Here is a 57,671-nt window from a genome sequence, read left to right on the forward strand (position 1 = left end):
GGGCCGGCGATCCAGCCGACCACGCGGGCACTGCGGCCAAACTCAAGCAAGGTGGATTGCAGTGACTCAGCGGTCTGCTCCAGCTCCTTATCCGAAGACGCGGCAGAAGCCGACTGCGGGTTGGCATGTAGGATTTCGAGCGGCGGAAGCTTGAGGCCGTCCTCTTCTTCGCCCTCGTTATCTGCGGCGCCGCCGTCCGCTCCCCCATCACGAGCCGCAGCCGATTCGACAGCACTCGTGGCAGGCGCATCGGCAACCTTGGGATGCTTTAAGAAGTCGGGAATCTGAGGTGCGGCCGAAACAGGGTTCACGGCAAACGGCGGCTCGGACTCGTCAACCTTGTCCGGATCGTCCTCCATCGAAAGCTGTCCAGTGACCTGACCGCGCTTGGCGTGGCGACGCGGCAGCAAGGTTGTCTTGGCGGTCTCGAGCGGAGCCTCGTCGTCCTCGTCGTCACCCTCGGTGAGCTCAATCTCGCTATCGGACCAAGACGGGTCGGGCTCGCTTGTGTTGAGCTTGGGCGCAGCCTTGCCCTTCTTGGCATGGCGGCGCGGCAGCAGCGTGGTCTTGGCGCGCTCGGCTTCAACCGACTCGGATACGACGACAAATGGGTCATCGTCCTCGTCGTCATCCAAAACCGGGTCGACATCGCCACCCATGACCGTGGTCACCGCGGCGTCAGTCCCCTTCTGGCGCAGAATGCTCAGGTGCGGACGAGCGACGCCGGGAACAGACAGGGCCTCTTCATCGCCCCACGGGCTGGCGTTGACATCGGCACGACGGCGTTCGGCAAAATCTGCCGCACGATCGCGGGCAGAGCGCAGCACACCGCCCACCGAAAAGCCAATGATGACAAAACCAACGACGGCCAGACCCAACAGGACCACCATCGCGACAGGCTTACCCAGGGCATTCTGCAGCGCACTCGCAATAAACGCACCAATGTAGCCACCCGACACGGAAAGGTTCTGCGGCGTAAACATAAGGTCGCACGAATCGCTCGTGCCCGGCACCATCAGCGAAAGAATGGAGACGACGGCGATAAAGACCACGGCGCCGCCCGCGACAGAGCGCACGTTGAGCGGCGAGTCCTCACCCAAAAAGAGCGTGGCGGCAAACAGCAAGATGACGATCGGCAGCACGTAGGCGCCCAGGCCAAAGCCCAGGTGATAGAACCCGGCAACCGCAGCCGTCACGGGCGCTGTTGCCGGAGAGATCACGGCAATGAAGGACGCGATCGCCAAAACGGCGATGACCACACCGGCGATATCGCGATTGGCCGAAGGCTCGACCAGGGGCTCAAACTCATCAAACTCGGACTCGTGGCCCTTATTGGCACGCAGATGGGAACCGGCACCCTTAGCAGATGCCGGTTGGTTATTGGCCTTATTGCCTTTGGCGTTTTTTGCAGATCCGCGCGCCAAACTAAACCTCCATGACGACCGGGATGATCATCGGACGGGTGCGCGTACGGCTCCAGATAAAGTTAGAGAGCGAATCGCGCACGGCCTTGCGAATGGCATCGGAACCGCTGCTGGTAAAGCTAAACTTACCCTTCTCGATCGTCTTCATAATGGACGCGGAGGCATCCTCGGAGAACTGGTCGTCGATGGCAAACGAGACGCCGCGGCCCGAGAACTCGATGGCCTCGATCTTCTTGTGTTTGAGGGAGACGATGGCAACGGCCGTGACCATACCGTCATTGGCGAGCTTCTGGCGATCGCGCAGGACGATGGGGTCGGTATCGCCGATACGCAGGCCGTCGACGTAAACGACACCGGACTCGACGGGCGTACCGCGCTTGACGATACCACCGCGCATCTCGAGCGTGTCGCCGTTATCGAGGATAAAGATATGATCGTCCTTGATGCCCATCTTGCGGGCCAGCTGCGCATGGGCGCGCAGATGCACGGCCTCACCGTGAACCGGCATAAAGTACGTGGGCTTGGCCATGGCCATCAGGAGCTTGAGCTCCTCCTGGCTACCGTGACCGGAGACGTGGACGAGAGCGCGGTTCTTATCCCACACGTCGCAGCCGAGCTTGGCCAAGCTGTTGACGACCTGCTGGACGGCTTTCTCATTGCCGGGAACAGGAGTTGCCGAGAGGATAACGGTATCGCCCTCGTGAATGGAGAGCGTCTTGTGCTCGCCATTGGCCATGCGGGACAGGGCCGACAGCGGCTCGCCCTGCGAACCAGTGCACATGACGACGATCTTGTCGTCAGGCAGGTTATCAATATCGAAGGCATCGATGATATCGGCATCATCGATGTTGAGATAACCGAGCTCGCGCGCCACGCGGGTGTTCGTGAGCATGGAGCGACCGGTCACAACGACCTTACGGCCGCACTTGCGGGCGGCATCGCAGATCTGCTGCAAACGATGGATGTGGCTCGAGAACGATGCGACGAACACGCGACCCGGGGCGTTCTTGATGGCGTGCAGCAGGTTGGGACCAACCTCGGCCTCGGACTTGGTAAAGCCGGGAACCGTGGCATTGGTGGAGTCGGAAAGCAGCAGGTCGATGCCCTGCTTGGCAAAGCGGCTGATAGCGGCATAGTCGGGCGTGACGCCGTCGATGGGCGTCTGGTCGAGCTTAAAGTCGCCGGTGTGCATAACGGTGCCCTGGTTGGTGCGAATGAACACGCCCAGAGCGCCGGGGATGGAGTGCGTCATCGAGAAGAAGTCGAGCGAGATGCCGCCGAGGTTGACATGGCTGCCGCCCTTGACCTCACGGAACTTGGGTGCGCGGATGCGGAACTCGGAGAGCTTGCCCTCGATAAAGCCGAGCGTCAGCTTGCTCGAGAAGATGGGCACCTTATTGTTGAGGTCCTGCAGCAGATACGGAAGCGAACCGGTGTGGTCCTCGTGGCCGTGGGTGACGATGATGCCGCGGAGCTTCTCCTCGTTCTCAAGAACATAGGTGTAGTCGGGAAGCACCAGGTCGATACCGGGCTGGGAGTCATCCGGGAACATGAGGCCAGCGTCGACGAGCACCATGTCGTCGCCGCACTCGAAGACCGTCATGTTCTTGCCGATGCCGTCAAGGCCGCCAAGCGGGATGATCTTCAAGGGAGATGATTTTTTAGCTGCCATAGGTTAGTGTGTTTTCCTTTCTTCGAAACGGGTCTGGAACAACCGACGGGGCGCTTCTGGCAAACCGACCGCCGGGAACGTACAAACATGCATCACCGAGTCGATGCAGTAACCACAGTATGATACCCATTTGCACAACAACAGACCACCCATGCATCAAAGCCCCATCTGAACTGGTCTATCCCGCCGGTTTCCCGTGGGGCGGGCGCTGATGAAGTTTCCTGCTCTACAGTCCTGCTCACGACGGAGGCCACATTAAGTGGCCTCCTGTTCGTGCGGAACTCGCGATAAACTTCATCAGCGCCCGCCCCACGGGAAACCTGCCAAAAAGGACAGGTTTGTTTTGGTCGGTTTTATCTGGGAAGATACTGCTGCGGCTATCTACAGATCTGAAATCTGACTACTGAATAGACTGTCTAACTAAATAGCGAGCGACACTAACCAGCCCTTTTGCTTGCGACCGGGAGGGGCGCATATGAAGTTTATCGCGAGTTCCGCACGCAAAGGAAAGCACTTAATGTGCTTTCCGTCTTGCGCAGGACTGTAGAGCAGGAAACTTCATATGCGGCCCTCCCGGGCGCAAACAAAAGGGCGACCCCTTAGGAGTCGCCCTTGCATGAGCTGCTTATGTACGGCTGTTACTCGGCGTCGTGGTGGCGGCGGGGCTTGCGGCCTCCGTTGTCGCCGGGACGGCGCGGGCGGTCGCTGCGCTCGGAGCGCTCACGACGCGGGCGTTCACGACGCTGGAAGTGCTCGCCGTCGCCCTCGGAGGCACCCTCGGCGCGAGCCGGGGCCTCGGGCTTATCGAGACGATCGAGCGAGATCTTACCACGATCGTCGACCTCGATGACGACGACCTTGACCTCGTCGCCCACGTTGAGGACGTCCTCGACCTTCTCCACACGACCCTTGGCGACGCGGGAGATGTGCAGCAGGCCGTCCTTACCGGGCAGCAGATTCACGAAGGCACCGAAGGGCTGAATGGAGACCACGCGACCGGTGTACTCCTCGCCCGGCTCGGGAACCTTGATGATGAGCTTGATGCGCTCGACGGCCTGGTCGACGGACTCGCCGGTGCCGCCGACAAAGACGGTGCCGTCCTCCTGGATGTCGACCGAAGCGCCGGTCTCGTCCTGGATGCCGCGGATGACCTTACCGCCGGAACCGATGACGTCGCGGATCTTATCGGTCGGAACCTGGATGGAGACGATGCGCGGAGCGGTGCTGCGCGTGGTGTGGCGCGGCTCAGGGATCACATCGAGCATCTTCTGCAGGATGTACGCACGACCCTCCTTGGCCTGCTGCAGGGCGCGGGCCAGAATGTCGAAGGTGAGGCCGGTGGCCTTGTTGTCCATCTGCAGGGCGGTAATGCCCTCGGTGGTGCCGGTGACCTTAAAGTCCATGTCGCCCAGGAAGTCCTCGAGACCCTGGATGTCGGACAGGACCACGGTCTTGCCCTCCTCCTGGATCAGGCCCATGGCGATACCGGAGACCGGGCGCTTAATGGGCACGCCGCCGTCCATAAGGGCGAGCGTGGAGCCGCAGGTCGAAGCCATCGAAGAGGAGCCGTTGGACTCCATGACCTCGGAGACGACGCGGATGGCGTAGGGGAACTCGTTCTCGTCGGGGAGCACCGGAAGCAGAGCGCGCTCGGCCAGGTTGCCGTGGCCGATCTCGCGGCGCTTGGGGCTGCCCATGCGGCCGGTCTCGCCGGTGCAGAACGGCGGGAAGTTGTAGTGGTGCATGTAGCGCTTGCCCTCGGTGGGCTCGATGGTATCCAGACGCTGGCCCTCGTTGAGCATACCGAGCGACAGGACGGAAAGCACCTGAGTCTGGCCACGCTGGAACAGACCGGAGCCGTGAACGAGCGGCAGGTAGTTATCCTTCACCATGATGGGGCGAATCTCATCGGCGGCACGGCCGTCGACGCGCTCACCGGTCTCGACGACCATGGTGCGCATAGCCTTCTTCTCGAGCTTCTTGAGCGCCACGGGAATCTCGCGCTCCCAAGCGGCCTGCTCCTCCTCGGTGAACTCGGCACGGATGGACTCCTTCAGAGCCTCGACCTTACCGATACGGGAGAGCTTGTCGGCGTCGCGAAGGGCGGCTGCCATCTCGTCGTAGTGGGCGAAGATGCGCTCCTGGACCTCCTCGACGGGCTGGTCGAGCGGGTACTCCTTCTTGACGATGGCGCCGTTGACCTGCTCCCACTCGGCGACAAACTCGTCCTGAGCCTGGCAGAAGGCAGCAAGGGCCTCCTGGCCAAACTTCATGGCGGCGAGCATGTCGTCCTCGGAGATCTCCTCGGCGCCGGCCTCGACCATCGAGATGAAGTCGGCGGAGCCACCCAGCTCCAGATCCAGATCGGAGTTCTCGCGCTCCTCATAGGTGGGGTTGACGATAAACTCGCCGGTCTCCACGTTGCGGCCGATGCGCACGCAGGCAAGCGGGCCCTCGAAGGGCACGCCGCCGAGCGTCATTGCCAGGGAAGCACCCATGACGTTGATGACGTCAAAGGGGTTGACCTGGTCGGCGACGAGCGAGGTGGCGACGATGTGCACCTCGTTGCGGAAGCCGTCCGGGAAGCTCGGACGAATCGGGCGGTCGATCATACGGGCCGTGAGCGTGGCCTTCTCGCTGGGACGGCCCTCACGCTTGAGATAGCCACCCGGGATGCGGCCGGCGGCGTACATCTTCTCGTTGAAGTCGACGGTCAGCGGGAAGAAGTCGTAGTTCTTACGCTCCTTGGAGACGACCACGGTGTCGAGCATCGTGGTGTCGCCCTGCTTGACCAGACAGGCGCCGGTGGCCTGCTTGGCAAGCTCGCCGGACTCAAAGGTGTAGGTCTTGCCGTACAGCTCAAAGGTCTTGGATACGAGTGTCATTGTTCTCCTTTACCCCACAGGCCCCTTGCCTGCGGGCTTCTCATGTGACGCGGGCCCCCTGCCCCCGCCACGCTTCAGAGCGTGATTGTTCACGCCCTTACACAAAAAGAGCGCCCCGCTGCGCAGGACGCTCTTAGCATGTACAAATCCTACTGGATGTTGTCGCGGATGCCCAGAGCCTTGATGAGCTCACGGTACTCGACGATGTCGTTCTTCTTGATGTAGGAGAGAAGACGACGACGACGGCCGACGAGCATGAGCAGGCCACGACGGGTGTGGAAGTCCTTCTGGTGGGACTTCATGTGCTCGGTCAGCTCCTTGATGCGCTCGGTCAGGATGGCGACCTGAACCTTGGGGTTGCCGGTATCGACCGGGGTGTTACCGAACTGGGCAGTCAGCTCCGCCTTGCGCTCTTTGGAAACAGTCATTGTTTCACCTTTCGTTTTGCGTCGCCCACGGGCGACTCGATTCGCCTCGGACTGGGAAGCCGCCGGTGGAGCGAGCAACCAAGGTCGAGGTACCAACAGGTCGGTATGTTACCACAAGCAGACCGCCCATGCGCATCATCACCGACCCAACATGAATTCCATCGCACGGAGGCGCTGGTCGGTATGCGTCGCCGCCCAGACATGCGAAAGCCCGAGCAAAAACGCCGCAGTATGCGGGTCGATCTTTTGATCCATAAGCTCGTCGAAGGTCATGCCCATAAGGGCGCGCAGCCATGCGACCTCACCGGTCGACACGAGCTCGGCACCCGGAACGCTCGACGCGCACGACCCGCACATGAGCCCGCCGGCCTGGGGCGAAAAATACGACAGCATGGGGTCGCCGCACGACACACAGGCAGAAAAATCGGGACGATACCCAATATGCGACAGCAGCTTAAAGACAAAGGCGGCTACCAGGAGGTCCATGTGCGCCGCATCGAGGCCGCCGCCCACGAGTTCCAAGGCGCGCGAGGAAATGGCAAAGGTAAACGGATCCTCGGCATCCTCAAACGAACATACGCGCGCGACCTCGGCGATCGCACTCGCCGCACAGGTCACCTCATAGTCGGGGGCGGCGCCAAGGGGAGCCTCCAACAACTCGGCCTGAGACACGATGTCGAGCGAGCGTCCGTGCGCGAGCAGCATATCCACCGTGCAGAACAGCTCGCAGCGCGCCGCCAAGCGACCGCCAGGCTTGCGCGCGCCCTTTGCCACGGCACGCACCTGGCGGCCTCGCTCGTCAAGCATCGTCAAAATCAGATCGGTTTCCTTGAGCTTGGTCTTATCGAGGACGAGCACTTTTGTGCGATATGTGCGAGAACCTGCCATATGCGTTCGAAAGGTTAGTCTTCGGCGTTATACCCAAAGCGGCGAATCTGGGCCTCGTCGTCACGCCAGCCGGCCTTGACCTTCACGTCCAGCTCCAAAAAGACCTGGGTGCCAAAGATGCGCTCAAGGTCGCGACGGGCGTCGATGCCGATATGTTTGATCATCTCGCCGCCCTTGCCGATGATGATGCCCTTTTGGCCCTCGCGCTCGACGTAAATGGTGGCGTGCACGCGCAGCACCTTCTTGGTCTGCTCAAGCGCATCGCAAATCACGCCCACGGAGTGCGGGATCTCATCGCGGGTGCGGCGCAAAACCTTCTCGCGCACAAACTCGGCAACGAGCGTCTCATCGGAAGCGTCGGTACCCATGTCCTCGGGGAACCAACGCGGACCCTCGGGCAAAAAGTGCGCAACGGTCTCGATGAAGGCATCGACGTTAAAGTTCTTGACCGACGACGTCACGATCTCGTCGTCATATTCCATAAGCTCGTGGGCGGCCTTAAGCTGCTCCATGACCTGTGCGGGGTCGGCTTCATCGGCCTTGGTGAGCACCAGGACCTTCTTGGAACGGGCATTCTTGACACGCTCGGCAACCCAGGCGTCTCCCCTGCCAATCGGTTTAGTGGCATCAATCAAAAACGCGACAACATCGACATCGTTCAGCTCGAACAACGCACTCTTGTTGAGCTCGGATCCCAGACCGTCCTTGGGCTTATGAATACCCGGGGTATCGACAAAGACCAGCTGGTAGCCGGGACGGTTGACGACGGCGCGCATGCGACGGCGGGTCGTCTGGGCCACCGGCGAGGTGATGGCGACCTTTTTGCCATAGCAGGCGTTGAGCAGCGTTGACTTACCGGCGTTGGGGCGGCCGACCAAGGCCACGAAGCCACTGCGGAAACCGGGCTCAACGTCGCCAAAGCCCGCGAGGCTGTCGTCCTCGTCGCACAGGGCGTCGAGTTCCTCGTCGCTCATGCCCTCAAACGGGTCGAACTCCTCGGCCTCGTCAAACGAATCGGCACCTTCAGCCTCGTCCAGGGACTCGTCGTCCAAAATCTCATCGGTAGGCTGCATATTGTCGGACATGGGAATCCCTTTCTAAATAAAGCCGAGCGCGTGGGCAAATACCAGCAAGCCCACAATCGCGGCGGTGATTGAAAGTACGTATACCGAGGCGGCGGCGATGTCCTTGGCGCGTTTTGCCAGCGGATGGAGCTCCTGGGTCGCCAGATCGACAATGGCCTCCATGGCGGTATTGCACAGCTCGCCGTGAATCACCAGGCCGCAGCAGATGATAATCGTGGCCCACTCGGCAATGTCGAGCCCCACGATGCAGCCGGCAATGATGGTGCACACGCCCGCCACGAGCATAACCTTAATGTTGCGCTCGGTCTTGACGGCGGTGACGAAGCCCTCCATGGCGTAGGAGAACGACTTTAAAAAGGACGGATGGTCCTTGTTCGATCCGGGAATCATAAGCGGCTCCTAGTCGTGGGCATGATTGGTGATGGGGCCGACGTGAACGAGTTTGGGGTCCTCGCCGCGCTCGAGCGCCAGATCGCGCAGGATAGCGTCCTCGCGGGCCTCCATGACCTCGGCCTCGTCGTCCTCGATATGGTCATACCCCAGCAGGTGCAGCATGCCGTGTACGAGCATCAGGCGGCACTCGTCGGCAGGGCTATTGCCAAAGCCGGGGGCCTGACGGGCAATGACCTGCGGGGCCAAGATGATATCGCCGAGCTCGAGCGTCTCGTCGGCGGGAATATCCTCGTCAAAGGCCGAGTCGCATTCAAACGAGAGCACATCGGTGGTGCGGTCGATGCCACGCCACTCGTGGTTGAGCTCGTGCATCTCGTCCTCGTCGACATACGAAAGGGAAATCTCGACTTCACGTTCAACGCCCTCGGCGGCAAGCACAACCTCGCAGATGTGCTCCACTTCCTGCGCGTCGAGCAGCGTATCGAGCTCGGCATCGTTGCTGATCAATACACTCAACGGGACTCCTTTCGGTCGCGCGAGCGCTGCTCACGCACGTCATCATAAGCATCGTATGCCTCGACGATACGACCCACCAGGGCATGGCGCACCACATCGGCGCGCTCCAGGTGTGCAAACGCCACATCGTCGACACGGCCCAAAATCTGCTCGACATCCGCCAAGCCACCACGACGACCCACCAGGTCGCGCTGGCTAAGGTCGCCGGTAATCACGAACTTGGAGTTGAATCCAAGGCGTGTCAGGAACATCTTCATCTGCTCGGGCGTGGTATTTTGCGCCTCGTCGAGCACCACGAAAGCATCGCTCAGCGTACGACCGCGCATATAGGCAAGCGGGGCAATCTCGATCACGCCGCGCTCCATAAGCTCATCGGTGCGCTCGCGATCCATCATGTCAAAAAGGGCGTCGTAGAGCGGACGCATGTACGGATCGATCTTTTCCTCGAGGGTGCCAGGCAAAAAGCCCAGGTTCTCCCCTGCTTCGACAACCGGACGCGTCAAGATCAAACGGCCCACCTCATGGCGCTTGAGCGCGGCAACGGCGAGCGCCATGGCCAGATAGGTCTTACCGGTACCGGCAGGACCCAAGCCAAAGGTGATGGTATGCGAGCGAATGGCATCCACATAGCGCTTTTGCCCAAGCGTCTTGGGACGAATGACACGACCGCGGTATGAAAGCAGCACGTCATCGCGAAGCGATGTGGCCTCATGCTCGCCGTCGCGCAAGACGGCCAGGCAACGCGAGACATCGTCGGCAGACAGGATACGACCGGCCGCCGCCTCGCGAAAAGCGTGTTCAAAAAAACGCGCCACGAGTTCGACCTCATCCGGGTCACCGCTCACGGAGATGCTATCGCCACGGGCGACCACGTGAGCGCGAACCAAGCTCTCGAGCGCACGAAGGACGCCGTCGCCGGCGCCCAAAACACGCGAGGGATCAACTCCCTCGGGAACGGTAAGTCTAATCTTCGAGGCTTCCATGGACCTCCCTGCGCGCACGGACCAAGCCGGAATCATCGACTCCGATGATAGCAACATCGAGCAGGCACGGGGCTGTAAGTCCACAGGTATCGTCAAGACGGGCATGATGGAACGAACCGAGCGTTAAATTGTCACCGTACTCAAGCACGGCACGCTCGACAGTGCCCACGCGACGACGAGCATCGGCAATAGCGAGCTCCTGCGCCGTGTCTCGCATACGACGGCTGCGCTCGGCCATAACCTCGGGCGGCACCTGGTCGGGCATGTCGGCAGCAAGGGTACCGGGACGCTTGCTATAGCGGAACACGTGCATACGCGAGAAACCCACACGGCGGCACAGCGCCAGCGACTCCTCGAACTCCTCGTCCGTCTCACCAGGAAAACCGACGATGACATCGCACGAAAGAGACGCCTGGGGCAAGTTGGCGCGAATCATACGCACCGTGTCCTCAAAGGCCTCCGCACTATAGGGACGACCCATGCGATGCAGGGTCGCCGTACAGCCGGACTGCACGGGCAGGTGCAAAAACGGGGCGATACGCTGCGGATAGCGCGCCATAACCTTAAGCAGGCGCTCAGAGATATCCATGGGCTCGACCGAGGAAATGCGCACATGCGCAATAGTCGTGCGCTCCATGATGGCCTCGAGCAGCTCATCGATTTCGACATGCTCGTCGGTCGCGCTCTTGCCATCGTAGGCACCCAGGTTCACACCGGTCAGCACCACCTCGGGCACGCCGGCCTCCTGGGCCTCGCGAACTTGCTCAAGCACGGACTCGACAGGCACGGAGCGCTCGGGGCCGCGCGCCTTCCACACAATGCAATAGGTGCAGCGATGGTTGCAGCCGTCCTGGATCTTCACGCCCAGGCGAGAGCGACCGAGCGCATCGACCACCTCGCCATCGCTGCAGGCGGGAACGCTATCGGACTCAACGCCCAGCACCTCGCAGACACGTTCGGCGACATCGATCTTGGACGGCTCGGCGATCACGCGATCCGAAAGCTCCAACAGCTCCTCGGGATGCAAATTGACCACGCAACCGGTCACGAGCACATAGGGCTCATTTGGATGGGCCAGCGCATGACGGACGGCCTTACGGGTCTTGGCCTCGGCCTCCCCCGTCACGGCGCAGGTATTGATAACGATCAGATCGGCGTCCGGTGGCTCCACCATCGCAAAGCCTAGGCGCATAAGATCGGCAGTGATACGGTCGGACTCAACCCGGTTGACACGGCAACCGAGGTTGACGATGGAAATATGGGGTGCGAGCACACGGGCTCCTTAATCGAGGATGTCGTCGAGGGCACTCTTGATACGGTCGGTCACCGACTTCTTACCGGATGCGACGTCATCGCCCATCTCGTCGGCGAAGGCGCGAAGCAGCTCGCGCTGCTTGTTAGAGAGATTGGTGGGGACGACCACGCGCAGCTGCACGACCAGACGACCGCGCGAACCGCCACCGCCGATACGCGGCATGCCGTAATTATTGACGCTCACGGTGTCGCCGTACTGGGCGCCGGCGGGAACCGTCACCTTAACGACCTCGTCGGGCATAATGCCCTCGACCTCGATCTCGCAGCCGAGCGCAGCCTGCGCAATCGAGATATCGCTCACCAGGTACAGGTCGTCACTGTTGCGCTTAAAGCGCTCATGGTCGGCAACGCGCACGTTGACAATCAGGTCGCCCGAAGGCTCGCCGCGAAGGCCGGCCTCGCCAAAGCCGCTCACACGCAGCTGGCGACCGGTCGAAACGCCGGCGGGAATATCGATGTCGATCTTTTCGTGCGAAGGCGTGCGGCCCTGACCGTCGCAGGTCTCGCAGGGATGGTCGATAACCGTGCCCTCGCCATGGCAGTCGGGGCAAGGCGAGGAAGACTGAACCTGGCCCAAAAACGATCGCTGAACCGTCGTGACGTAGCCCGTACCGTGGCAGCGACTGCACTGCTTTTCCTGTGCACCCTCGGCCCTACCGGTACCGTTGCAGTCCTCGCAAGGAGCAAGGCGATCATAGCTGATCGTCTTTTTGCAACCGAGCGCCGCCTCCTCGAGCGTCACCGAAAGGGAGATGGCCATGTCACGTCCGCGACGACGCTCACGACGGCTGCGGGCGCCACCACCGGCGCCACCGCCAAAGAACGACGAGAACAGGTCGTCCATGCCCATGCCACCAAAGATATCGTTGATGTCGACATAGCCCGAACCACCAGGACCGTCGGCAGTGCCGTAACGGTCGTAGTTAGCACGCTTCTGCTCATCGGAAAGAACGGAATAGGCCTCGTTGAGCTCCTTGAACTTGGCCTCGGCCTCGGGATCGTCCGAAACATCCGGATGTACGGTACGGGCCTTCTTTAAAAACGCACGCTTAATCGTCCGCGCGTCGGCATCCCTGTCGACGCCAAGCACCTCGTAGTAATCCCTATTTTCCGACACGACCGAATCCTTCCGACTTTCATTATTGTCACAGTGCGTCCTATACCCAAGCTGGGCCGACCGCAAACAAAGGGTTTGATGTTATTGCATTTGATACGGCGAAAGCATGGCCCGTTGCGAGCAGCTCGCGAACCAAACCGACACGAGCGCGAACATGAAGCCGTTGGCAAAACCGTTGGCAAACTGCATCGCACCGCGCTTCCACCACAGCAGGCTGCGATGAAGCACACCGTCCGAAAGCACCATGAACAGGCCCATGGTAAACGGAATAAAGCACATCACGGCAAAGGCCGAGAACACTCCCGAGATGGCCGACAGCACCAAAAACGGCGCCACAATGCCCATCAGGTAAAAGCCAGTACGAGCTTTGCCTTCCAAGCGCTCGGCCTCAACATGGGCGCGGCCGACCAGGTCGCCGCCCGCGGCACCGTTAGTGCCAGCATGGCCCATGCCGCTAATGCGGACCTCGTCGCCATCGTGCGTGCCGGCAGGAAACTCAATCGTCTGCTCGGAGGTCACACGGGTTCGCCCGCTGCCACCGCAATCGGGGCAGGGGTCGGCCACGACCTTACCGGAACCGCCGCACTCGGGGCAGACCGACTGGAACGTGCCCGCACCAAACAGGAAGGACAGGTCAACGTCGATGTGGCCGCGGCCACCGCAGCTCGGGCAGGTATGGGCATGCTCAGACGAAACGGAGCCCGAGCCGCCGCAGTTGCTACAGGTATCGAAGCGCGTGTAGCGGACGGTCTTGCGGGCACCGCCCCTGGCCTCCTTGGCGTCGAGTTTGATATCGACGACCACGTTGGCGCCGTTCTCGGGATTGTAGGCAGCCTGGCCGCGACGCTGCTGGCCCCAGGCGCCACCAAAGGGAAAGCCGCCCTCGAAGGGATTGCCATAGCCCGTGCTGCCGGCGTAGCCGCCACCATAGGGCGAAGCCGTAGGAGCACCGGCAAAGGGATTGCCAGAACGCATGGCGTCGTAGCGCGCACGTTTTTGCTCATCCGAAAGCACGGCGTAGGCCTCGGAAACCTCTTTAAACTTTTCCTCGGCATCCGGCTCTTTATTGACGTCCGGATGGAGCTTACGGGCCTTTTGCTGGAAGGCCTTTTGAATATCACGCGAGGTGGCGTCCTTGGAGACACCCAGAATCTCGTAGTAATCTTTTTCGTTCATCGTCGCCATGCGCGGCAACCTCCTGCTCACAGCAGCGTATATATTCCGGTAATTCTACCCGAGCGGCCTAAGCTAGATCCCAAAACAGCTCGAACAGAACATTTCCATCGAGCCAGCCCAGATGGGTCGGCGCCAGACGAGCTCGAACATGGCCCGCGATGACATCTGCCGAGGTGAAGGGTCCCTCATGAATCCCGAGCGTCTCGGGCACCCAAGTGGCAAGACCCAATTCGAGCGCACGATCGCAGGCAGCTGCCAGCTCGCCCGTTGGGATGACGCAAGCTGCACGAGCCAACAGGTCGGACGCAACACCGCGCGTCATGCGACAAGCGAGCATCAAGTCTTCGGCGACAGCCTCGCGCTGCGACAGATATTCGGCCTCGAACGCCGTCGCGTCATCGTCACGTTGCACCAGACGCACGCGGTACGCATCGCCTCGAGAAGACACGCCGGGGAACAAACCTGCAAGACGGTCGAAATCCTCGTCGTCGAGCATGCCCGCGGCAGAACGACCCAGGCCCAGGTAGCCCCGTCCGGTCCAGTAGGCAATGTTATGTGCGCACTCATGTCCATCGAGCGCGTAGCTTGCCACCTCATACGGAAGATAGCCGGCCGCACCCAGGCGCTCACGCGCCGCGTCCATGCACGAAGCCTGAAAATCCTCATCGGGCTCGAGCGACTCGTCACGGCACGCCATGCGATAGAGTGGCGTGCCCTCCTCGAGCGTGAGCGGGTAGACCGACACATGATGAGGCGCCGCCTCCAACACGCCATCGAGCGTGCTCCGCCAGCTTGCGGCCGTCTGCCCGGGTAGGCCGCACATCAGGTCGCACGACACATCGAGGCCAGCGTCCTTCACCGTCGCGATAGCCGCAAGTGCCCGATTAGCATCGTGAATGCGGCCAATAGCAGCCAGCTCGGTATTGTCGAGGGTTTGCACGCCCAGAGAGATGCGCGTGACACCCGCCTCGGCAAACGCGGTGGCGAGCTCAGCGGTCAGCGACTCAGGATTGGCTTCGCAACTAAATTCAACGGGCTTGCACCACATGGAGATACGACGGGCAAGTTTCACCAGGCGCTCCCCAGCAAGTGACGGCGTGCCGCCGCCAATATAGACCGTGCGGGCCTGCGCAAGCGCCCCGGCGTCGCCAAAGGAATCGAGGCGCGCATACAGCTGCTCAAAATAGGAATCGAGCGCAGCATCCAAATCACACAGAGCAAAGCTGCGCGAGTCAAAGTCGCAATAGCGGCATTTTTGAGCGCAAAACGGCACGTGCACGTACAGCGCGGTAACGGCCACCCTTAAGCCTCCAGCGGATGATCGGGCACCGACTCACCGGCGGCAAGCGCGGCCTCGCAGGCCACCACATAGCACTCGATATCATCGACCAGCGACATGAACTCCTCGTACGTAGAGCAACGCACCACCTGAGCGCGCCAGGCGGCGGCATGGGGCATGCCCTTTAAGTACCAGCTTGCGTACGTGCGAGCACGCGACATGAGCGGCAGAAGCTCGTGCGTCAACGTCAGGTGCTCGCGCAGAGCCTCCAGGCGCTCGACCGAGGAGCGAAAAGGAACCGGCGTGCCATCGAGTGCAAGGGCTCGGGCATCGCCGAACACCCACGGATTGCCGTAGATGCCGCGCGCGATAAACACCGCGCTGGCACCCGAGCCGTGCAGATGCTCAGCAGCGTCCTCGGCCGAGAACACATCGCCCGAACCAATCACGGGAATCTCGACAGCGTCGGCAACCTCATCGACGACCGACCAATCAGCCTGGCCCGTGTAGAGCTGCGTGGCGCAACGACCATGCACGGCGACTGCGGCAGCCCCTGCGCCCTCAAGCATCTGGGCAAATGTCGCGGCATTGCGGTCCTCGGCATAAAAGCCCTTGCGAATCTTGACGGTCACGGGCACGTGCGCCGCGCCCACCGTGGCCTCGACGATCTTCTCGGCCAGGTCGGGCGTGCGCATGAGCGCCGAGCCCTCGCCCTTGGTAACGACCTTGCGGGCGGGACATGCCATATTGATATCGATGAGCGACAGGCGATCGCCAACGCGCTCCTCGACGGCGGCGACGGCGCTCGCAAACTGATCGGGTTTGGAGCCAAAGAGCTGCACGCAAATCTGCTGCTCCTCGTCGGCCGGTAGCACCAGGCGCCACGTCTTATTACTGGCATAGGCAAGGCCTGCCACGCTCACCATCTCGCTGTAGGCAAGGTTGGCACCGCGGCGGCGACACATGATGCGATAGGCAGGGTCGGTCACGCCCGCCATGGGAGCCATAAGGAACGGCTGCTCGGCATAGGCGCCCAGCAGCCGCAGACTATATTCGGAAAGAGTCATAGACCTACTCGTCCACCTTGAGGATCGCCATAAAGGCCTCCTGCGGGACCTCGACCGATCCGATGGCCTTCATACGCTTCTTGCCCTCTTTCTGCTTCTCGAGCAGCTTGCGCTTACGCGAGATATCGCCGCCGTAGCACTTAGCAAGAACGTCCTTGCGACGCGCCTTGACGGTGGAACGGGCGATGATCTTGTTGCCGATAGCACCCTGGATGGGCACCTCGAACAGCTGACGCGGGATGATCTCCTTGAGCTTGTCGCACAGGCCACGGGCCAGGCCATATGCCTTGTCCTTATGGACGATAAACGAAAGCGCGTCCACCTCGTCGCCCGAAAGCAGGATGTCGAGCTTGACGAGCTCAGAGGGGCGATATTCGTTGAACTCATAGTCGAGCGAGGCGTAACCCTTGGTGCGGCTCTTGAGCTGATCGAAGAAGTCCAAGATGAGCTCGGCGAGCGGCATATCGAAGCGCATCTCGACCGATTTGCTCGTCAGGTGGATCATGTCGGTTGTGACGCCGCGGTGCTCGATGGCGAGCTGCATGACGGCACCCGTATACTCGGGCGGGCAGATGATCTTTGCCTTGAGGTAGGGTTCCTCGATACGATCGATGCGTGTGGCCTCGGGAAGGTCCTGCGGACTGCGGACATCGATCATTTCGCCGTCGGTCTTGTAGACGTGATAGTCGACCGAGGGACTCGTGGCAATGAGGTCCAGGTTGAACTCGCGCTCCAGGCGTTCCTTGACGACTTCCATGTGCAGCAGGCCCAGGAAGCCCACGCGGAAGCCAAAGCCGAGCGCCACCGAGGTCTCGGGCTCCCACACCAACGACGGGTCGTTGACGTGCAGCTTATCGAGGGCGTCACGCAGGTTCTCGTAGTCCTTGTTGTCGATCGGGAACAGGCCCGTGTAGACCATGGGCTTGGCCTCGCGGTAGCCCGGCAGAGGCTCGGGGCAGGGGTTCGAAGCCCACGTAAGGGTATCGCCCACGCGCACAGCCTCGGGGTCCTTCAGACCCGTGACCACATAGCCAACCTCGCCGACGGTCAGCGCGTCGACCGGGGTCTCGGCAGGACGCTTGACGCCCACGCCGTCGACCAAAAAGTCGCCCTTGGCCTGCATCATAAGCAGGGTATCGCCCTTTTTGATGGAACCATCGAAGACGCGCACCGTAGCCACCACACCGCGATACTCGTCAAAGTACGAATCCAAAATGAGCGCTTTGAGCGGAGCGTTTGCATCGCCCTTAGGCGGCGAAATCAAAAAGACGATGGACTCCAGCAGATCGTGAATGCCCTCGCCGGTCTTGCCCGAGACGCACACGGCATCATCGGCGGGAATCGCCAGGTCGTCCTCGATCTCGGTCTTAACCTCGTCGGGATGCGCCGAGGGAAGGTCGATCTTGTTGATGGCGGGCACAATGTCCAGATTGGCGTTCATGGCGAGCGTCGCGTTGGAGACGGTCTGTGCCTCGACACCCTGAGTGGCGTCGACGACGAGCACAGCGCCCTCACAAGCGGCCAGCGAACGCGAGACCTCGTAGGTAAAGTCTACATGGCCCGGCGTATCGATGAGGTTGAACTGATACGTCTCGCCGTCGTCGGCGTCATAGGACACGCGGACGGCGTTGGACTTGATCGTGATGCCGCGCTCGCGCTCGATATCCATGGTGTCGAGCAGCTGCGACTCCATGTCGCGCTCGTCGACGGTATGGGTGAGCTCGAGGATGCGGTCGCTGATCGTAGACTTGCCATGGTCAATGTGCGCAACGATTGAGAAGTTGCGGATGTGGGAAATGTCAATTGAAGTATTCATGCGGACTATCTTACCCGAGCGGTACAAAAAATGGAGCCTGTTCCATAAAACAGGCTCCATTTATGCGCGTAATCTGTGTAGTGTGAAATTTACAACTTAGGCGTTGATGCTGTTCACGAGCTTGGCAAGACCGGACTTGCGGTTGGAAGCCTGGTTCTTGTGGATAACATGCTTGGCGGCAGCCATGTCGAGACGCTTGGTAACGGTCTTGAGGGCAGCCTGGGCCTTCTCGGCGTCGCCCTCGGCGACGGCGGACTGGACGTGCTTGGTCAGCGTCTTGAGCTCGGACTTGACAGCCTTGTTACGCATGCGAGCTGCCTCATTGGTGCGGATACGCTTCTTCTGAGACTTGATGTTTGCCACTTCTGGAGTTCCTTTCGAGTTCCTTGCAAAAAATGTATGACACCTCTGAGACACGGTGAGGTCATGCAAGCGCCTACTATAGCACGCTCCCTCTCAAAGGGATAGAACGAATTTGCCAAATAGGCAGGTATCATCACGATTTTCTCAAGATGTTCGTAATCCAGAGCAAAAGCGCGGTCTCAGAATCGGCCGAACCCTTGAGCGCGAGCTCCACATCGACCGCACCCTCGAGCGCTGCGATGAGCTCGGTCATCGAAAAACGACGCGCCCAGGTAAGGTGATTCTTGACCTGCCAGGACTGGAGCTTGAGCGTTGCGGCCAGCTCGCGACCCTGTCCACGCGCATCGAGCGCCTTGGCGACGATCAGCTCACGGATGCGACCGCACAGCAGCGTGTAGGTCCACACATAGCTCTTGGCGGGCAGCAGATTGAAGAGCTCGAGCGAACGCCGCATATCGCGAGCCGAGACGGCGTTGAGGAAGTCCCAGGGTTGAACCTCGGCCGTACGAACAATCCAGCGCTCAACATCGGCAAGTTCAATCTGAGGCGACTCGACCATCTGGGCAAGCTTAGCCAAGTCGTTATCGAGCATGCGCGTGTTTTCACCCGAACGCGAGACGAGCTCCTCGGCGGCCGCCGTCGAAATCGACATACCGCGCTGCGTCGCCATCCGCTGAACACGGCGCGGCAGTTCCCAGCGCTTGGTACCCGAGCAATCGACGATAGCCTTCTTGTCGATCTTGGCGATTGCCTTATACAGGCGCGTATTCTTGGCAAGTGAGTCAGCGATGATGAGGCAAACCGTTGTTGGGCTGGGACTCGCCAGATACCCAACGAGCGGCTCCGAGACCGCCTTGGCGAGCTTTGAGCAGCCATCGAGGATTACCAGACGAAACTCGCTGCCCATCGGAAAGGTGTTAAGCGAACCGATAATGGACTCGATATCGGGGTCCTTGGTCATGTCTCGCTCGTCGAGGTTGAACTCGACCATACCCGATTTTTCCAGACGCGCTTTCATACGCGAGACGGCGTGGTCGCGCTTGACTCCGTCGGTACCGACGATCAGATATGCCGGCAGCAAACCGGTTTCGGACATTGCGCTCCCCTCCCGCAGGCCTTCGTATTCGTTCCGTGCCATTCTAGCCCAGGGGCCCACCACACGCCAACGACGTCGTCACGGTCGCTGGCATCGCATCGCAAAGCCATTCGCAGTCGGTGTGACGGTAATGTCGCCGTGTTCGATGGTACACGCGAACACACCACCCGCTTCCTTAACGGCATCGATGCAGGCATCGGACGGATGGCCGTATCGATTCCCCTCACCGGCGCTTGCGAGGGAAAGCTCGGGCTTCAGGACGTCCAGCAACTCGCCATCGACTGAAACCTTGGAGCCGTGATGCCCAAGTTTAAGAACATCGATATCCCCCACCTCCTGCACGAATTCCCGCTCTTGGTCGAGCTCGGCATCACCGGTGAGAAGTATTCGCAGGCCCTTGCCTTCCTGAACATAAGAGAGCAGCAGGACGAGCGAATCCTCATTTCCCTCGCCATCCACGGACTCGAATGGCCACATCACGCAGGCGCAAAATGAGCCGATATCGACCGTATCCCCACGGCGCACCTGCCGATACTCCACGCCAGGTCGGTTCAATACCTCGGCAGGAGCATCCTCCAGCGCATCCGCCGCCACGGCAATCGTTCCGACCGAAAACTGTTCGAGCACGGCAGGCAAACCACCCCAGTGGTCCTCATCCCAATGCGTCACAAAGACGGCATCGATATGGTGCACGTTATTGCGAACCAACGCCGCCACCACACGCTCGTCGAGCCCACAGTCGACGAGCGCTACTGTGCCGCCCTGGCGGATAAGAATCGCATCGGCCTGGCCCACATCGAGCACCGTCACCGAAGGCGGAGCAAATCGATCCCAATAGACGTACGGAATCGCAGCCAAGAGCACCAGGCATGCAAGCCCCACCGCCATAGGACGTACACGGGGACGCGGCCACCAGACCAGCAGAACCGCCAGCAAACACGGCACTAGGTAAATCCACATGCTATCGGGCGGCACGCCCACGGATGCACCCGGCATGGCGGCAAACAGCTGCTCGAAGAACAGCGCGCAACGGGCGGCAATCATGGGCACAACGAGAGCCCAAGTCCGCAACGGTCCCACGAGCGAAAAGGGAGCCAGCACGATCGACACAGCGAGCAATACGCTCACAACCGGACCGATGACCGCATTTGAAAGCGGAGCAATGAGCGAGAACGTACCGAAGGCAGGAATGGTAATGGGAAGTGTCGCCAGTTGCGAGCACAGCGTGACGGAAAGCATGCTGGCAACGCCCGATGGCACACCCAGCTCACTCAAAGCGTAGGTCGCATAGGGGCAAAAGCACAGAATGGCAAAGACGCTGGCACATGAAAGCTGAAAGCCCATCTCGAACAGCACCGTCGGCCGCAGTAGCACAAAGATGGACATGGTTACGAAGAGTGCTGAAAGGCCGTGCCGGCGACGCCCCGCGCCGTTTACGACAAGCGTCGCGAACACCATACAGCACGCACGCACGGCCGAGGGAGACGCGCCAGTAAAGGCAGCGTAACCCACAAGCGTTATCGCCAATATCGCCCGCTGAAGGCAACGTGGGCACCGAATCTTTTGCAATACACCCTCGATTACAAACCCCACGATGGCCAAATGGCTGCCCGAGACGGCGATAAGATGCGCCGTTCCCGTCACCGAAAACCAGTCGCCCGCCGGCTGGACGCGCAGCTCGGCCGAACGACCGCAGACGACACCGGCTATGAGCGCACGCGCCGGGTCGGTCGCAGGCGCGATGGACGCAAGCAGCCCATTTCGCAGCCGAAGCAGCGGCCCCGGAGAACCCTCATCGACCGACACAATCCGAACGGCTTTAACCTTGCGCGCCTCGCCTCGGAGCACGCGCGATCGTCCATATGCATCGTTCTCAAAACGTGAAACGCGACCGATAACACGCACGTGCGCCCCGACCTTGAGCTCACGATCACACGATAGGCGAACCGTTGCCAAGTTCTTACCGTCCGCGCGTGCCTCGCAGGTATAGGAATACACGTCGTCGTTTATGGATGGGTCACCCTGCACGACAAACTCGAGGCTGCTTGCCGCTCGACCATCGAGCGCCTTCGAGGCACTGAGCACATCCACGGCCCACCACGCCGAGACGACCGCTCCCGCCACGAGACCGACGGAAGCGGCATACAGCCACCGCTTCCAAGGGGCAAGCCGCGCACAAGATTGAGCCAGCACAACGAATACCGCTGCCGCAACGGGAATGGCCCATAGCGGCCCGACCGCCGGCGCCCGCTCCCTCAGCAGCGCATCAGCGGCTATGTTGAGCACCAAGACGCAGCTCATGCACATGCCGGCACACAGGGCCATCGTCCACGGAATCAGGGGCCGCGGAGGCATCACGTGCTCGCGCTCGGTCGCACTCATACGCAGATGCAATCTTTGATTTTGGCAAGCTTCTTCTCGCCGATTCCCGACACACGCATCAGATCGTCAACCGAGGCAAAAGCACCGTTCTTTGTCCGCTCATCGATAATCGACTGGGCCATGGAGGGGCCGATGCCCGAGAGCGTCTGCAGCTCTTCTGCGCTTGCCGTATTGATGTTTACTAGACCTGTTGCGCCACTAACGCCCGACGATGCGGAAGCCCCAACATAAACACCGGCTTCCGCAATGGACGCCTGCTGCTCCCCTACCGTTGGAACGTGAATCTTCTGTCCATCGACGACCTTAGATGCCCGATTGAGCCCCGTGACGTCTGCCTCGGGCGCCAGCCCGCCGGCGGCATCAATCGCCTGAGCCACCCGCGCGCCGTCCTTGAGACGATATACGCCGGGCGACACAACGGCGCCATCGACATCGACATAGACCTCTGCCGCGGCAGAAGCCTTAGTCGAAGAGCCTTCGGATGTCTTTCCGCTCGAGGCATCGCCGGATCCCGGCTCCACTAACGAGCCCGAACCATCAGTACGCTCAAACGACACGCCGCCGGCACTGCCGCCAAGGTTCGCCATTGCCAGTCCACTCGCCATCGCAATGACGACCAGTATCGCCATCACCACTGCCTTATGACCGAGCAGTTTGCCCGCCCAGCGGTCCATCTTTTTGACTCGTTCATGTTGTTCGCGCTGCGCCATAGCAAAACCTCCCAACACCATCGTGTCAGGAAAGGAGCTCCGCAACAGCCACGCCCCAAAACCGGTTTTCGCGGTCAAACCAAAAGCTGACCAAAACCTTGCGCAATAATGTCCATTTATTCAGGCAAACGTCGACAAATGAACCGTTTATCGCCTAATGCCCAGACAGCAAAAGACCGACGATGCAGGCGCATCGTCGGTCTATGCACAAATTTATTCGTGATCTTGGTAAATCTCACGCGGAGCAAGCTCCGAATGTTTGCGTTTTAAGGTCTTAGGGGCCTTGTACGTGTTGCTCTCGAAGTCGATGTACTCGGTCTGCTTAAGCAGGCGCTCGATCATCTCCTCATGATCGAACAACTCCCAGGCCTCATGCACGGCATCGAGTTTAGCGTGCGTCTCGGGACGGCGCGGCATAAACAGCGTGCAGCAGTCGGGAGCGGCCTCAGTCGAGATATCGAATGTACCGATCTCCTCGGCACGTGCGATGATCTCCTGCTTGTCCGAACCGATGAGAGGACGGAACACGGGGATCTTCACGGCCTCGTTGACGGCCATGATGTTCTCAAGCGTCTGGGAGGCAACCTGCCCAAGCGATTCGCCCGTAACGATAGCCTTGGCACCCTCGATGTGTGCAATGCGCTCAGCAACCGAATACATAATGCGGCGGTACATGATCACGCGCAGGTTGCTGGGGCAGGTAACCGAAATCTCACGCTGGCAGTCGCCAAACGGCACCACGTACAGACGACCGATCTGGACACCCGGCGCAAGCGCACGGATGATGTCCTGCACCAAATACTCGCTCGTATCGGGCGTCTGCGGACGACCGGAGAAATGCACCGGCACGCACACCGCGCCGCGACGCGCGAGCATCCAGGTCGCCACCGGAGAATCGATACCCGACGACAGCAGCGTCACGACCTTGCCGGCAGAACCCACCGGCAGACCGCCCACGCCGCGCTCAGAGCGCGCGTACACATAAACGCTGCCCTGGACCACCAGTACGTGCACCATTGCATCGGGGTCGTGCATTTGAACCTTTTTATCGGGGAAGGCCTCACACAGTACCTCGCCCACCTGACGATTGATATCGATCGAGGTGAGCTCATAGTCAGTATTGGAGCGCTTGGCGTGCACCTTAAACGAATCGAAGGAACCAAACTCGCGCAGCGCCTTCACGGCGGCGGCGCAGTACTCCTGCGGGTCGCGGTTGGTGTGATACGCCAAAGACACACGAGCAACGCCGGGGACGGTGCGGATGACACGCGCCGCCTCGTCGGCCTGATGCTCGTTAAAGGTCACGAGGATATAACCGGAAATTCGAGACACGGCGTTCACGGAAAAGGCGGCCAAGGCCGCCTTAATGTTATCCATGAGGATATGCTCAAAATGTGCGCGGTTCTTGCCCTTCAGTCCAACCTCGTGATAGTGGACTAGGCAGACGCGAGCCGCCATTTAGGCTTCAGCAACCTTGTGGCCGAGCGCCTTCTCGTAACGGGCCTCGTCGTAAGAGATGTCGCCGTCGACAATCTCGTCCATAGCCATCGAGATGGTATCGGCACCGGAAAGCCCGATGGTGATGTCATCGACATCCTGGACGGCAAGCACGCGGTTGTGCTGGCCACGCAGCATGCTATTGATGTCGCAGGCGCGCTTGGAGGCAAGCGAAGCGAGCAGGAAGCGGTTATGATCGGTCTTCTCCAGAAGATCGTCAATACAAGGCTTTACAACGGACACGGACCTCAGATCCTTTCATGCATATCGAGAACGCGAACGAGCTCATCGGTCGCGCGGTCGAGATCGTCATTCACCACGACGTCGTCGTAGCGGTCGGCAAGGGCAAGCTCATCGGCGGCGTTTGCCATACGCAGCTCAATCGTCTCGGGCGTCTCGGTACCGCGACCGACTAGACGCTCGCGGAGCACCTCAAGCGAAGGCGGCTTGATAAAGATCAGCACGGCCTCGGGGAAACGCTCCTTCACCTGCAGGGCGCCCTGGACATCGATCTCCAAAATCAGAGACGAGCCCGAGGCGAGCTTGGATGTGACCTCGCTCACCAACGTGCCGTAGCAGTTACCGTGGACCTCGGCCCACTCAACAAACTCACCGTTTGCCACGCGGCGGTCGAACTCCTCGCGCGTCAGAAAAAAGTAGTTGACGCCGTCGACCTCACCTTTGCGTGGTGCTCGCGTGGTAGCCGAAACCGTCAGACCCAGGTTCGAGCGGCGCTCGCGCACACGAGTGACGAGCGTACCCTTGCCTGCGCCTGACGGTCCAGAAATCACAAAGAGCTTGGAATTCTGAGCGCTCACTTATTTGGTCAGCTGCTCGAGGAGCTGCTCGCGCTGACGGACGCCGAGGCCCTGGACGCGACGAGTAGCGGAGATACCGAGCTCCTCCATGATCTTGGCGGCCTTGGCCTTGCCATAACCGGGGAGAGACTCGATGAGGGTGGAAACCTTCATGCGGGAAGCGATCGGGTCATCGGAGTTGAGCACGGACTCGAGGGACTTCTCGCCCTTCTTGATCTGCTCGCGAAGCTCAGCGCGGGCGTGACGTGCGGCGGCAGCCTTCTCAAGAGCCTGCTTGCGCTGCTCGTCGGTAAGCTGAGGGAGTGCCATTCGTACCTCCAAATAGTTGGGTTATATCTGATTCAATAATTGGCATTTTAGCACGTAGAACGTACAAAATGCCTAATCGCGGCTCCATAGGTTAGACGATACCCGCAAAAAGTGCAATATACTGCGCCCAAAGTTAAGCCCCTGACCTGCGATTCCACACAAAGGATGGGAAAGTTTACGCAGGCACAGGGGCTATTTTGTGCTAATGAGACCCAAAAGTGGTGACTTAGGGGAATCTTTTACGCGACGTTTTCGACCAGCTCGGCGACGATGGCGTCAAAGGCGGCAACCGGATCGTCGGCACCGGTGATGGGACGGCCCACCACAATGTGGCTTGCGCCACGCTCGATAGCCTGGGAAGGCGTCGCCACGCGGGACTGGTCACCAAGGGCGGCACCCACCGGACGCACACCCGGAGTCACGATCAGGGCATCAGGACCCAGCAGCTCACGCATGTCGTGAGCCTCCATCGGCGAGCACACGATGCCGTCGATGCCGTTGGTCTGGGCAAGCTTTGCCAGACGGGCGGCTTCCTCGGCAACGGGCGACTCGACGCCGATCTCGGCCAGCGCATCCTGATTCATGCTCGTGAGCACGGTGATGGCGACGAGTTTGGCGCGGTCCTCACGCGCCTCCTCGGCACCCTCGCGGCAGGCAGCGAGCATAGCACCCGAGCCCAGGCCGTGGACCGAAAGCAGGTCGGCACCGGCAAGCGAGGCCGAGCGGGCAGCGCCGCGCACCTGATGCGGAATGTCATGGAACTTAAGGTCGAGGAAGACCTTAAAGCCAAGGTCCTTAAAGGTCTTGACGATCTGGGGACCCTCAGCGTAATAGAGCGTCATGCCGACCTTGAGCCAGGCGGCATGGCCCGAAAGCTCGTGGGCGAGCTCGAGCGCACGCTTACGGTCGCAGTCGAGGGCGACGATAACACGGTCGCGGGCATCGGTCTCTAGCATTCGAAAGCACCCACCAGCTCGTTGATGTCCTTTACGCCCTGGGACTCGGCCCAGGCCTCGAGCTCATGCGCGATCTTAAGCGAAGCACACGGATCGACGAAGTTGGCCATGCCGACCGACACGCAGGTGGCGCCGGCCAGGATAAACTCAGCCGCATCCTCGCCGGTCATGACACCGCCGACACCGTTGATGGGGATATCGACGGCCTGAGCGACCTCCCAGACCATGCGAACGGCGATGTGGTGGCACAGCGGGCCCGAAAGGCCACCCTTGGGCTTGGCAACACGGGACTTGCGGGTGTGCGCGTCAATGGCCATGCCCTGGATGGAATTGATGACCGAAAGGCCGTCGGCGCCGGCGGCCTCGAGAGCCTTGGCAATCTCGGCGACATTAACCGGAGCCATCTTTACGAACAGCGGCTTATCGGTCACCTTGCGGCAGGCAGCCATAACGGAAGAGGCGCCCTCGGGCGTGGAGCCCATGGCGGCACCGCCGGCGGCGATATTAGGGCAGCTCACGTTGATCTCGTACCCGGCAGCCCAGGGGCACAGCTCGACATACATCTCGAGCGCGCGGACAAACTCGTCAACGGAGTGGCCGGCAACCTGACAGATGACCTGGCAGCCGTCCTTGGACAGCTGTTCGAGCCACGGGCCGGACTCACGGGCAAAGGCAGCCACGCCAGGGTTCTGAAGGCCCACGGAGTTGATCATGCCGCCCGGGATCTCGGCCATGCGGGGCGCGGGGTTGCCGGGCCAGGGCTCGGCAGCGCAGCCCTTGGTGGTGATGGCACCCAGCTGGGAGACATCAAAGAAGTTCTGGAACTGCCAACCGTAGCCAAAGGTACCGGCTGCGGTGTTGATGGGGTTCTGCATCTTGACGCCGCCGAAATCGACGGCCATGTTCACGGTACCCACTAGAAGACCACCACCTTGGAAGCATCGAACACGGGGCCGCACATGCAGGCGCCCTTCATACCGTCGACCGTCTCGACATTGCAGGTGTTGCAGGCGCCAAAGCCGCAGCTCATCATGCGCTCGAGGGACACCTCGCAGTACGCACCGGCCTCGGCGGCAGCGGCGGCGACCTTCTTCATCATGACGGCAGGGCCGCAGCTGGCCACGTAGTCGTAGCCGCCCTCGCCGAGCAGCTCGGCGGCAGGATCGGTGCAGAAGCCGTGCGTGCCCAGTGAGCCGTCGTCGGTGCACACGTTGACCGTGGCTCCCAGCGCGCGGAACTCATCGACGCCCACGGCCTTGGACGCGGTGCCAAAGCCCAGGCATACGTCAACGTCCACACCCTGCTCGGCAAGCATGTCGGCCAGGCAGAGCACGGGCGGAACGCCAATGCCGCCGGCAACGAGCAGTGCCTTCCTGGTACCTTCGGGCACCAACCAGCCGCGGCCGCCAGGGCCCAGCAGGTTAGAAGTGGAACCGGGGGCCATCTGCGACAGACGGCGGGTGTCGTCGCCCACGACGGCGTACCACAGCTCGACGGTGCCGGCCTGGGCGTCGGCGCGATAGAAGCTCAGAGGCACGCGAAGCAGCGAAGAGGCATCGCCGGGCACGGCGATGTTCACAAACTGACCGGGCTTGAGCGCACTTGCAAGCTTGGGGGCCGAGATTACGAGCGAGAAGATGCCCTCGGCGATCTCCTTGTTCGAGACGACCTCGAAGTCGTGCATGCGTGCAGTGGAAGGTGTGGGCATAGACGCTCCAATCCCCCATGCGGTTGCATGGTTCAGGCGAACAGAAAGCGCGGCACCGCAAGGGCGCCGCGCACAAAAGCGATAAGGCTATGCTAGCAGATGCAGCCGTCGGCGAGCGTCTGCTTGCCGCCGACAAACACATCGGTGGCACGACCGGTGAGCGTGCGGCCGGCAAAACCGGAGTTCTCGGCGCGCGACTCGTAACCGTCCTCGCCGACCGTCCAGGTGGCGGACGCGTCGAACACGGTCAGGTCGGCAACAGAGCCCGCCTTGACCTGAACCTGGTCAAGGCCCAGGATCTCACGAGGCTTGATGGCCATGAGCTCGACCATGCGGCCCATGCTCATCTTGCCCGTGTTGACCAGCTCGGTGAGCACGAGCGACAGCGAGGTCTCGAGGCCGATCATGCCGAAGGGCGCAAGCTCGAACTCGCGCGCCTTCTCCCACGGAGTGTGGGGAGCGTGATCGGTGACGATAGCGTCGACGGTGCCGTCGATGACGCCCTGGCGGATGGCCTCGGCGTCCGCCTCGGTACGCAGCGGCGGGTTGACCTTGAGCGAGGTGTTGTAGGTCTCGTCCAGGTCGTTCTCGGTCAGGAACATGTGATGCGGCGTGGCCTCGCAGGTAACCTGAACGCCAGCGGCCTTGCCGGCACGCACGAGCTCCAGGCCATGGGCGGTGGAGATGTGCTGGATGTGCAGCTTGGCGCCGGTCAGCTTGGCAATCTCGATGTCGCGGGCGATCTGGAGCTCCTCGCCGACAGCCGGCCAGCCCTCGAGAGCCAGACGGGTCGAGACCTTGCCCTCATTGATCTGGCCGTGACCGACCAGGTCCTCGTCCTGGCAGTGGCTCATAAAGACCTTGCCGAACATCTTGCCGTAGTCCATGCAGCGACGGAGCATGCCCGCGCCCTGCACGCCGCGACCGTCGTCGGTGAAGGCGACGGCGCCGTGGGCGACCATATCGCCCATCTCGGACATGGCCTCACCCTTAAGACCGCGGGTCATGGCGCCCGACGGATAGACGCGGCAGTGACCGACCTCGGCAGCACGGGACTTGACGAACTCCACGACGGTGCCGTTATCGGTGACCGGATCGGTGTTGGGCATGGAGCACACGCCGGTAAAGCCGCCCTTGGCAGCTGCGCGGGTGCCGCTCTCGATGTCCTCTTTGACCTCGTAGCCGGGCTCGCGAAGGTGAACGTGCATATCCACCAGGCCGGGGACGAGGTACTTGCCGGAAAGGTCGCGGACCTCGGCTCCCTCGACGGCGAGATTCTCGCCGACCTCGGCGATCTTGTCGCCGTCAATCAGGACGTCAACGACACCGTCAAGCTCGACGGACGGGTCGACGACGTGGGCATTCTTAAGAAGCAAGGCCATTATCGGCACCTCCAAGCAGCAGATACAGGATAGCCATACGCACGCAGATACCGGCGTAGACCTGCTCCAGGATGACGGAGCGTTGCGGGTGGTCGGCCATATAGGAGTCGAACTCGACGCCGCGGTTGATGGGGCCCGGGTGGCAGATGATCGCATCGGGCTTCATGAGCTTCTCGCGGTCCTTGGTCAGGCCGAAGAGCTTGTGGTACTCGCGAATGGTCGGGAACGGGGCACCCTCGAGGCGCTCCTGCTGCACGCGCAGCATGTAGACGACGTCCAGCTCGGGCAGGACGGAATCGAGGTCGCTCGTCACGTGGTCGCAGCCCAGGACCTCGGGCGCCGGCGGCAGCAGCGTGCCGGGGGCGACGGCGTAGGTCTCGCAGCCCATAATCTTAAGGGCGGGGATCAGCGAGCCGCAGACGCGGGAGTGCGCGATATCGCCGACGACGGCGACCTTCAAACCGTGGAAGTCACCCTTGTGCTCCCAGATGGTGTACAGGTCGAGCAGGGCCTGCGTGGGATGGTTGTGCTTGCCGTCGCCGGCGCAGATGACGCTCGCGGGCGAGTTCTGCGTGACGATGTAGGGAGCGCCGGCGTGCTTATCGCGCACGACAATGCAGTCGATCTTATAGGCGTTGAGGGTCTCGACGGTATCGACGAGGCTCTCGCCCTTGACCGTGGAGGTCGAAGAGCCGCCAAAGTTGAGGCTGTCGGCCGAAAGACGCTTCTCGGCAAGCTCGAAGGAGCTACGGGTGCGCGTCGAGGGCTCGTTGAACATGTTGACGATGGTCTTGCCCTTGAGCGTGGGGACCTTCTTGATCGCACGCTCGTTGACCTCGGAGAACGCCTTGGCGGTCTCGAGGATGAGCTTGATGTCCTCTTCGGAGTACTCAGTAATGTCAATCAGGTGCTTATGGTTGAACGCCACGGTACTACTCACCTCCCAGCGGCGCGGAGCCCACGTGGGAACCCGGCGCGACGTCGTTGATCTCGACAGCGGTACGGCCGTCGACTTCCTTCATATATAGGTGCACGTTCTCTTCATGCGACGAGGGAACGTTCTTGCCGACAAAATCCGGCGAGATGGGAAGCTCGCGGTGACCGCGGTCAACGAGAACTGCCAGCTCAATGCGGCTCGGACGGCCCAGGTCCATAACGGCGTCCAGAGCGGCGCGGATAGTACGGCCCGTATACAGGATGTCGTCCACCAGCACGACGCGCTTGCCGTCGACGCTGAAGGGAATGTTGGTAGCGTGGATCGCGGGAGCGAAATTGGTCGCATAGTCATCGCGGTAGAAGCTGATGTCCAGGCTGCCGAGCGGAACGTCGACGCCCTCGATCTCCTTGATCTCCTCGGCGAGCTTCTTTGCCAGAAGGTCGCCGCGCGTGACGATGCCGACCAGAGCGAGGTCTTCACAGCCCTCGTTGCGCTCGAGGATCTCGTGCGCGATGCGGGTCATCGCTCGATTGACGGCGGTCTCGTCCATGATGACCGCCTTGGGGGAAGTCGTGCCCATCGATCTCCTTCCTCACATGTCTTGACTGCTGACACAGTCAAAAAAATAGATGCCCGACCGCTTAAAGCGGACCAGACACCCACAGGAAGGGCTGCTCTTTGGCAGCTATGTAATTCCATGTGGGTATCTCGTACCCCTTTAATGGTCAAGGGATAGTGTAGCCAACCTCGAGCTTAATTGCGAGCATAAATACAGAACAATCCGTAAACGGAGCCCAATGCTCCATAAACCTATATATATTTGTGGGACGAGCTTGAAAACGCACGCACGAGCTGGCATAATCCCCTCTGCTGCACGCAAATCGGATCTACGTCCAGGGCCGTGGCGTGAGCACTATCGCCAAAAGAGGAATATCTCTGTGTAGATTACGCACAGGGAGCTGCTTCTGTGCTATAGTTCAGGCTTGTTTGTTAACGCGACATGTTCGTTTGTCGCCCAAGGAGGGTCAGTTATGTCCAAAGTTTGCGAAGTTTGCGGTAAGCACCCCGTTGCCGGTCGCTCCATCAGCCACTCTCACCGCGTCACCAACCGTAAGTTCCGCCCCAACATCCAGCGCGTTTACGTCGTCGTCGATGGTCACCGTCGCAAGATGAACGTTTGCTCCACCTGCCTCAAGTCCGGCAAGGTTGCGCGCTCCTAAATAAGGTCTTACCAACAAGTACCTCGGACTCTCCGGGTCAAAGACCTCGCGTTCATATAGAACTTACCAAAGGCGTCCTCCCCCACGGAGGGCGCCTTTTTGCACTCATTGGGGACAGACTTACATGAGTGTTTACAGATGTCAAAGGAATCATAGCCCAGCTGATATGCCTTGAAGCTTGACCAGCGGTACGCATCGAGCGAGTCGAGCGCGCCTTTCACAGGATTGAGATGGATATAATCGAGCAACTGGACCGCCTGCGTGTCCGACTCGACCGCGACCCGCGAATAGCGATTGTCAAACAGGTGCCCCGTTCTCCCCGTTTTCCCATTGAAATACTCATATAAGTCTGTCCCCAATGAGTGGGGCGATGCGGCAAACGGGAAGTTAAAAGTTATAGTTGAAGCGTTTCAGTTAATTGAAGCGTTTTAGTGTGCCTTTTACGGGAATCTTACCGTTTACCGAATTATTTCTTGCTATCATGCTAGACGTAGGGTAAATCTCCGATCGCAAGGAGACACAAATGGTGAAAAAGTCACCGGAAAACACTACTCCCGCAATTGTGGACAACGTAGAGGCGCTTGAGGCTAAGCTCGCTCAGATGCGAGAGGCCCAGGCGCTTTTTGCTACGTACACGCAGGAGCAGGTCGACAAGATCTTCTATGAGGCCGCCATGGCCGCCAACAAGGCTCGTATCCCGTTGGCGAAAATGGCCATCGAGGAGACCGGCCGCGGCGTTCTTGAGGACAAGGTCATCAAGAACCACTACGCCGCAGAGTACATCTACAACGCTTACAAGAACACCAAGACCTGTGGTGTCCTGGAGCGCGACGAGGCCTACGGCATCACCAAGATCGCCGAGCCCATCGGCATCGTGGGCGCCGTCATCCCGACGACCAACCCCACCTCCACCGCGATCTTCAAGACGCTGATCAGCCTGAAGACCCGCAACGGCATCATCATCTCCCCGCACCCGGCAGCCGCCAAGTGCACCATCGCCGCCGCCAAGCTCGTGCTCGACGCCGCCGTCAAGGCCGGCGCCCCCGAGGGCATCATCGGCTGGGTCGATGTCCCCTCCATCGAGCTGACCAACATGGTCATGCGCGACGTCGACATCATCCTCGCCACCGGTGGCCCGGGCATGGTCAAGGCCGCCTACTCCTCGGGCAAGCCCGCCCTGGGCGTTGGCGCCGGTAACACCCCGGTCGTCATCGACGACACCGCCGACGTGCTGCTCGCCGTCAACTCCATCATCCACTCCAAGACCTTCGACAACGGCATGATCTGCGCTTCCGAGCAGTCCGTGACCGTCATCGACACCATCTATGACCAGGTTAAGGCCGAGTTCCAGAAGCGCGGCTGCTACTTCGTCAAGCAGGGTGCCGAGATGGAGGCCCTGCGTGCCGCCATGTTCAAGAATGGCGCCCTCGATCACCGCATCCCCGGCATGGCTGCTGCCAAGATCGCTGAGCTCGCCGGCATCGAGGTTCCCGCCAAGACCAAGATCCTGATCGCCGAGGTCACCTCCACCGACCCCGCCAAGGAAGAGTTCTCCCACGAGAAGCTCTCCCCGGTCCTGGCCATGTATCACGCCAAGGACTTCCAGGAGGCCGTCGACAAGGCCGAGCACCTGGTGCTCGCCGGTGGCCCGGGCCACACCGCCTCTCTGTACGTGCACCCCGCTCAGGCCGAGAAGATCAGTCTGTTCGAGCACGTCATGAAGGCCTGCCGTATCGTCATCAATACCCCGTCCTCGCACGGCGGCATCGGTGACCTGTACAACTTTGGCATGAAGCCGTCTCTGACCCTGGGCTGCGGCTCCTGGGGCGGCAACTCCGTCTCCGAGAACGTTGGGGTGAAGCACTTGATCAACGTTAAGACTGTGGCCGAGCGCCGTGAGAACATGCTGTGGTTCCGCGCTCCCGAGAAGGTCTACTTCAAGAAGGGTTCCACGCCCGTCGCCCTCGACGAGCTCGGTACCGTCATGGGCAAGAAGCGCGCCTTCATCGTCACCGACCAGTTCCTCTTCAAGAATGGCAACACCCGCGCCATCGAGGCCAAGCTCGACGAGATGGGCATCGCCCACGACTGCTTCTACGACGTCGAGCCCGATCCGTCGCTGCAGTGCGCACGTCGCGGCGCCAAGCAGATGGCTCTCTTTGAGCCTGACGTGATCATCGCCGTCGGCGGTGGCTCCGCTATGGACGCCGGCAAGATCATGTGGATGATGTACGAGCACCCCGAGTGCAAGTTTGAGGACATGGCCATGGACTTCATGGACATCCGCAAGCGTATCTTCACTTTCCCCGAGATGGGCAAGAAGGCCTACTTCGTCGCCGTCCCGACCTCTTCGGGTACCGGCTCCGAGTGCACGCCGTTCGCCATCATCACCGACAAGGAGACCGGCATCAAGTGGCCGCTCGCCGACTACGCGCTGCTCCCCAACATGGCTATCGTCGACGCCGACAACTGCATGACCGCCCCGCGCGGCCTGACCGCTGCCTCCGGCATCGACGTCATGACCCACGCCATCGAGTCCTACGTCTCCATCATGGCTTCCGACTACACCAAGGGCCTCTCCGAGCGCGCTGCTAAGCTCGTCTTCGAGAACCTGCCCTCCAGCTTCACGAACGGCGCCAAGGACCCGCATGCCCGCGAGGAGATGCACAACGCCTCTTGCATGGCCGGTATGGCCTTCGCCAACGCCTTCCTGGGCCTCAACCACTCCATGGCTCACAAGCTCGGCGCCTTCCATCACCTGCCCCACGGCCTCGCCAACGCCGTCATCCTGACCCGCGTTATGCGCTACAACGCCGCCGAGGCTCCCGTCAAGATGGGTACCTTCTCCCAGTATCCTTACCCCAACGCGCTGCACAACTACGCCGAGATGGCCAAGTACTGCGGCATCGAGGGCAAGGACGACAAGGAGGTCTTCGAGAACTTCATCACGAAGCTCGAGGAGCTCAAGGACTTCATCGGCGTCAAGAAGACCATCGCCGACTACGGTGTTGACGAGCAGTACTTCCTCGACACCCTCGACGAGATGACCGAGCAGGCATTCAACGACCAGTGCACCGGCGCCAACCCGCGCTACCCGCTCATGAGCGAGATCAAGGAGCTCTACCTGGACGCCTACTACGGCCGCGAGCCTCAGGACTACGCCGTCTGCTAGTTTTAGCACGGTTTTTAACGGCGGGGGTGCACGGGTGTTTCACACACCCCCGCCGTCGCTTCTATCGCATCGTTGAAAGGATGCAACCATGCTGCTACCCGATTCCAAGACCGAGCTCGTCCGCCGTGGCAACAAGGTCGTTTACGACCTGGGCGACAAGATCGTCAAGGTCTTTAACGAGACCAAGCCTGTCTCCGACGTGTTCAACGAGGCTTTGAATCTTGCCCGCATCAATGAGTGCGGCATCCGCAGCCCCAAGGCTCTCGAGGTTTCCCAGCTCGAGAACGCCAACGGCTGGGCGCTCGTGACCGAGAAGGTTCCGGGCACCACCCTTGCCGAGAAGATGACTGCCGAGCCCCAGCGCTTTGGTGAGTACCTCGAGATGTTCGTCGACCTCCAGATCGAGATCCACGGCTACACCTCCCCGCTGCTCAACCGTCAGCGCGACAAGTTCGCCCGCATGATCGACAGCCTTGATCAGCTCAATGCCACCACGCGCTACAACCTTCAGGAGCGTCTGGACGGCATGACCAAGGAGTTCAAGGTCTGCCACGGCGACTTCAACCCCTCCAACGTCATCGTCGGCGACGACGGCCAGCTCTATGTGTGCGACTGGGCACACGCCACCCAGGGCTCCCCTGCTGCCGACGTTGCCACCACCTACCTGCTCTTCGCCCTCAACAGCAAGGATCAGGCTGAGGCCTACCTGGAGCTCTACTGCGACCGCGCCGACATGCCCATGCAGGTCGTGCGTCAGTGGACGAGCATCGTCGCCGCTTCCGAGCTCGCTCGTAAGCGCAACGTGAACGATGAGTTCCTGAAGAACTGGATCGACGTCGTCGATTATCAGTAATATCTGAGCGATTTATTTCGCATCGGAGGCACAAGAAAACCCCGCAGCTCATATGGGCTGTGGGGTTTTCCTTTACCCATCGAGTTTATTCACGCAACAAAATAGACTGCTCCGCATCTCTTCCTAAGAGAGATACGGAGCAGTCCCGCAATTACATCTAATAGCAGAAACGTCGATTAACGGCGGGCCGCCTTAACAAGCTCGGCAACCTTGGCGACGACCTCGTCAATCGCCACGTCCTCGCGCTCGCCCGTGGCACGGTCCTTGAGCTCAACGGTGCCATTCTTAAGGCCACGCTTGCCAAGCACCACCTGATACGGGAATCCCATAAGGTCGTTATCGGCAAACTTAAAGCCGGGACGCTCGTCACGGTCGTCGACGACGACCTCGATACCCTCGGCGCACAAGCCCTCGACGATTTGGTCGCAGACGGTTGCGCACTCCTCCTTCTTGGGATCGAGCGGAATCACAGCGACCTCGTACGGGGCAACGGAAACCGGCCAGACGATACCGTGCTCGTCGTTGTGCTGCTCCACGACGGCAGCAAGCGAGCGGGACACGCCCACGCCGTAGCAACCCATGATAAGCGGCTTCTCCTTGCCGTCCTCGTCCATAAAGGTGGCGCCCATGGCCTCGGAATACTTAGTACCCAGCTGGAAGACCTGCGAGACCTCGATGCCGCGAGCAGCAGAGAGCGGCTTGCCGCAGTGCGGGCAGGGATCGCCGGCAACGACGGTGACCAGATCTGCCCACTCATCGACGGTAAAGTCGCGCTCGGGGCAGGCACCGGTAAAGTGATAATCGACCTCGTTGGCACCGCAGGCCCACTGCTTGGACTCGCGCAGGCTCTCGTCGCACACCAGACGGATGCCCTCGGGCAAGTTAACCGGTCCGATAAAGCCCTTGTGCAGACCGTAGGTCTGAAGCTCCTCGTCCGTCATCATGCGATAACCCTTGCCAAAGACATGCTCGGCCTTGCAGTCGTTGAGCTCATGATCGCCCGGGACGATGGCCACGACGGGCTTGCCCTCGGCATCGATGAGCGCCAGGGACTTGCGCGTGCCGTTCTCGGGGAACCCAAAGAACTTAGCAACGGCCTCAATGGTGCCCATGCCCGGAGTCTCGACCTTGGTAAGCGTACCGTCACCGGGACCCTCAGTCACGACGACCTTGGTGCTTGCAGCCTCATCATCGGCGGCAAAACCGCAGTCATCGCAATAGACGAGAGAAGCCTCGCCGGCGTCGGCCAAAGCCATGTACTCGACGGAGGTATCGCCACCGATCTCGCCGGAGTCGGCAACGACGGGCAAGGCCTTGATGTAGCAGCGCTCGCAAATGTTAGCGTAGGCCTGCTTCATCTTGTCATACTCCTCCTGCAAGCTCTCCTGCGTGGCGGAGAAGCTGTAGGCATCCTTCATGATGAACTCGCGACCGCGCATCAGGCCAAAACGGGGACGGAACTCGTCGCGGAACTTATCCTGGATGTGATAGAGGTTCACTGGCAGCTGCTTATAGGAGCGCAGCTCGTTGCGCACCAGGGCCGTGACGGTCTCCTCGTGCGTGGGGCCCAGCACGAACTCGCGACCATGACGGTCGTCAAAGCGCACAAGCTCCTTGCCATAGGCATCGATACGGCCGGACTCACGCCACAACTCGGCGTCGACCATAATGGGCATCATAAGCTCCTGGGCGCCGGCGGCGTCCATCTCGTCGCGCACGATGTTCTCAATCTTGCGAATCGAGCGCCATGCGAGCGGCAGGTAGGAATACAGACCGGCGGCCTCCTTGCGGATCATGCCGGCACGGAGCAGCAGGCGGTGGCTGGCGAGCTCAGCGTCCGCCGGATCCTCTTTAAGCGTCGGCGCATAGAGCTTAGACATATACATTGCTCGGGTCATTTATTTCTCCTCAATAAGCTTGTCGACCTCTGCCATAAGCGCGTCGACAATTTGGTCCTCAGCTACTTTACCAATGATCTGGCCATGCGAAAAGAGCAAGGCCTGACCACGTCCGCAAGCAACGCCCAGGTCGGCATCAGAAGCCTCGCCGGGGCCATTAACGGCACATCCCATGACGGCAATCGAAAGCGGCGCGGAATAGTTCTTAAGCCGCTCGGTGACCTCCTCGGCGATGGGAATGAGGTTAACCTGGCAGCGGGCGCACGTGGGGCACGAGACAATCTCGGGACCACGGCGACGCAGGCCCAGCGACTGTAGAATTCCCCAGGCGACCGGCGGCTCCTCAACCGGATCGGCCGTGAGCGACACACGCATGGTGTCGCCGATGCCTTCGGAAAGCAAGATACCCAAGCCTACAGAGCTCTTGATGGTGCCCTGAAGCTTGGTCCCCGCCTCCGTCACGCCCAGGTGAAGCGGAACGTGGGGAATCTCACGTGACAGGGCTCGATAGGTATCGAGCGTCGTTTGCACGCTATGGGCCTTGGCCGAAAGCACAATGTTCGTAAAGCCGCGATCCTCAAAGTGCTTGACGAAGCGCTCGCTCGACATCACGAGCTTTTCGGGCTGCGTGAGGTCGTCGCGCTCGGCAATATCTTGCTCAAGCGAGCCCGCGTTCACGCCAATGCGAATCGCACAGCCCGCGGCACCCGCAGCATCGATCACCGCGTCAACCTTGGCCCAATCGCCGATATTGCCGGGATTGATGCGCAGCTTGGCGGCACCGGCCTCAACGGCACCAATGGCGAGCTTATGGTTAAAGTGGATATCGGCGACAATGGGCACCGGAGACTCGGCACAGATGGTGCGGAAGCCCTCAAGCGCGGCCTCGGAGGGCACGCTCACGCGCACGATATCGCAGCCAGCCTGCGCCAACGCGCACACTTGCGCAAGCGTTGCCTGGGCATCAGCGGTATCGGTGCAGGTCATAGATTGGACCACCACCGGCGCGCCGCCACCGATCTGCACGCCGCCCACATGCACGGGGCGCGTCAGCTCGCGAGGCAAAGGATGGGATAAAGACAATCCAAACACTCCCCTACAAAATAAATCGAAGGATGTCGGAACGAAGCATATAGACAAACAGCAGCGCAAAGAGCGCGATGCCCACATAGCTCACAATCGTCTGGACCTTGAGCGGAAGCTCGCGGCCCGCAATCTTCTGAATGATCTCGATGACTAGCTTGCCGCCATCGAGTGGCGGGATGGGCAGCAGGTTCATAAAGCCAAGCGAGAATGAAATGAGGGCGGCAAACGAAAGGAACGTGGCAGGGCCGGCAGCAGCAGCCTGTGAGGACATAACGCTAATACCCACGATCGAAGAGGACTGATCGAGAATCTCCATCGTATGCTGCGGCTGGAGCAGGCGCATCACGCCCTCCGCTGTCTGCACAACATAGGAGAACGACAGGCGAGCCGACGTGATGGGGTCTAAACGGACCACCTGCGTAGAGGCATACACACCTAGGCGATCGTCCTCTTTGAGCGCAACCGTGGTCGAATGCTGCTTGCCGTCACGCTCGTACTCAATGGCGATATCGTCCTTACCGGCAGCCTTGCCGATGGCATCGTAAACGTCCATCCAGGTAGAGCACGATACTCCGTCGACCGAAAGAATCGCGTCGCCGCCCTCGATTCCCGCCGAGGCGGCAATCGAGCCTTCGTCAACCTGGCCAATCACATTGGTATCCACCGGCACGGTGACACCTGTGATGGAATAGATGCTCATAAGGAGCAAAAAACCCGTCAGGATATTAACGATAATGCCCGCAAGCAGCATAAAGGCACGCTTGACAAAGCCCTGGCCCAAATAGGTGTGCGAGCGCTCGCGCGCAAGGAATTCGGCCTCGTCGCACGGCAGTTCCCATACATCGCCCTCGGCAGTCGCATGCCCGCGATCGAACCGACGGCCGTCAAAGGTGGTATAACCCGCCGCGTCACGCGGCAGAGTCTGGTACTTGGTGGGATAGTAGCTGGGCGAAGGCTTTTCCCCTTCTTCATACCAGGGAGCGATAGAGCCCCAGCCCAACAGCAAAGCACAGGCCTCGAGCACATCCTCCTCGGACAGCTCGAGCTCGACGGCAAGATCGGCCACCGTCACCCGGCCGTGGCGATAGATGGCCGCGAGCACGCGATCGGCACACGAGACGTCGGTCGGATCCATACCGCAGATGGCAGCGTAGCCACCCAGCAGCAGCGGGGTCACGCCAAACTTGGTTCCAATGCGACGCGACGTGTAATGGATGTCAAAGCGGCACGGCAGACCCAAAAAGAACTCGGTCACACGGACGCCGCAGGCACGCGCCGCCAAAAAGTGGCCGCCCTCGTGCAAAAACACGAGGACGGAAAGCATCAGCAGGCCCCAAAAGACCGATGAGAGAACGCTCAGAACAGTATCCATAAAACGAAAAAGCAATCCTTATGGGTTAGGAACGGGTTGCGGCGAGCACCTGCGCAGCCTTTTCACGCGCCCACGCATCGGTGTCGCGAAGCTGCTCAGACGAATCGACCATCTGCATATCGTGGGCGTCCATGCAGGATTCCACAATGCGATCGATATCGGTAAAGCTGCAGCCATCGTGCAGGAAGGCATCGACGGCGACCTCGTTGGCGGCATTGAGCACGCACGGCATGGTGCCACCCGTCTTGCCGGCACGCTCGGCCAGTGCCAGACAGCGGAAGGTATCCATGTCGGCAGCATCAAACGTGAGCTGCCCCAGCTCGCGGAAATCGATACGAGGCGCCGGAGTATCCCAACGCTCGGGATACGAGAACGCGAACTGGATGGGAATACGCATGTCGGATGCACCGAGATGCGCCATCACGGAGCCGTCGGCGAACTCGACCATAGAGTGAATCTTGGACTGACGCTGCACGACCACGTTAATGAAATCGAGGTCGCAGTTAAACAGATGCATGGCCTCAATGCGCTCCAGGCCCTTGTTCATGAGGGTGGCGGAGTCAATGGTAATCTTGGCACCCATGGCCCACGTGGGATGCGCGAGGGCATCGGCACGCGTCACGCGATCGAGCTCGTCGCGCGTGCGGCCAAAGAACGGACCGCCCGAGCAGGTGAGCCAAATGCAGTGGGCCTCGCGCGGGTTCTCCCCCAGATAGCACTGGTAGATGGCGGAATGCTCAGAGTCGACCGGAATAAGCTGGCCCGGTTGTGCCAACGGCATAAGCAAGTCGCCACCGACGACGAGGGACTCCTTGTTGGCAAGGGCAAGGCGCTTATTCGAGGTCAAGGCCGCATGGCTCGCCTCGAGACCGGCGGCGCCCACAATAGCGACGAGCACGCAGTCGACATCGTCGCGACGCGCGAGCTCGCAAACCGCCTGCGCGCCAACGCCGAGCTGTGTGCCCTCGGGCAACTCCTGCAGCACGGCGTCATCGCCATGAGCGACATCGGCAACGGCAACCGCCGGAACCGAGAACTCGCGGGCAGCGGCAACGAGCTCCGAGGTGCTGGAATTAACGGACAGCGCCGTCACCTGCAGGCGATCGGCATGCTGGCGGCACACATCGAGCGCCTGGGTGCCGATAGAGCCCGTACAACCCAGGATGGCAACGCGAAGGCGTCCATCGGGGCCATACGTCGTCTGGAAGGACATTACAGCACGCCTCCGATCATCAGCAACAGCTGTGCGGTGATGCAACCGAAGATAAGCGAATCGCTACGATCGAGCATTCCGCCGTGGCCCGGGATAAGGTTGCCGGAATCCTTGACGCCCACACCGCGCTTGATGCGCGACTCGATAAGGTCGCCGATAACGCCCAGAATGGAAACGACCACGCCGCACAGCAGCGCATAGGGCAGGCTGAGCTTGTAGAAGTGCGTCGCCCACAGGATGAGCCAAATCAAAACCGAGCCCAAGATGCCGCCGGCAAACCCCTCCCAGCTCTTTTTGGGAGAGATCTTGGGAACCATCTTGTGCTTGCCGATACGGCTGCCCACGATGTAGGCAAACGAATCGGAGACCCAAAGGGACGCGCAAACGCCCACTGAAAGCAGGGCGCCGGCAAAACCGGGCACGGCATCGCGCAGCAGCACGATAGCCGACAGCATAAAGCCAGTGTAGATGGGACCCATGAGCGTCACGGCCACATCAGAGATGCGGGTACGCGGCGACCAGACATACCAAATGCCCACAGCGAGCATCAAGGCAAAAAGCAGGGCATTCAGCAACATCGAATCGCCCAACGCCGACAGCGGAAAGAGTACGGCGGCAGCGATACCCATGCGCTCGTTAGCCATCTTGCCATCGAGCCTTGTCATACGGAAAAACTCATAGCAGCACAGACCGCTCATGACAGAAACAAAGATGGCCGTGGGCACGATACCCAAAACCAGGCACAGGATAAAGACAACGGCGTAGACGATACCGGCGGCGGCACGGGTAATAAAGCCCGCCAGCCACGAACCGGTGCCGCTCTTCGCTGCAGGCGCTCCCGCAGTGGCAGCTTTGCGCACAGGCGTCTTGGGAGCAGATGCCTTGGGACGATCGGACACGATTAAGCCTCCTCGGTCTTGCTCAGTCCACCAAACCTACGGTCACGGCCCTGATAGGCCAAAATGGCGTCGACAAGGCCCCAACGATCAAAGTCGGGCCAATAGGTATCGGTGACGTAGAATTCGGAATAAGCCACCTGCCACAACAGATAGTTCGAAAGGCGCAGCTCACCTGAGGTGCGAATCACAAGCTCAGGATCGGGAAGGCCGGCGGTATAGAGGTGGGAAGCCACCATGTCGTCATCAATTGCGGCAGGATCGATCTTACCGGCGGCAGCGTCGAGTGCAATCTGACGGACAGCGCGGGTGATCTCGGCACGGGCGCCGTAGTTGACAGCAAGCGCCAGCGTCATGCCGGTGTGGTCGGCACACTCGGCTAGACCGCGCTCAAAGACATCGCGGGTCTTCTTGGGCAGTGCGGAAATGTCGCCCAAAAAGACAACACGCACATTTTCGCGCTTCAGAAGCGGCAGCTCGTCGATAAACGTCTTGGCAAACAGATGCATCAAGACGTTGACTTCGTGCTGCGGTCGATTCCAGTTTTCGGTCGAAAATGCATAGGCCGAAAGCACGTCGACGCCCAGGCGCACGCAGGCGGTAATGATCTCGCGCAGCGAGACGATACCCGCCTTGTGGCCCTCGGTGCGTGCAAGACCGCGCGACGTGGCCCAACGACCGTTGCCGTCCATGATGCACGAGATATGGTGCGGAATGTTATTGAGGTCAAGGTCGGAAAAACCGACGCCCGCAGGGGCGTCGGCAAAGTACTCGACCAGTTTATGCTCGTCGTATTGCACCTTAGATCTCCATGACCTCGGCTTCTTTTTCCTTCAGAAGCTCCTCGACCTTGGCGACATATTCATCGGTATGCTTCTGGACCTTGGCCTGCTCGCGACGTACGTCGTCCTCGGTGAGCTCCTCATCGCGCTCGAGCTTGTTGTTGAAGTCGCGACGGATGTTACGGATAGACACCTTGGCCTGCTCGGCGTACTCGCGGCACTCCTTGACGAGCTCGCGACGGCGCTCCTCAGTGGGAGCCGGGAACGGAAGACGAACGACGGTGCCATCGGAGTTGGGGGTAATACCCAGATCGGAAGCGCCGATGGCCTTGACGATAGCATTGATGAGCGCCTTGTCCCACGGCTCGATGAGCAGCATGTGAGCCTCGGGGGTCTTGACGGCGGCAACCTGCGTGACCGGCGTGGGGACACCGTAATAATCAACGGTGATGTCGGACAGAATGTTGGCGTTGGCGCGACCGGTACGGACCTTGGAGAAGTTATGCTTGAGGGACTCGAGCGACTTGTCCATATGGGCGGTGATGTTCTCTGCCATGCTTAATCCTCCTGATAGACGAGCGTGCCGACGGGCTCACCCGCGAGCGCGCGCTTGACGGTGTCCTCGCCATCGATGTTGAGGACCAAAATAGGCATACGGTTATCCTGGCACAGAGCCGTAGCCGTGGAATCCATAACCTGCAGGCCGCGAACGAGAACCTCGTGATAGGTAATCTTGTCAAAACGGACGGCATCGGCGCACTTGACGGGATCCTTGTCGTAGATGCCGTCAACCTTGGTGGCTTTAATCAGAATCTCGGCGCCGATCTCGCACGCACGAAGAGCCGCGGCGGTGTCGGTCGTAAAGTACGGATTGCCCGAACCGGCGGCAAAAATAACGACGTTGCCCTTGGAAAGGTGGTTGATGGCGCGACGGCGAATATAGGGCTCGCAGATCTCGTTCATCTGGATAGCGCTCATCACACGGCAGGGAACGTCGTTATGCTCGAAAGCATCCTGCAGGGCGAGCGCGTTCATAACGGTCGCGAGCATGCCCATGTAGTCGGCCTGAGCACGCTCCATGCCACCGGCAGCGCCTGCCATGCCGCGGAAAATATTGCCGCCGCCGACAACGACGCCGACCTCATGGCCAACGGCGAGCAGCTCCTTGACCTGCTTGGCAAGATGATCGGTAACCTTGGGGTCGATGCCATATTGGCCGTCGCCCATCAGCGCTTCGCCGGAAAGCTTAAGAAGCACTCGTTTATATCGGATGTCGGACAAAGCGATCCTCCTTTAATTAGACTCTCAATATGATATCAAAGGCTCTGATAAGAGCCATGAAAAAGCAGGCTGTGAGTAAAACCCACAGCCTGCTCATTACCAGCTACAAGAGCTTATTTACTCGCCACGGACCAGACGGTCAAAGGCAACGACGGTAATGGTGTCGCCGAGCTCCTTGGAGACCTGCTCAGCGTACTTCTTGATGGTGAGGGAGCTGTCCTTGATGAACTCCTGCTCGGTGAGCACGGACTGCTTGTAGAACTTCTCCAGACGGCCAACAGCCATCTTCTCCTGGATAGCCTCGGGCTTGCCGGACTCGGCAGCCTGGGCCATGTAGATCTGCTTCTCGTGCTCGACGGTCTCGGCCGGAACCTGATCGCGGGTAGCGCAGATCGGGGCGACGGCGGCAACCTGAAGGGCAACGTCGTGAGCGAAGGTCTTGAAGGACTCAGCCTGAGCGGTCTCGGCCTTCTCGAAGGCGAACTCGACGAGGACGCCGATCTTACCACCCATGTGGATGTAAGAAGCGAGCGCGCCGTTCTCGGCCTTGCGGCCAGCGAAGCGGGAGATCTTCATGTTCTCGCCCATGATGTGAATCATCTCGGTGAGCTCGGAGGAAACGGTCTCCTCGCCCATCGGCTTCTCGAGCAGAGCGTCGACGTCAGCAGGCTCGGTGGTAGCGACAACCTCAGCGACCTTAGAAGCAAAGCCGGTGAACTTGGCGTTGGAGCCAACGAAGTCGGTCTCGCAGGAGAGCTCGAGCAGAGCGCCGGTCTTGCCATCCTCGGAGACGAACGCGGCGACAGCGCCCTCGTTGGTCTCACGGCCAGCCTTCTTGGCAGCCTTGGCAAGGCCGTTCTTACGCAGAACGTCGACAGCGGCGTCCATGTCGCCGTCAGCCTCGACGAGAGCCTTCTTGCACTCCATCATCGGGGAGTCGGTCATCTCGCGGAGCTGCTTGACCATAGCGGCGGTAATCTGGGCCATTGTGGTTCCTTTCAAAGAGATGAAAAAGAATTAACTAAGACTGATTTACTCGGCCTTGGGCTCAGCGGCCATCTCGGCCTCGGAGACCTGCTCCTTACCGGAGCCAGCGAGGCAGGCGTCAGCCATGAGCTCGCACATAAGGGTGACAGCGGAGATAGCGTCATCGTTGCAGGGGATGCCGTACTCGACCTCGTCGGGATCGGAGTTGGTGTCGATCAGAGCGACGACGGGGATGTTCAGGCGCTGAGCCTCCTTGATGGCGTTCTCCTCGCGCTTAGTGTCGATGACGAAGAGAGCCTGGGGCAGACCCTTCATGTCGCGGGCGCCACCGAGGTTGGTCTGGAGCTTGGTGAGCTCCTTGCCGAGCACAGCCTGCTCCTTCTTGGGGAGCACTGCCATGCGGCCGTCCTCGACCATGGCCTCGAGCTCCTCCATGCGGTTGATGCGGGAGCGGATGGTGACGAAGTTGGTCAGCATACCGCCGAGCCAACGCTGGTTGATGTAGGGCATATTAGCGCGCTCAGCAGCGTTCTTGACGGCCTCCTGAGCCTGCTTCTTGGTGCCGACGAACAGCACGTTGCCACCCTTGGCGACGTTCTTGACGAAGGTGTAGGCCTGGTCGGCGTCGAGGATGGTCTGCTTGAGGTCGAGGATGTAGATGCCGTTGCGCTCACCGAAGATGAACGGCTTCATCTTGGGGTTCCAGCGACGGGTCTGGTGACCGAAGTGGCAGCCGGCCTCGAGCAGGGTGCGGATATTAATCTTGGTAGCCATGTTAAACCTCCTGTGGTTTGCCTCCGCGCGGGGTCATCCTCCAAAACCAACCCGGACATGTGCTACCAAAGCCCGGGCACCACGGTATGAAGTAGCCGCGCGTGCGTGATAAAAACATGTTGCCGTGAAGCAACCCGATGAATGATAGCAGGAATGCATCTTCGTGCCAACCCGCAATCAAAACCACACACCTGAGTGCGGCGCGGGACGTCCCAGCCACTATTCGCCTCGGGGATGGGCTTGAGCCACGGCACGTTTGAGCCGATCGGGCGTGAGGTGCGTGTAGATCTGCGTCGTGGACAGGCTCGCATGACCCAGCAGCTCTTGAACCGAGCGCAGGTCCGCACCGCCCTCGAGCAAGTCGGTCGCAAAGGTATGGCGCATCGCATGCGGGGCGATGTCGGCCGGAATGCCGGCGAGCGTCGCCAGCATATGAAACCGCCGCCTGAGCATGGCGGCACTCATGCGATTACCGCGCGCCGATATAAGCAGCGGATGCGGCCCGGTAGTGGGGTCACGACGCTTTGCCTGAGCGAGCAACTCCGGCCTCCCCTCCTCAATATAGAGACGCGTCGCCTCGAGCGCACGACGATACAGAGGGACGATACGTTCTTTGCTCCCCTTGCCCCACAGGCGCAGCGTGCGTTCGGACCACGCAATGGACTCCACATTGAGTGCTGCGAGCTCAGAGATACGGGCGCCCGAGGCATAGAGCAGCTCGAGCATCGCCGCATCGCGCAGTCCCGCGGGTGTTGAGGTATCAGGCGTCTTGAGCAGCGCCTCCACCTGTTGGGTCGTCAGCACACCGGGTAGATCGCGCGGAAGCTTGGGCGAGGAAATTGCCGAGACCACATCGCCCTCCACGACCCCCTCGGCAGCCATCCATCGATAGAGCGATCGGATAGCCGACAGATGCGCCGCAAGCGTTCGGGGAGCCACCTGCTCACGCGAAAGCTCGGCAAGATAGCGACGAATGGTGCGCACGTCGGCAGCGAAAGCATCGATATCCTCGCGCTCGCACCAGGCAGCAAAGCGCTCCAGCCTCGAGCCATAGGCCGTCACCGTATTGGGAGAAAGCCCCTCGACACGTGCGATATAGGCGATAAACGAGTCGACGGTGTCGTACAGGTCAAAGGCTATGACCGGTCGCCTCCAAACAGATCGGGGCGAGTGGCCAGATAGGCATCAAGGGCCTCGAGCGCACGGTCCGCATAGGCCTGGTAGCGGTCGCGCTTGCTGCGGCGCTTACCATCCTCGAGTGGCGGCACCAGGCCAAAGTTGACATGCATAGGCTGATAGCCCACCGTGGCCGGATCGGTAGCATAGCCCACGAGCGCGCCCAAAGCACCCACGCGCGGCAACTCGACGCCCGCGACACCGATAGCCTCGGCATAGGTGTTGAGCGCCGCGAGCAGACCGGTCGCCACGGCTTCCATGTACCCCTCGGTGCCGGTGATCTGACCGGCCAGGCGCACGCCGGTACCAGGCACGGCAAAGGTGCCATCGAGCACGTGCGGCGCATCGACAAAGGTATTGCGGTGCATGACACCGTAGCGGAAGAACTCAGCGTTCTCCAGGCCCGGCACCATATGGAAGACGCGCTTCTGTTCGCCAAAGGTCAGGTTGGTCTGGAAGCCCACCAGGTTATAGGCGGTCTTCTCCTTGTTCTCGGCACGCAGCTGAATCGCCGCCCAGGGACGACGACCGGTTCGCGGGTCGGTGAGGCCGACGGGCTTCATGGCGCCAAAGCGAATGGCGTCCTTGCCGGTGCGCGCAACTTCCTCGGCAGGCTGGCAGGCCTGGAACAGATCGCCGCCCTCAAAGTCCTTGAGCACCACGCGGTCGGCCGTGGTAAGCGCCTCGATAAAGGCCTCGTACTCTTCCTTGTTGAGCGGAGCGTTGAGATAGTCGCCGCTCCCCTGCTCCTCGTAGCGCGACTGCGAGAACAGCACGTCCATATCGAGCGTGGAGGCATCGACGATCGGCGCCGCGGCATCGAAGAACGCAAGGGCGTCGCCACCGACGAGCTTCATGACCTCTTCGCTCAACGCCGGCGAGCACAAGGGGCCGGCGGCAATGACCACGTGACCTTCGGGAATCTGCGTGACCTCGCCGTGAACGATCTCGATATTGGGACGGGCGGCAACCTCGGCCTCGACAAACTCGGAAAACTTGACGCGGTCGACCGCCAAGGCGCCACCGGCGGGAACAGCCGCGCGATGGGCGCAATCGAGCAGGACTGAACCCATGCGCTCAAGCTCGGCCTTCAGCAATCCAGCCGCAGAATCCGGACGGGTCGACTTAAACGAATTGGAACAGACGAGCTCTGCCAGGTGATCGGTATGGTGGGCCGGGGAGCTAACCTGGGGGCGCATCTCGCACAGCTTTACGGCGAACCCGCGATCTGCAAGCTGAATCGCGCACTCCGAACCCGCCAGACCGCCACCGATAACCGTCACCTGATCAAACAGCATCTGCAAACACCTTTCTAATTGACATGTTTTCCATTGTGACCGAAGGGTGTCTGAGCGTGAAGGGCAAACTTGGAGGGCGCATACCTTCCATCCATCATGCGCTCGATAAGACCCTCGAGCTCAAGCGAACCCAGGAGTTTGAGTACGCCGACGGCATCGAGCGAGACGAGCGCCGCGATGTCGTCGACCTTGAGCGGAGAGGCGATGAGCGCATGCATCACGGTCTGCTGTGTTTGATCCAGGTCGGCAATGCCGGGAGCATCGGGGCGCGAGTAGCGCAGGGTGCCGTAGATGCGTGAAATAGCCATCTCGATAGATTCCTCGTCGATGATGCAGCAGGCACCGTTCGCAATGAGGTAATTCGTGCCACGCGACTCGGGCGATAGGATCGACCCTGGCACGGCAAGAAGTTCTCGCCCCAAATCCATAGCAGCCTCGGCTGTAGAAAACGTCCCGGAAGGCATACCCGCCTCGGATACAAAGAGGGCTTGCGACAGGGCCGCGATTACGCGATTGCGGCGCGGAAAGGCAAACTTGCGCGGACCCATGCCCCACGGAGAGATCGACACGACCGCGCCACCCGTATCGAGCGTGCGCGTAATAAGCCCCGCGCTCGAACGCGGGTAGACCACGTCGGCGCCCGTCCCCAGCACCACGACGTGTTTGCCGCCGGCATTGACCGCAGCCCAACCCGAGGCCTGGTCACAACCGACCGCGCCGCCCGAAACTACCGTCACGCCCGCCTCGACCGCAACCTTTGCCGCAAGCTCTGCCACGGCAAGACCATACGGAGAGGCCTTGCGCGCGCCGATGATGGAGAGCGCGGGCGTCGAAAGCACCTCGGGGTTGCCGCGCACATAGAGTGTCTGGGGTACATCAGAAAGCTCCAAAACGGTCTCGGGATACAACGCGTCACCTGGATGCAGCTCGAAGGTCCCCTCGGCCATCATTGGTCCCTCCTTCCCTGGTACATCGCCGCCTCGAGCACGTGGTCCTGCGTCACTTGCTCGCTCTCGGCGACGTCGGCGATGGTACGCGCGATACGCACCAGGCGCACGATGCCGCGGCCCGTGAGATGCGTGCGCTTCGACAGGCCGAGCACACACTTCTCCGCCGCATCATCGAGCTCAAAGGTCGAAACGACGCCGTCAATGGACCGTGTCTCGTCATCCTCGGCCTCGGCATCCGCATCGTCCATACGGGATTCGCGCCAAGCGCGAAAAGCGCGACCGCGCACAACGTAGTCACGTAACTCGGCAGACGACATACCCTCCGCGCCCTCGATAATCACCTGAGGGTCGGGACGGGTCACATCGATCATCATGTCGATACGGTCGGCCAAAGGACCGCGCAGTTTAGACCGATAGCGCTCGACCATCGCCGCCGAGCAGCGACACGGTACCTCACGATCGCCCAAAAAGCCGCAGGGGCAGGGATTGCTCGCAGCCAGCAGCTGAAAGCGCGACGGGAAGGTAAAAGCCCCGTCGACGCGCACGATCCTGACGTAGCCGCGTTCGATGGGCTGACGCAGCGTCTGCAGCACACCCGTGGGAAACTCAGCAAGCTCGTCCAAAAATAGCACGCCGCCATGAGCAAGGCTGATCTCACCCGGGTGCACCGGGCGCCCACCGCCGATAAGACCTGCGGTCGAAATACTGTGATGGGGACTGCGGAAGGGCCGGTGCCCCGCCAACAAGCCATCAATGTTCTCACCCAAAACCGAATGGATGCACAGCGCCTCCTGTTGATCCTCAACGGAAAGCTCGGGCAGGATGCCGGTCATACGACGCGCGAGCATCGTCTTGCCCGATCCCGGGGACCCGATCATGAGCAAGCCGAGTTCTCCTGCCGCCGCAAGCGCCATGCCGCGCTTGGCGACCTCCTGCCCCAGTACGTCGGCATAGTCGAGCTCGGGCTCAAAGGTCGCCTCGAGCACTTCAGAATCCAAGTAGTGCCGCGCGGCATCGCCCATGCCATGGGCAAGCTGAGACAAATGATCGATGAATCCACAATCCACGCCCGCAAGCGGCACATGCTGATCGGACCTGCCGGCGATAAAGGACAGCCCCATATCACGCGCCAATAGCTGAAACGCCACCTCGCCCTTGACAGGAAGCACCGTACCGTCCAAGCCAAGCTCACCAGCGATAAGACAACGATCGAGGTTGTCGCGGGGAATCTGACCATCGGCCGCCAATACCGCGATGGCGATGGGCAGATCAAAGCCGCTACCGGTCTTGCGAATATCGCCAGGCGCCAGATTGACCGTAATGCCCGAGCGCGGGATCTCGAACCCGGCGGAGCGCATCGCGCAGCGAATACGACCGCGTGACTCCATCACCTCCATGCTCGGAATGCCGAGCATCTGGATGCCCGGAACGCCACCGGCAAGCGAGACCTCGACCGTGACGTGAATCGCCTCGACGCCGCGGATGCAGGCCGCGTGAACGGCAAACGTCTCGAACGCCATCACGACACCTGCCAATCGAACGCGTTGTACTGATGCTCGATCTCGGCGATATGCCCGCCACGAATGGTGACGCCCACGGCATCGAAGCGAATCGCCTTGAGCGGATAATGCTCCATGAGGTAGCAACTTGCGATGCGGCGGTAGCGGCGTTGCTTTTGGGCGTCCACGGCCTCCTCGGGAAAGACCCGCGTGCTGCAATCCAGTGCAACTCGTCTGGTTTTGACCTCGGCCATCACCACGACATCGTCGAGCTCATCGAGCAGCACCAGATCGGCCTCGCCCTCGGTGCAACGATAACCCTGCTCCAGCAAGGTGTAGCCGCGCTCGTTAAAGTAGTCGATGGTGATCAGCTCGCCCAGCATGCCCAGCTCGCGGGGACTGAGTCCCTTGATAAAGTCGGGCGTCATCGCCCCACAGTCGAGCTCGCCGTTTTCCCAACGCTCCTTGAGTTGCTGCGTCTTGCTCTTTTTGCTTGCGGCACTCATGGGGTCTCCTTTCCCGCACACTGCATTGCCCCGATGATGAGGGCACCTTTCATGCGGGTAAGTACCGGAAGCAAACCAAAAGCTGACCAAATGCCGTCAAAAAACGGGCCGTACGCAGCAATGGTGTTGCATACGGCCCGCTACCAGCAGGTTTATAAAACCCCTGAGGTCCCTGTCTCCACAATTGACCTAGAAAAGGCGCTCAGTCTGCAGAAAGTTTCCGCAAAAGCTCACGCGGTGCAGTGGACAAAGTCCATGTTTGCGAATGGCCTCGATATGCTCGGGGCTTGCATAGCCCTTCGACTCGGCCAGATGGTACTCGGGATACTCGGCGTCGTACTCGACCATCATCTCGTCACGCGTGACCTTGGCCATGATGGACGCCGCGGCGATGCAGGCGATTTTGGCATCGCCCTTCACCACATCGCGCTCGTTAGGAACGGCGCCCAAGGGGTTGCCATCCATGAGGACGCAGTCGGGTTCAAGTCCCGTATCGGCCACGGCGCCCGCAACGGCAGTACGGATAGCACGGGCCATGCCCATCTCATCGATATCCTTCGGCGCGATATGGCAAAAGCCGATGGCAGTCGCCACCTCGGCTATCTTCACCGAGAGCAACTCGCGGCGCGCGGGCGTGAGCTTTTTGGAATCGTTGATACCCCAGACGCGCGGCTCCATAGGAAGACAGACGGCGCATACCGTCAAAGGGCCGGCCACCGATCCGCGACCTACCTCGTCGACACCAACGACCACCCCATCGCCGCCAAGCTCATGCATAAGCTCGTACATGTCATTGACGCGCTCGCGCTCGGCAAGTTCCTTGGCATGGCGCTTAAGAGCACGCTCGCAAGCCTTGATCACCTGCTGGCGCGGGTCCTCGCGATAATGCTCCACGAGGGCGGGAATCTCCTCGAACGTGGCGCTCGCCAGCTCGCCGGCAACCTGCGATGCCGAAACCGAGCTCGTCATGTTGGCCATACCAGACCCTCCTTGCATGCAAATCAGATAAAAAGAAGGGCCACCCGAAGGTGACCCTCGTGTCCAAACGAGTGGACAGACGCTGCGATCTTCTTAGCGCTTCTCGGGGATGCGAGCAGCCTTGCCCACCTTGTCGCGGAGGTAGTACAGCTTGGCGCGACGGACGCGACCATGGCGAACGACCTCGAGCTTGGCGATCTTGGGGCTGTGAAGCGGGAAGGTACGCTCAACACCGACACCGAAGGACATCTTGCGGACGGTGAAGGTCTCGCGGGCACCGGCGCCGGCCATGCGGATGACGTCGCCCTGGAAAACCTGGATGCGCTCGCGGTCGCCTTCCTTAATGCGGTAGTGAACCTTGACGTTGTCGGCGACGCGAACCTGAGGAATGTCCTCGCGGATCTGCTGACGCTCGATTGCGCGGATGTAATCCATGTGCAATTCCTTACTCTTCTAGAGGTGCCGTACCACCTTGGCCGGCACGTAGTTGAACAAACGTATTCGAGTATACACGCGCGGGTTTCTGCTGCAAGAACAATTTTTTGCGCAGACAAAAAGACAAAACCCGCACATGATAACCGCCCGCTTCACGAATGAGACGGGCGGTATGAAGGGGGGGGCTACGCTAGGCGTCTAAACGCTAAACGCTAGGCGGAACGCTTGGCCTCGAGCTTGGCCTGGGCGGCAGCTAGGCGCGCGAGGGGCACGCGATAGGGCGAGCAGGATACGTAGTCCACGTCGGCCACGTTAAACAGGGCCTTGATGGACTTGGGGTCGCCGCCGTGCTCGCCGCACACACCAAAGTGCATGTCGGGGTTGGTGGCGCGACCCTTCTCGACGGCCATGCGCACCAGCTCGAGCACCGCCGCGTCGATGGTCTCGAAAGGGTTGTCCTTCAAGATCTTCTTGTGCATGTACAGGGGGATGAACTTGGCCTCGGCGTCGTCACGAGAGAAGCCGAAGGTCGTCTGCGTGAGGTCGTTGGTGCCAAAGCAGAAGAAGTCGGCATGATGGGCGATCTCGTCGGCGACCATGCAGGCACGCGGCAGCTCGAGCATCGTGCCCACGGGAATGTTGAGCTCGACGCCCTCCTCGGAGGAAACCTCGGCGATCACGCGCTCGATGACCTCGCGGGTCTGGACATGCTCGGCCGTGATGGAAACGAGCGGGACCATGATCTCGGGGCGCGGGTCGCCGCCTTCCTTGATCAGGCGGGCAGCAGCCGTAGCGACGGCACGAACCTGCATGAGCGGCAGATCGCTAAAGACTACGGACAGGCGCACACCGCGCAGGCCGAGCATCGGGTTGGATTCGACCATGCCGTCAATGCGACGTAGGCGGGCGCGCAGGGCGGCAAGTTCTTCCTCGCTGGCGCCAGCGGCCTCCTTCTTGGTGATGGCGACCTCGAGCTCGCGAGGACTATCCAGGAACTCATGAAGCGGCGGATCGAGCAGGCGAACGACCACATCGCGACCGGACATGGTCTTGAACATCGCCAGGAAGTCCTCGGTCTGAACCTTGAGCAGGTCGGCCAGGGCCTGCTGCTTCACGGCCTCGTCGTCGGACAGGATAAAGCTCTGGATGATGTTCTTGCGATCGCCCAGGAACATATGCTCGGTGCGGCACAGGCCGATGGCCTCGGCACCAAACTCGAGGGCGAGCTCAGCGTCCTCGGGGTTGTCGGCGTTGACGCGCACATGGTTGGCGTGGCCAGAGGTCTCGTCCAGACGAATCTCATCGGCCCAGGACAGGATGGTGTCCAGGTCGCCGGTGAGCTCGGCCGAGACCAGGTCAACGGCGCCGTCGACGACGATACCCTGGGTGCCGTCGATGGAGATGACATCGCCCTCGTGCAGCACGCGGTCGCTGCCCTCGATGTGCACGATCTTCTCGGCGGCGTCGATATGGAAGCGCTCGACGCCGCAGACGCAGGGCGTACCCATGCCGCGGGCGATAACGGCGGCATGGCTCGTCTTGCCACCGTGGCTGGTCAGGATGCCCTCGGCGGCGACCATGCCTTTCAGGTCGTCGGGGTTGGTCTCCCAGCGAACCAGAATGACCTTGTGGCCCTCGGCGGAACGCGCGACGGCATCGTCGCTCGAGAACACGACTTCGCCCACGGCGGCACCGGGGCTGGCATTAAGGCCGGTAGCAAGTGCCTCATACTTCTTGGAGGCGTCGAACTGCGGGTGCAGGAGCTGGTCGAGCTGCGCGGGGTCGATGCGGCTCACGGCCTCCTCGCGGGTGATCAGGCCCTCCTCGACCATCTCGATGGCGATGCGCAGGGCGGCAGTAGCGGTACGCTTGCCCACGCGGGTTTGGAGCATCCAGAGCTTGCCCTGCTCGATAGTGAACTCGATATCGCACATATCGCGATAGTGATCCTCGAGCGTCAGGAACACGCGCTCGAGTTCCTCGCCTGCAGACTCGAGGCCCGGGGTGGTCTTTAGGTCGGCGATGGGCTCGGTATTGCGAATGCCGGCGACGACGTCTTCGCCCTGGGCGTTAACCAGAAAGTCGCCGTAGAACTCCTTGGTGCCGTCGGCCGGATTGCGCGTGAAGGCGACGCCGGTCGCAGAGGTCTCGCCCTTATTGCCAAAGGCCATGGCCTGGACGTTGACGGCGGTGCCGAGTTCGTCGGAAATGCCGTGCTGCTTGCGGTAGATGCAGGCGCGCTCGTTCATCCAGCTGCCAAAGACGGCCTGGATGGCAAGGCGCAGCTGGAGCTCTGGATCGTGTGGGAAGACGGGCTTGCCGTCAGCGACCTCGAGCTCGGGGTACAGGGCGGCCTCGACGTTCTCGGAGAAAATGCCCTTAAAGGTCTCGACGAGCTCCTGCAGGTCTTCGGCCGAAAGCTCGGAATCGACGCGAACGCCGGAGACCAGCCGTGCCTGGGTCAGCGCGTTCTCGAACAGATCGGCGTCAACACCCATAACGACGTTGGAGAACATCTGGATAAAGCGACGATAGCTATCCCAGGCAAAACGCGGGTTTTGCGTCTGGGCGATGAGACCCTGAACGGAGTCGTCGTTGAGGCCTAGGTTGAGGACCGTGTCCATCATGCCGGGCATGGAAAACGGAGCGCCCGAGCGAACCGACACGAGCAGCGGATCGGAGGCGTCGCCGAGCTTTTTGCCGCAACGGGCCTCGAGGTCGGCCTCGGCGGCAACGATCTCATCGAGTGCGCCTTCGGGCCAGACGTTGTCGGCACCGGAGTACTCGACACAGGTCTGGCAGGTAATGGTAAAGCCACCGGGAACCGGCAGACCGATTCGGCTCATCTCGGCAAGGTTTGCGCCCTTGCCGCCAAGCACGAAGTTCATGGACTTGTCGCCCTCAGTGACACAGGTGCCCTGGGCGTCGGTTCCAAAACGGTAAACCCTCTTGCAATCGCTCACGATGCTTCCCCTTCCATGCGCTTACGCGCACGACCGTGGTGACGAATCGACCCGCCGGATGCGAGCCGTGAGGGTACTATACGGCGGGCGTTTGACCAGGCTTGCGTAGAGGGCGCGGGGTTTGGTAAACGTGGTAAATGTAGCGATAAACGGTAGGTAAAGGTGGTTACATTATGAAGATACCAATGCAAGGGAGTTGCAGGTCAAAAGTGGTAGAAACTGCTAAATCGCTTTATCAAAACTAGTCAATTTGAGACGAGCAATTTTAGCTACCTTGTCATCCCAGAAAGGACTACTGCTGTTGAGCTCGGCGGGCGGCACGACGGGCTCTTGCCTCTTGAATCTCTTCGAGGTGAACGATGATCTCGGAGGCGCTCTCCTCGATCGCCTTGCCGTCGGTACGCACCACAAAGCAGCCCAGTCGCTTCATAAGGGCACGGGCCTCCTCAAGCTCGCTGCGCACGCTCTCGGGCTCGGCATAGGAGCCGGCGACGGCACGGGCATAGTCATCGCCCAAGCGACTATCGCGAATCTCGGAGATGACGTCGACGGTCGAAATCAAGCCGAACAACCGCATCGGGTCAATCTCGTAAATAGACTTCGGCGGCTCCATGCCATGTGCCAACGGAACGTTGGCAACCTTGTAACCCTGATAGGCCAAATACATCGACAGCGGCGTCTTGGACGTGCGCGACACACCCAGCAGCACGATATCGGCGCCCGACAGATCGTCGCAGCCGCGCCCGTCATCGTGCTCAACGAAATACTCCATGGCCTCGATACGATGGAAATAGCGGTCATCGGTCTTGTGAATCACGCCCGCAACGCCCTTGGGCGGCACACCGATGAGCGACGACAGCACAGCGAGCGTCGGGCCGATCAGGTCGACCGAACGGATATGCAGCATACCCAGGTAGTCGAGAACGCGGGCGCGAAGCGCCGGGTCGACGATGGTATGGAACACGGCGATATCGCGATGGTCGGCATCGACTCGCGGGCCCACAAACGACTTGACCTGCTCCACCGAGGTCACCTTAGGCAGACGTAAAACACGAAAAGCCCCTTCATCAAATTGCCCGGACGCCGCAAGCACCACCTCACAAGCGGTATCACCGAGCGAGTCGGAGATAACGATAACGGTGGGACGAGCGGTGACCGGGCAATCCATGCGGGGCTCCTTTTACGCATATGCGCAGGCTAGCTTACTTTTTGCGGGCAAGCTCACCAATGTTGGCGATGCCGGAGAAAACGGCCTCGAAGCGGTTGAGCAGCTTAAGGCGATTATCGCGAAGCTGTTCGTCCTTGTCCATGACCATAACCTCGTCAAAGAAACGGTCGATGGGGGCACGCAGGGCGGCCAGAGCGGCAAACGCGGCAGGGTAATCCTCGGCAGCAAGGGCGGCATCGACAGCGGTCTGAGCGAACTCGGAGGCGTCGGCAAGTGCAAGCTCGACCTCGCCCATCAGGCTGCGGTCGTACTCCACACCCAGCTCGGGCTTGGAGATATGCGCGGCTCGGGCGTAGGCAGTCGCCAGGTTGTCGAAGGTCTCGGCGTCGTTTTTGCGGGCCTCGTCGAGGGCGGCGCAGCGGGCGAAGAAGACCGACGGGGCAATGATGTGCACCGCGGATACGGCGGCGACGGTATCGGCCGGGATCTTCTCGTCACGGGCCATGCTCACCAGACGGCCGTGGAAGAAGTCGCGAACCTGCTGGAAGACCGCGGCGGCGTCAAACTCAATGCCCTGCTCGCTGTAGAGCTCGAGTGCAAAGTCGATGAGCGACGTGGGGTCGATCGGCAGACGATCGCGCAGGATGTTGATGATGCCGATAGCGGCGCGACGCAGCGCGTACGGGTCGGAAGAGCCGGTCGGGGGCTCGCCGATGGAAAAAATACCGGCAATGGTATCGAGTTTGTCGGCGCAGGCCACGATGCAGCCAGCGGTGCCCTCGGGCAGCTTGTCGCCGGCAAAGCGGGGACGATAGTGATCGCGAATGGCGTGGGCGACCTCGTCGTTCTCCCCCATCGCGGAGGCATAATAACCGCCCATCACGCCCTGCTGGCTCGTGAACTCGACGACGGCGTTGGACACCAGGTCGGCCTTGCACAGATGTGCGGCGCGGCCGGCATCAG

General features: G+C 60.9%; 52 protein-coding genes (2 of these 52 only partly in view). 3 read left to right on the forward strand and 49 right to left on the reverse strand.

Annotated features, from left to right (window positions below; translation table 11 throughout):
• The 29 genes from DWW73_RS06430 to pyrR form a co-directional block, all read right to left on the reverse strand.
• On the reverse strand, positions 1–1,424 hold the 5' portion of the coding sequence (locus DWW73_RS06430) for a DNA translocase FtsK (protein WP_233509145.1). It extends 1,354 nt beyond the left edge of the window; 1,424 of the gene's 2,778 nt are visible here — the first part of the coding sequence; the start codon lies at positions 1,422–1,424; its stop codon lies beyond the left edge, outside the window.
• A 1-nt stretch (position 1,425) separates the two neighbouring features.
• On the reverse strand, positions 1,426–3,096 hold the full coding sequence (locus tag DWW73_RS06435; RefSeq protein ID WP_117654800.1) for a ribonuclease J: 1,671 nt from the start codon (positions 3,094–3,096) through the stop codon (positions 1,426–1,428).
• Between the two features lie 638 nt (positions 3,097–3,734).
• The gene (locus DWW73_RS06440) at positions 3,735–5,981 is read right to left on the reverse strand and encodes a polyribonucleotide nucleotidyltransferase (RefSeq protein WP_117779073.1); all 2,247 of its coding nucleotides are present in this window, start codon (positions 5,979–5,981) and stop codon (positions 3,735–3,737) included.
• Between the two features lie 149 nt (positions 5,982–6,130).
• A complete protein-coding gene (rpsO, locus tag DWW73_RS06445) occupies positions 6,131–6,409 on the reverse strand; it encodes a 30S ribosomal protein S15 (RefSeq protein WP_099431792.1) in 279 nt (92 codons plus the stop codon).
• 138 nt (positions 6,410–6,547) lie between these two features.
• Positions 6,548–7,297, reverse strand: a complete 750-nt coding sequence (gene recO, locus DWW73_RS06450; RefSeq protein ID WP_117779074.1) for a DNA repair protein RecO — start codon at positions 7,295–7,297, stop codon at positions 6,548–6,550.
• 14 nt (positions 7,298–7,311) lie between these two features.
• Positions 7,312–8,382: a GTPase Era gene (era, locus tag DWW73_RS06455; protein ID WP_199413478.1), complete on the reverse strand. Its 1,071-nt coding sequence runs from the start codon at positions 8,380–8,382 to the stop codon at positions 7,312–7,314.
• A gap of 12 nt (positions 8,383–8,394) precedes the next feature.
• Positions 8,395–8,772: a diacylglycerol kinase family protein gene (locus DWW73_RS06460; RefSeq protein ID WP_117635248.1), complete on the reverse strand. Its 378-nt coding sequence runs from the start codon at positions 8,770–8,772 to the stop codon at positions 8,395–8,397.
• Positions 8,773–8,781: 9 nt separating this feature from the next.
• Positions 8,782–9,291 carry an rRNA maturation RNase YbeY gene (ybeY, locus tag DWW73_RS06465; RefSeq protein ID WP_117564282.1) on the reverse strand — a complete coding sequence of 170 codons (510 nt, stop codon included), beginning with the start codon at positions 9,289–9,291 and terminating at the stop codon, positions 8,782–8,784.
• Complete coding sequence (locus DWW73_RS06470) at positions 9,288–10,274, reverse strand: PhoH family protein (RefSeq protein ID WP_117779075.1); 987 nt, start codon at positions 10,272–10,274, stop codon at positions 9,288–9,290. Before DWW73_RS06470 ends, ybeY begins: the two co-directional genes overlap by 4 nt.
• Entirely contained in the window at positions 10,255–11,547 is a 1,293-nt protein-coding gene (locus DWW73_RS06475; protein WP_117779076.1) for a MiaB/RimO family radical SAM methylthiotransferase, read from the reverse strand. The genes DWW73_RS06470 and DWW73_RS06475 overlap by 20 nt, the downstream gene beginning before the upstream one ends.
• Positions 11,548–11,556: 9 nt before the next feature.
• Complete coding sequence (gene dnaJ, locus DWW73_RS06480) at positions 11,557–12,705, reverse strand: molecular chaperone DnaJ (protein ID WP_117779077.1); 1,149 nt, start codon at positions 12,703–12,705, stop codon at positions 11,557–11,559.
• Positions 12,706–12,786: 81 nt separating this feature from the next.
• The gene (locus DWW73_RS06485) at positions 12,787–13,890 is read right to left on the reverse strand and encodes a DnaJ domain-containing protein (protein ID WP_199413479.1); all 1,104 of its coding nucleotides are present in this window, start codon (positions 13,888–13,890) and stop codon (positions 12,787–12,789) included.
• A gap of 58 nt (positions 13,891–13,948) precedes the next feature.
• Complete coding sequence (gene hemW, locus DWW73_RS06490; protein ID WP_117779078.1) at positions 13,949–15,181, reverse strand: radical SAM family heme chaperone HemW; 1,233 nt, start codon at positions 15,179–15,181, stop codon at positions 13,949–13,951.
• A gap of 2 nt (positions 15,182–15,183) precedes the next feature.
• Positions 15,184–16,227 carry a tRNA dihydrouridine synthase DusB gene (dusB, locus tag DWW73_RS06495; RefSeq protein ID WP_117779079.1) on the reverse strand — a complete coding sequence of 348 codons (1,044 nt, stop codon included), beginning with the start codon at positions 16,225–16,227 and terminating at the stop codon, positions 15,184–15,186.
• Positions 16,228–16,231: 4 nt separating this feature from the next.
• Complete coding sequence (lepA, locus tag DWW73_RS06500) at positions 16,232–18,043, reverse strand: translation elongation factor 4 (protein WP_117776228.1); 1,812 nt, start codon at positions 18,041–18,043, stop codon at positions 16,232–16,234.
• A 96-nt stretch (positions 18,044–18,139) separates the two neighbouring features.
• Entirely contained in the window at positions 18,140–18,406 is a 267-nt protein-coding gene (gene rpsT, locus DWW73_RS06505; RefSeq protein WP_022094714.1) for a 30S ribosomal protein S20, read from the reverse strand.
• A gap of 133 nt (positions 18,407–18,539) precedes the next feature.
• Positions 18,540–19,502: a DNA polymerase III subunit delta gene (gene holA, locus DWW73_RS06510; protein WP_117779080.1), complete on the reverse strand. Its 963-nt coding sequence runs from the start codon at positions 19,500–19,502 to the stop codon at positions 18,540–18,542.
• Positions 19,503–19,580: 78 nt separating this feature from the next.
• Complete coding sequence (locus DWW73_RS06515; RefSeq protein ID WP_117779081.1) at positions 19,581–21,884, reverse strand: DNA internalization-related competence protein ComEC/Rec2; 2,304 nt, start codon at positions 21,882–21,884, stop codon at positions 19,581–19,583.
• Positions 21,881–22,594 (reverse strand): ComEA family DNA-binding protein, encoded by a 714-nt coding sequence (locus DWW73_RS06520; RefSeq protein WP_117779082.1) that lies wholly within the window; start codon positions 22,592–22,594, stop codon positions 21,881–21,883. The genes DWW73_RS06515 and DWW73_RS06520 overlap by 4 nt, the downstream gene beginning before the upstream one ends.
• Positions 22,595–22,807: 213 nt before the next feature.
• Positions 22,808–24,052, reverse strand: a complete 1,245-nt coding sequence (gene thiI, locus DWW73_RS06525; RefSeq protein ID WP_117637249.1) for a tRNA uracil 4-sulfurtransferase ThiI — start codon at positions 24,050–24,052, stop codon at positions 22,808–22,810.
• On the reverse strand, positions 24,053–24,334 hold the full coding sequence (locus tag DWW73_RS06530) for a DNA-directed RNA polymerase subunit omega (protein WP_035138532.1): 282 nt from the start codon (positions 24,332–24,334) through the stop codon (positions 24,053–24,055).
• Positions 24,335–24,339: 5 nt separating this feature from the next.
• Positions 24,340–24,909, reverse strand: a complete 570-nt coding sequence (gene gmk, locus DWW73_RS06535) for a guanylate kinase (protein ID WP_117779083.1) — start codon at positions 24,907–24,909, stop codon at positions 24,340–24,342.
• Positions 24,910–25,218 carry an integration host factor, actinobacterial type gene (mihF, locus tag DWW73_RS06540; protein WP_006236130.1) on the reverse strand — a complete coding sequence of 103 codons (309 nt, stop codon included), beginning with the start codon at positions 25,216–25,218 and terminating at the stop codon, positions 24,910–24,912.
• Between the two features lie 239 nt (positions 25,219–25,457).
• Positions 25,458–26,174 (reverse strand): orotidine-5'-phosphate decarboxylase, encoded by a 717-nt coding sequence (gene pyrF / locus DWW73_RS06545; protein ID WP_117779084.1) that lies wholly within the window; start codon positions 26,172–26,174, stop codon positions 25,458–25,460.
• Positions 26,168–27,076, reverse strand: coding sequence for a dihydroorotate dehydrogenase (locus tag DWW73_RS06550; protein ID WP_199413481.1), 909 nt, complete (start codon positions 27,074–27,076; stop codon positions 26,168–26,170). The genes pyrF and DWW73_RS06550 overlap by 7 nt, the downstream gene beginning before the upstream one ends.
• 14 nt (positions 27,077–27,090) lie before the next feature.
• Entirely contained in the window at positions 27,091–27,858 is a 768-nt protein-coding gene (locus DWW73_RS06555; protein ID WP_117779135.1) for a dihydroorotate dehydrogenase electron transfer subunit, read from the reverse strand.
• Positions 27,859–27,974: 116 nt separating this feature from the next.
• Entirely contained in the window at positions 27,975–29,264 is a 1,290-nt protein-coding gene (locus tag DWW73_RS06560) for a dihydroorotase (RefSeq protein WP_117758528.1), read from the reverse strand.
• Positions 29,248–30,192, reverse strand: a complete 945-nt coding sequence (locus tag DWW73_RS06565; protein ID WP_035138537.1) for an aspartate carbamoyltransferase catalytic subunit — start codon at positions 30,190–30,192, stop codon at positions 29,248–29,250. The genes DWW73_RS06560 and DWW73_RS06565 overlap by 17 nt, the downstream gene beginning before the upstream one ends.
• 4 nt (positions 30,193–30,196) lie before the next feature.
• On the reverse strand, positions 30,197–30,781 hold the full coding sequence (gene pyrR / locus DWW73_RS06570; protein WP_117654814.1) for a bifunctional pyr operon transcriptional regulator/uracil phosphoribosyltransferase PyrR: 585 nt from the start codon (positions 30,779–30,781) through the stop codon (positions 30,197–30,199).
• A gap of 451 nt (positions 30,782–31,232) precedes the next feature.
• Here pyrR and rpmB point away from each other — a divergent pair, with 451 nt between their 5' ends.
• The 3 genes from rpmB (at position 31,233) to DWW73_RS06585 (ending at position 35,446) form a co-directional block, all read left to right on the forward strand.
• Positions 31,233–31,421, forward strand: a complete 189-nt coding sequence (gene rpmB, locus DWW73_RS06575; protein WP_022094725.1) for a 50S ribosomal protein L28 — start codon at positions 31,233–31,235, stop codon at positions 31,419–31,421.
• 523 nt (positions 31,422–31,944) lie between these two features.
• Entirely contained in the window at positions 31,945–34,593 is a 2,649-nt protein-coding gene (gene adhE, locus DWW73_RS06580; RefSeq protein WP_117779086.1) for a bifunctional acetaldehyde-CoA/alcohol dehydrogenase, read from the forward strand.
• A gap of 88 nt (positions 34,594–34,681) precedes the next feature.
• On the forward strand, positions 34,682–35,446 hold the full coding sequence (locus DWW73_RS06585; protein ID WP_006236119.1) for an aminoglycoside phosphotransferase family protein: 765 nt from the start codon (positions 34,682–34,684) through the stop codon (positions 35,444–35,446).
• Between the two features lie 176 nt (positions 35,447–35,622).
• Here the strand turns inward: DWW73_RS06585 and DWW73_RS06590 are convergent, their stop codons facing one another.
• The 20 genes from DWW73_RS06590 to glyS all read right to left on the reverse strand — a co-directional run.
• Complete coding sequence (locus DWW73_RS06590; RefSeq protein ID WP_233502546.1) at positions 35,623–37,344, reverse strand: proline--tRNA ligase; 1,722 nt, start codon at positions 37,342–37,344, stop codon at positions 35,623–35,625.
• The gene (ispG, locus tag DWW73_RS06595) at positions 37,345–38,427 is read right to left on the reverse strand and encodes a flavodoxin-dependent (E)-4-hydroxy-3-methylbut-2-enyl-diphosphate synthase (protein ID WP_117779087.1); all 1,083 of its coding nucleotides are present in this window, start codon (positions 38,425–38,427) and stop codon (positions 37,345–37,347) included.
• A 13-nt stretch (positions 38,428–38,440) separates the two neighbouring features.
• Positions 38,441–39,802 carry an RIP metalloprotease gene (locus DWW73_RS06600; RefSeq protein ID WP_117779088.1) on the reverse strand — a complete coding sequence of 454 codons (1,362 nt, stop codon included), beginning with the start codon at positions 39,800–39,802 and terminating at the stop codon, positions 38,441–38,443.
• Positions 39,803–39,827: 25 nt separating this feature from the next.
• A complete protein-coding gene (gene dxr, locus DWW73_RS06605; RefSeq protein ID WP_117779089.1) occupies positions 39,828–41,015 on the reverse strand; it encodes a 1-deoxy-D-xylulose-5-phosphate reductoisomerase in 1,188 nt (395 codons plus the stop codon).
• Positions 41,015–41,914 carry a phosphatidate cytidylyltransferase gene (locus DWW73_RS06610; protein WP_231500749.1) on the reverse strand — a complete coding sequence of 300 codons (900 nt, stop codon included), beginning with the start codon at positions 41,912–41,914 and terminating at the stop codon, positions 41,015–41,017. The genes dxr and DWW73_RS06610 overlap by 1 nt, the downstream gene beginning before the upstream one ends.
• 2 nt (positions 41,915–41,916) lie before the next feature.
• Positions 41,917–42,711 carry an isoprenyl transferase gene (locus tag DWW73_RS06615; protein ID WP_117735162.1) on the reverse strand — a complete coding sequence of 265 codons (795 nt, stop codon included), beginning with the start codon at positions 42,709–42,711 and terminating at the stop codon, positions 41,917–41,919.
• Position 42,712: 1 nt separating this feature from the next.
• Positions 42,713–43,249, reverse strand: coding sequence for a ribosome recycling factor (gene frr, locus DWW73_RS06620; protein WP_006236112.1), 537 nt, complete (start codon positions 43,247–43,249; stop codon positions 42,713–42,715).
• A gap of 2 nt (positions 43,250–43,251) precedes the next feature.
• On the reverse strand, positions 43,252–43,974 hold the full coding sequence (pyrH, locus tag DWW73_RS06625) for a UMP kinase (RefSeq protein ID WP_040359955.1): 723 nt from the start codon (positions 43,972–43,974) through the stop codon (positions 43,252–43,254).
• A 117-nt stretch (positions 43,975–44,091) separates the two neighbouring features.
• Positions 44,092–44,961 (reverse strand): translation elongation factor Ts, encoded by an 870-nt coding sequence (gene tsf / locus DWW73_RS06630; protein ID WP_117779090.1) that lies wholly within the window; start codon positions 44,959–44,961, stop codon positions 44,092–44,094.
• Positions 44,962–45,006: 45 nt separating this feature from the next.
• Positions 45,007–45,735 carry a 30S ribosomal protein S2 gene (gene rpsB, locus DWW73_RS06635; RefSeq protein WP_006236109.1) on the reverse strand — a complete coding sequence of 243 codons (729 nt, stop codon included), beginning with the start codon at positions 45,733–45,735 and terminating at the stop codon, positions 45,007–45,009.
• Positions 45,736–45,954: 219 nt separating this feature from the next.
• Positions 45,955–46,875, reverse strand: coding sequence for a tyrosine recombinase (locus DWW73_RS06640; protein WP_117779091.1), 921 nt, complete (start codon positions 46,873–46,875; stop codon positions 45,955–45,957).
• Complete coding sequence (trmFO, locus tag DWW73_RS06645) at positions 46,872–48,209, reverse strand: methylenetetrahydrofolate--tRNA-(uracil(54)-C(5))-methyltransferase (FADH(2)-oxidizing) TrmFO (RefSeq protein ID WP_117779092.1); 1,338 nt, start codon at positions 48,207–48,209, stop codon at positions 46,872–46,874. The genes DWW73_RS06640 and trmFO overlap by 4 nt, the downstream gene beginning before the upstream one ends.
• Before the next feature lie 14 nt (positions 48,210–48,223).
• Positions 48,224–49,156: a DNA-processing protein DprA gene (locus tag DWW73_RS06650; RefSeq protein WP_117564298.1), complete on the reverse strand. Its 933-nt coding sequence runs from the start codon at positions 49,154–49,156 to the stop codon at positions 48,224–48,226.
• Positions 49,156–50,679: a YifB family Mg chelatase-like AAA ATPase gene (locus DWW73_RS06655; protein ID WP_117766659.1), complete on the reverse strand. Its 1,524-nt coding sequence runs from the start codon at positions 50,677–50,679 to the stop codon at positions 49,156–49,158. The genes DWW73_RS06650 and DWW73_RS06655 overlap by 1 nt, the downstream gene beginning before the upstream one ends.
• Positions 50,679–51,164, reverse strand: coding sequence for a YraN family protein (locus tag DWW73_RS06660; RefSeq protein WP_117766661.1), 486 nt, complete (start codon positions 51,162–51,164; stop codon positions 50,679–50,681). Before DWW73_RS06660 ends, DWW73_RS06655 begins: the two co-directional genes overlap by 1 nt.
• 189 nt (positions 51,165–51,353) lie before the next feature.
• On the reverse strand, positions 51,354–52,142 hold the full coding sequence (locus DWW73_RS06665) for a ribonuclease HII (protein WP_055250018.1): 789 nt from the start codon (positions 52,140–52,142) through the stop codon (positions 51,354–51,356).
• 93 nt (positions 52,143–52,235) lie between these two features.
• Positions 52,236–52,577, reverse strand: coding sequence for a 50S ribosomal protein L19 (gene rplS, locus DWW73_RS06670; RefSeq protein WP_006236098.1), 342 nt, complete (start codon positions 52,575–52,577; stop codon positions 52,236–52,238).
• Between the two features lie 212 nt (positions 52,578–52,789).
• Positions 52,790–55,540: a pyruvate, phosphate dikinase gene (gene ppdK, locus DWW73_RS06675; RefSeq protein ID WP_117779093.1), complete on the reverse strand. Its 2,751-nt coding sequence runs from the start codon at positions 55,538–55,540 to the stop codon at positions 52,790–52,792.
• Positions 55,541–55,832: 292 nt separating this feature from the next.
• Positions 55,833–56,708, reverse strand: coding sequence for a pyruvate, water dikinase regulatory protein (locus DWW73_RS06680; protein ID WP_117779094.1), 876 nt, complete (start codon positions 56,706–56,708; stop codon positions 55,833–55,835).
• A gap of 34 nt (positions 56,709–56,742) precedes the next feature.
• Positions 56,743–57,671: the 3' portion of a glycine--tRNA ligase subunit beta gene (gene glyS, locus DWW73_RS06685; RefSeq protein ID WP_117779095.1), read on the reverse strand. The gene runs 1,168 nt beyond the window's last position; only the last 929 of its 2,097 coding nucleotides appear in the window; its start codon lies off the right edge, out of view — the gene reads right to left on this strand; it ends in the stop codon at positions 56,743–56,745.

This window comes from Collinsella sp. AF16-8 (assembly GCF_003462695.1).
Lineage (GTDB): Bacteria > Actinomycetota > Coriobacteriia > Coriobacteriales > Coriobacteriaceae > Collinsella.

What these genes read in the sequence shown, in the direction of transcription:
- DWW73_RS06470 (WP_117779075.1), bottom strand. Translation starts at nt 10,274, where the DNA reads ATGGAAGCCTCGAAGATTAGACTTACCGTTCCCGAGGGAGTTGATCCC.
- DWW73_RS06600 (WP_117779088.1), bottom strand. Translation starts at nt 39,802, where the DNA reads ATGGATACTGTTCTGAGCGTTCTCTCATCGGTCTTTTGGGGCCTGCTG.
- DWW73_RS06555 (WP_117779135.1), bottom strand. Translation starts at nt 27,858, where the DNA reads ATGCACGACTTCGAGGTCGTCTCGAACAAGGAGATCGCCGAGGGCATC.
- DWW73_RS06550 (WP_199413481.1), bottom strand. Translation starts at nt 27,076, where the DNA reads ATGGCCGTCGATTTCGGCGGCGTCAAGATGCAGAACCCCATCAACACC.
- DWW73_RS06665 (WP_055250018.1), bottom strand. Translation starts at nt 52,142, where the DNA reads ATGGCCAACATGACGAGCTCGGTTTCGGCATCGCAGGTTGCCGGCGAG.
- DWW73_RS06485 (WP_199413479.1), bottom strand. Translation starts at nt 13,890, where the DNA reads ATGGCGACGATGAACGAAAAAGATTACTACGAGATTCTGGGTGTCTCC.
- DWW73_RS06590 (WP_233502546.1), bottom strand. Translation starts at nt 37,344, where the DNA reads ATGACCCGAGCAATGTATATGTCTAAGCTCTATGCGCCGACGCTTAAA.
- era (WP_199413478.1), bottom strand. Translation starts at nt 8,382, where the DNA reads ATGTCCGACAATATGCAGCCTACCGATGAGATTTTGGACGACGAGTCC.
- adhE (WP_117779086.1), top strand. Translation starts at nt 31,945, where the DNA reads ATGGTGAAAAAGTCACCGGAAAACACTACTCCCGCAATTGTGGACAAC.
- DWW73_RS06435 (WP_117654800.1), bottom strand. Translation starts at nt 3,096, where the DNA reads ATGGCAGCTAAAAAATCATCTCCCTTGAAGATCATCCCGCTTGGCGGC.
- mihF (WP_006236130.1), bottom strand. Translation starts at nt 25,218, where the DNA reads ATGGCACTCCCTCAGCTTACCGACGAGCAGCGCAAGCAGGCTCTTGAG.
- DWW73_RS06680 (WP_117779094.1), bottom strand. Translation starts at nt 56,708, where the DNA reads ATGGATTGCCCGGTCACCGCTCGTCCCACCGTTATCGTTATCTCCGAC.
- DWW73_RS06560 (WP_117758528.1), bottom strand. Translation starts at nt 29,264, where the DNA reads ATGGCCTTGCTTCTTAAGAATGCCCACGTCGTCGACCCGTCCGTCGAG.
- DWW73_RS06460 (WP_117635248.1), bottom strand. Translation starts at nt 8,772, where the DNA reads ATGATTCCCGGATCGAACAAGGACCATCCGTCCTTTTTAAAGTCGTTC.
- rpsO (WP_099431792.1), bottom strand. Translation starts at nt 6,409, where the DNA reads ATGACTGTTTCCAAAGAGCGCAAGGCGGAGCTGACTGCCCAGTTCGGT.
- trmFO (WP_117779092.1), bottom strand. Translation starts at nt 48,209, where the DNA reads ATGCTGTTTGATCAGGTGACGGTTATCGGTGGCGGTCTGGCGGGTTCG.
- holA (WP_117779080.1), bottom strand. Translation starts at nt 19,502, where the DNA reads ATGTCCGAAACCGGTTTGCTGCCGGCATATCTGATCGTCGGTACCGAC.
- DWW73_RS06585 (WP_006236119.1), top strand. Translation starts at nt 34,682, where the DNA reads ATGCTGCTACCCGATTCCAAGACCGAGCTCGTCCGCCGTGGCAACAAG.
- DWW73_RS06655 (WP_117766659.1), bottom strand. Translation starts at nt 50,679, where the DNA reads ATGGCGTTCGAGACGTTTGCCGTTCACGCGGCCTGCATCCGCGGCGTC.
- DWW73_RS06515 (WP_117779081.1), bottom strand. Translation starts at nt 21,884, where the DNA reads ATGAGTGCGACCGAGCGCGAGCACGTGATGCCTCCGCGGCCCCTGATT.
- DWW73_RS06440 (WP_117779073.1), bottom strand. Translation starts at nt 5,981, where the DNA reads ATGACACTCGTATCCAAGACCTTTGAGCTGTACGGCAAGACCTACACC.
- lepA (WP_117776228.1), bottom strand. Translation starts at nt 18,043, where the DNA reads ATGAATACTTCAATTGACATTTCCCACATCCGCAACTTCTCAATCGTT.
- DWW73_RS06660 (WP_117766661.1), bottom strand. Translation starts at nt 51,164, where the DNA reads ATGAGTGCCGCAAGCAAAAAGAGCAAGACGCAGCAACTCAAGGAGCGT.
- rpsB (WP_006236109.1), bottom strand. Translation starts at nt 45,735, where the DNA reads ATGGCTACCAAGATTAATATCCGCACCCTGCTCGAGGCCGGCTGCCAC.
- frr (WP_006236112.1), bottom strand. Translation starts at nt 43,249, where the DNA reads ATGGCAGAGAACATCACCGCCCATATGGACAAGTCGCTCGAGTCCCTC.
- thiI (WP_117637249.1), bottom strand. Translation starts at nt 24,052, where the DNA reads ATGGCGGCTCGCGTCTGCCTAGTCCACTATCACGAGGTTGGACTGAAG.
- pyrF (WP_117779084.1), bottom strand. Translation starts at nt 26,174, where the DNA reads ATGCTAGAGACCGATGCCCGCGACCGTGTTATCGTCGCCCTCGACTGC.
- DWW73_RS06520 (WP_117779082.1), bottom strand. Translation starts at nt 22,594, where the DNA reads ATGGCGCAGCGCGAACAACATGAACGAGTCAAAAAGATGGACCGCTGG.
- dxr (WP_117779089.1), bottom strand. Translation starts at nt 41,015, where the DNA reads ATGTCCTTCCAGACGACGTATGGCCCCGATGGACGCCTTCGCGTTGCC.
- DWW73_RS06650 (WP_117564298.1), bottom strand. Translation starts at nt 49,156, where the DNA reads ATGGCCGAGGGGACCTTCGAGCTGCATCCAGGTGACGCGTTGTATCCC.
- pyrR (WP_117654814.1), bottom strand. Translation starts at nt 30,781, where the DNA reads ATGGGCACGACTTCCCCCAAGGCGGTCATCATGGACGAGACCGCCGTC.
- rplS (WP_006236098.1), bottom strand. Translation starts at nt 52,577, where the DNA reads ATGGATTACATCCGCGCAATCGAGCGTCAGCAGATCCGCGAGGACATT.
- rpmB (WP_022094725.1), top strand. Translation starts at nt 31,233, where the DNA reads ATGTCCAAAGTTTGCGAAGTTTGCGGTAAGCACCCCGTTGCCGGTCGC.
- dusB (WP_117779079.1), bottom strand. Translation starts at nt 16,227, where the DNA reads ATGACTCTTTCCGAATATAGTCTGCGGCTGCTGGGCGCCTATGCCGAG.
- tsf (WP_117779090.1), bottom strand. Translation starts at nt 44,961, where the DNA reads ATGGCCCAGATTACCGCCGCTATGGTCAAGCAGCTCCGCGAGATGACC.
- recO (WP_117779074.1), bottom strand. Translation starts at nt 7,297, where the DNA reads ATGGCAGGTTCTCGCACATATCGCACAAAAGTGCTCGTCCTCGATAAG.